Below are 54204 nucleotides of genomic sequence, written 5' to 3' on the forward strand. Positions count from 1 at the left end.
ACTTCTCGTCGGACCTGTTCCGCACTGAAGAAGACTATGCGCGGCTGGCCGATCACTATCTGACCAGCCTCGCCCGCGACGGCGCCATCTATTCCGAGGTTTTCACCTCGCCCGACCATGCAAGCAAGGCCGGGCTGTCGCCGAAGGCCTATACCGACGCGCTCGGCGAAGGCATGGCCCGCGCCAAGGCGAAGACCGGCATCGAAGGCCGCATGATCGTCACCGGCGTGCGCAATTTCGGTGTCGAATCGATCGAACGGGCGGCACGTTTCGCCGCCCGCTGTGGGCATCCGCTGGTCACCGGTTTCGGCGTCGCCGGCGACGAGCGGATAGGTGATCTGGAAGATTATGTCAGGGCCTTCGAGATCGCCCGCGAGGCCGGCCTCGGCATCACCGTGCATGCCGGCGAATTGATGGGCTGGGAGAGCGTCGAGGCGGCACTCGACCACATCCGCCCGTCTCGCATCGGCCATGGCGTGCGCGCCATCGAGAACCCCGATCTTGTGCGGCGCATCGCCGACGAAGGCGTCGTGCTCGAATGCTGCCCCGGCTCCAACATCGCGCTGAAAATCTTTGACAGTTTCGCCGACCATCCCTTTCCCGCCTTGAAGGCGGCGGGCTGCAAGGTGACGCTCAACTCCGATGACCCGCCCTATTTCTGGACCTCGCTGAAACGCGAATACGACATCGCCGCCGAGCATTTTGCGATGGACGACAAGGCGCTCACCGCCGTCACCAGGACGGCTATCGAGGCAGCCTTCGTCGACAGGAAGACCAGGGCGGCGCTGCTCGGCAGGCTCGGCGCCAAGGGCAGGTGAATGGTGAATGGCTCACCCGGCGCTTCGGTCCGTCAACCGCGAGCTTTGCCGCGCAACCAAGGACTCGCAAACCAGTTCACTATTCACTATTCACCATTCACCATTTACTTGCGCAGTTGGAGAACACCATGAAGGGCGTCACCGTCGTCGACCATCCGCTTGTCCAGCACAAGCTGACCATCATGCGCAAGAAAGAGACTTCGACGGCCGGCTTCCGGCGGCTGCTGCGCGAGATCTCGCTGCTGCTCGGCTACGAGGTCACCCGCAACCTGGAATTGACGACGACGACGATCGAGACGCCGATCGAGACGATGGAGGCGCCGACGCTGGAGGGCAAGAAACTGGTCTTCGCCTCGGTGTTGCGCGCCGGCAACGGCTTGCTCGAAGGCCTGCTCGATCTGGTGCCGGCGGCGCGTGTCGCCCATATCGGCCTCTACCGCGACCATGAGACGCTGGAAGCGGTCGAGTATTTCTTCAAGGCGCCGGGCGACCTCGCCGACCGGCTGGTGATCGTCGTCGACCCGATGCTGGCGACCGCCAATTCGGCGATCGCGGCGATCGACAAGCTGAAAGGCCGCGGTGCCACCAACATCCGCTTCCTCTGCCTGTTGGCGGCACCAGAGGGCCTCGAGCGGTTCACCCATGCGCATCCCGATGTTCCCGTCTTCACCGCCTCGATCGACCGCCAGCTCAACGAGAAGGGCTACATCATGCCCGGCCTTGGCGATGCCGGCGACCGCATGTACGGCACCAAATAGATCCGTTTACCGATTGTTTACGCAAACGGCTGGTTTCCGCAGTCGTTAAAGCGGCAAACACCATGTCGGACTAAGGATCGGCAACCACAAAGGCCGGTCCATGCTGCGCAAGCTTCTCATCCTTGGCGTGTTTGCCGGAACGTCGGCATCGCTGCCGATCGTATATCAGTCCAATTCACAGGTTATCGAGCGGCTGTTGAAATCCGCCATCGGAGCTAGGCAGGCCGACACCCAAACCGACCTGAATCTCGCCGCCGTTCGGGACAGGCCGGCGACGCCGCAGCCGCTCGGCCGCAAGGTCGTCGTCACCGCGGACGCGCGCGGGCATTTCATGTCGGTCTTCAAGTTGAACGGCCGACAGATCGACGGCATGATCGATACCGGCGCGACGCTCGTCGCCATCAACAGTTCGACCGCGCGCAGGATCGGCATCTCGCTCAATCCGACGGACTTCAGCCATCAGGTCAACACCGCCAACGGTGCGATCAAGGCCGCCGTGGTGACGATTGATCGCCTGCAGATCGGCAGGATCACCGTCGAGGGCGTCGAGGCCGTCGTGCTCGACGATAGGGCGCTGCACACCAACCTGATCGGCATGAGCTTTCTGCAGCGGCTCGAAAAATACCAGGTCGAAGACGGCACGCTGCTGCTGGTCCAGTAGGCCGTGATCCTGAACCGCAGGTCCACGCCAGCGAAAAGGGCACCGGTCGTCGGACAAGATCATGGTCCAAAGAAAGATAGAGCCGATCCGATACCATCGGAATGGGCTCTATCCGCGCGGCAGGATCCGCCGGATGACGGTTTTCTCCGTGGCCGGTTTGGAAGGGCCGATCATATAGGCCGAAAGCACGACGGCCGCGGCCGCTTCGGCATCCCCGGTATTGCGGGCATGGACTAGCGCCAGCGCTTCGCCGGCCCGCACTTCGGCGCCGATCGGCAACAGTCTGGTGATGCCGACGGCGTGATCGATCCTGTCGTCGGGCCGCGTCCGCCCGCCGCCAAGCCCGACCACGGCAAGCCCGATCTCGCGCGTCGCGATGCCAGAGACAAAGCCGTTCGCGCTCGCCTTGACCGCGAATTCCGTTGCCGCTTTCGGCAGATATTTTTCCGGATTGTCGACAAAATCGGCGGGACCACCCAGTGCCGCCACCATGCGCGCGAAGATGGAAGCGGCGCGGCCGCCGGCCAACGTCTCGGCGACGCGGCGCAGGCCGTCCTGGTTGGACGACACCAAGCCTGCCGATTGCAGCATCTCGGCGGCCAACGCCAGCGTCAAGTCCTCCAGCCGCCGGTCGCGAAAGCGGCCGGTGAGAAAATCGACGGCGTTGCGCACCTCGACCGCATTGCCAGCGGCGGAGGCCAGCGGCTCGTTCATGCCGGTGACCAGCGCCGATGCCTTCAGGCCGGCGCCCTTGGCGACCTCGACCAGGCTGTTGGCCAGCGCGGTTGCGTCGCGCGATTTCTCCATGAAGGCGCCGTTGCCGACCTTGACGTCGAGCACCAGCGAACCAAGGCCGGCCGCCAGCTTCTTCGACAGGATCGAGGCGGTGATCAGCGGCACCGATTCGACCGTTCCCGTCACATCGCGGATCGCGTAGAGCCTGGCGTCGGCGGGTGCAAGGTCTGCGGTCTGGCCGATGATGGCGCAGCCGGTTTCGAGCACAGTCTTGCGGAAGCGCGCAACATCCGGCTGGCTGATATAACCGGGGATCGCATCCATCTTGTCCAGCGTGCCGCCGGTATGGCCAAGGCCCCTGCCGGAAATCATCGGCACATAGGCGCCGCAGGCAGCGACGATCGGTGCCAGCATCAAGGAGACATTGTCGCCGACGCCGCCCGTCGAATGCTTGTCGGTGACCGGGCCGGGCAGATCCGACCAGTCGAGCACATCGCCGGAATCGCGCATCGCCATAGTCAGCGCAACCGCCTCGTCGCGGCTCATGCCGTTGAAGAATACCGCCATGGCGAGGGCGCCGACCTGCGCGTCGGTAACGGTGCCGGCGGTCAGGCCCTCGATGAAGAACGCGATCTCCTTAGCCGACAGCTTCTGCCCGTCGCGCTTGCGGCGGATGATTTCCTGGGGAAGCATCAGGCGTCGACCCTGTGCTCCGGAAGCCCGTCCTGAAAAACACGCTGCAGGATGGTCGCCAGCCGCGCTCCGCCGACCGGCGCCATGTCCTTGGTCTCCTGGTGCGACAGCTCGGCTCCGGTCATGCCGGCGGCAAGGTTGGTCACGACCGAACAGGCGGCGACGCGCAGCCCGAGGAAGCGCGCGAGAATGACCTCCGGCACCGTCGACATGCCGACCGCGTTGGCGCCCATGACGCGCGCCATGCGGATCTCGGCGGGCGTCTCGAAGCATGGGCCGGAGAACCACATATAGACGCCCTTGTGCAGCGTGGTACCGGTGGCCTTCGCCGCCTGCTCTATGGCGGAGCGGAGACCGGCGTCATAGGCTTCGGTCAGACCGACGAAACGGCGGTCGCTCGGTTCGCCGATCAGCGGGTTGGACCCCGAGAAATTGATATGGTCGGTGATCAGCATTACCGAGCCCGGCCCCATCCCGGGATCGACCGAACCGGCGGCGTTGGTGAGGATCAGCCGGAAGATGCCGAGGCCGGCGAGCACTTCCAGCGCCGGCCGCATCGCCGCTGCGTTGCCGTGCTCGTAATAGTGTGCGCGGCCGGACAGCATCAGCACCGGCGTGCCGGCAAAGAGCCCCGCCACCACCTCGCCGGCATGGCCGCTGACACCGCTTCGGGGAAACCCCGGCAAGTCGGCGTAGGAGATGCGCACCGCATCCTCGACCTGGTCGACGAGCCCGCCAAGCCCTGACCCCAGCACCAAGGCGGTGGTCGGCGCCAACCCATCCAGCCTTTCGACGAGGTGATCGAGCGCTTCCTTCATTTCAGCACATCGCCTTCAAACCCGTATGGCAACAACTCGCCCATGGTCACGGTCTCGACCACGCCGCTGTCATCGCAGAGATAGAACTTCGTTTCCGGCCGGCAGAATTCGGCCAGCCGCTGCCGGCAGCCGCCGCAGGGCGAGCATTTTGCCACGCGTTCGGCGATCACGGCGATTTCCGTGATCTTGCCGCCGCCGCCCATGACGTAGTGGCCGAGCGCGGTGGTTTCGGCGCACCAGCCCTCTGGATAGGACGCGATCTCGACATTGGCGCCGGTGAAGACACGGCCGTCTTCGGTGCGCAACGCCGCGCCGACCGGAAATTTCGAATAGGGCGCATAGGCCTTGGCCATGGCGGCTTTCGCCGCTTCGAACAGATCATGAGCCATGATATATTAGCGTTCCTTGACATAAGGCACGCCGCCGGCGCGCGGCGGGATTGCCTTGCCGATGAAGCCGGCAAGCAGGATGACGGTCAGCACATAGGGCAGCGCCTGCATGAATTGCACCGGCACCTTGCCGATCAGCGGCAGCGGCGTGCCTTGCAGGCGGATCGACGCGGCATCGAGGAAGCCGAACAGCAGGCAGGCGAACATGGCGTTGACCGGTTTCCATTTGGCGAAGATCAGCGCGGCCAGCGCGATGTAGCCCTTGCCGGCGGTCATGTCCTTCACGAAGCCGCCATTCTGCACCATCGACAGATAGGCGCCGGCAATGCCGGTGAGCACGCCGGTGCAAATCAGCGCCCGATAGCGCAGCCAGGCGACGGAGATGCCGGCGGTGTCGACCGCGGCCGGGTTCTCGCCGACAGCGCGCAGGCGGAGCCCAAAGCGGGTGCGAAACAGCACCCACCAGGTGAACGGCACGGCCAGGAAGGCGAGATAGACCAGCACGGAGTGGCCGGAGATGAGTTCCGAATAGATCGGCCCGAGAATCGGAACGCCCCTGAGCGCATCCGCGCCCGGCCAGATGATTGCTTCGAAGCGCTCGCCGGCAGCCAGCGCCGGCGTGCGCCCGCCTTGCTGGAACCAGGCCTGGCCGAGCATGATCGTCGATCCGGCGGCAATGAAATTGATCGCGACGCCGGAAACGATCTGATTGCCGCGATGGGTGATCGAGGCAAAGCCGTGGATCAGCGCGAAGGCAACCGAGATGAGGATGGCCATGCCGAGGCCGATATAGGCCGAGTGGAAGACCGAGGCGGCGGCCGCACCGGCGAAGGCGCCGACAAGCATCTTGCCCTCGAGCCCGATGTCGAAGACGCCGGCCCGCTCCGAATAGAGGCCGGCGAGGCAGGCGAGCAGCAAGGGGACCGAAAGGCGGATGGTCGAGTCCAGGACTTGTACGATGGCGTTGAAGAAATCCATCTCAGGCGCCCTTCCCTTTGACCGCTTCCATGCCGACCGATTTCGGGCTGAGCGAGGCGAACAACGCCTGGACATAGGGCCGGAACATATGCTCGAGCGCCCCGGCGAACAGGATGACGAGGCCCTGGATGATGACGATCATGTCGCGGCTGATCGCCGGCATTTCGAAGGCGAGTTCGGCGCCCCCCTGGTAGAGCATACCGAACAGGATCGCCGCCAGCACGATGCCGACCGGGTGCAGGCGACCCATCAGCGCCACCGCGATGCCGACGAAACCGGCGCCCGAAACGAATTCGAGCGCGACATTGTGCTGGTCGCCCATCGTCGGGTTGAGCGCCATCATGCCGGCCAGCGCGCCCGAGATCATCATCGCAATGATGATGATGCGTATTTCCGAAATCCCGGCATAACGCGCCGCTTTCGGGCTGTGGCCATAGGTGCGCATCTCGTAGCCGAGCTTCGTGCGCCAGATCAGCACCCACACCAGAAAGGCCATGGCCAGCGCCAGCAGGGAACTGACGTTGAATGGCGCCGAACGGATTTTGGCGCCGAACAATTCGATGATCCAGTTGAGCTTCGGCAATTGCGCGCCTTCGAGGAAGGTGCGCGTCTGCGGCGCCATCGAGCCGGGCGGCTTCAGCATCCCCACCAGCGCATAGACCATGACGCTGGCCGCGATGAAGTTGAACATGATGGTGGTTATGACGATGTGCGAGCCGCGCTTGGCCTGCAGATAGGCCGGGATCAGCGCCCACAGCGCGCCCATCGCCGCGGCGGCGATAATCGCGATCGGGAAGGTCAGCCACCAGGGCAGCACGCTGTCGAAGGCCAGGCAAACGATGCCGATGCCGAGACCGGCGATATAGCCCTGGCCCTCGCCACCGATGTTGAACAGGCCGCAATGCGCCGCAACCGCCACCGAAAGCCCGCTGAAGATGAAGGTGGTGGCATAGAAAAGTGTAAACGCGATGCCTTGGCCGCGACCGAAGGCACCCTCGACCAGGATGACAGCCGCGCGCAACGGATTCTCACCGACCAATATGACGACGAAGCCGGCAACGACGAAGGCGACGAACAGATTGATCAGCGGGATCAGCACGTAGTCGGCCCAGGCCGGGAGCTTAGCATAGGGAGTGCTCATTCCGCCGCCTCGCGCTGCTCGACGCCGGCCATCAGCAGGCCGAGCTCGCCCTCGGTCGCGTCGGGGCCGCGTTCGCCGACGATGCGGCCGGCAAACATCACCAGGATGCGGTCGGACAGCGAGCGGATCTCGTCGAGTTCGACCGAAACCACCAGCACCGCCTTGCCCTGGTCGCGCATGGCGATGAGGCGCTTGTGGATGAATTCGATGGCGCCGACATCGACGCCGCGCGTCGGCTGGCCGACGATCAACACGCCGGGATCTTGTTCCATTTCCCGCGCCAGCACGATCTTCTGCTGGTTGCCGCCGGAGAAATTGGCGGTCTTGAGGCGGCAGTCCGCCGGGCGGATGTCATATTTGACGATCTTGTCCCGGGCATCGTCACGGATGGCGTCGATGTCGAGAAACGGCCCCTTCAGATAGCGCTCATCGTCCTGGTAGCCGAGGATCGAATTCTCGTTCTCCTCGAAGGCCAGCACCAGCCCGACGTGATGGCGGTCCTCCGGCACATGAGCAAGGCCGCGCTCGCGCAGCTCGCCAGGGTCGGCGGCGCCGGTGAGGTCGATCGGCTTGCCGTCGAGCATGACCGAGCCCGAAACGGCATGCCTGATGCCGGAAATCGCCTCGAGCAATTCGGACTGCCCGTTGCCGGCGACGCCCGCAATGCCGACGATCTCGCCGGCATGGACGTCGAAGGAGACGTCGTCGACCATGGTGACGCCGCGGGAATCCTTGACCGTCAGGTTCTTGACCGCGAGCTTGACGCCGCCGGCCTTCGCCTCGCCCTTCTCGACGCGCAGCAGCACGCGCCGGCCGACCATCAGCTCCGCCAGTTCCTCGACCGTGGTCTTCCTGGTTTCGCGTGTCGCCACCATCGTGCCCTGGCGCATCACCGAGACGGTGTCGGTGATCGCCATGATCTCGCGCAGCTTGTGGGTGATCAGCACGATCGTCTTGCCCTGCTCCTTCAGCTGCCTGAGGATGCGGAACAGATGGTCGGCCTCGGCCGGCGTCAGCACGCCCGTCGGCTCGTCGAGGATCAGGATTTCGGCGCCGCGATAGAGCGCCTTGAGGATTTCGACGCGTTGCTGCAGGCCGACCGGCAACTCCTCGATGACGGCGTCGGGATCGACTTCGAGCCCGTATTCGCGCTCGAGCCGTTCCAGCTCGGAACGCGCCTTGGCGATGCTCTTCTTCAGCAGTGCATCGCTTTCGGCGCCGAGAATGACGTTTTCCAGGACCGAGAAATTGTCGACCAGCATGAAATGCTGATGCACCATGCCGATGCCGAGCGCGATCGCATCATTCGGTGTCTTGATCGATGCCGGCTGGCCGCCGACACGGATTTCGCCGGAATCGGCCTGGTAGAAACCATAGAGGATCGACATCAGCGTCGACTTGCCGGCGCCGTTCTCACCGACGATGCCATGGATGGTGCCGCGCATAATCTCCAGATTGATGTCGCGGTTGGCGCGCACGGCGCCAAAGCTCTTGTCGATGCCGATCAGCTCGATTGCGGCTTGCGCCATGCAGCCTGTTCCCACTGTTATTTTTTTACCGCTTGGTCAAACGCCTAGCATGACGCCCAGTCTGTGCCAATTGGGTCTATGCCAATTGCCCGGAGCAGGGTTCACTCTCGACAAATCCCGCCATGCTTGTCAATTTCCAACGTGGCCGCAGCCTGCACAATCGCCTGATCGAGGATTTGAGATGACCATGCCCGCCGACATGCCCGACCACCGGCTGACGACGCTGGAAATCCGCGCCGCCGAGCAGGAGAAGACCATCGAGGAATTGTCAGGCCAGATCGCCGAGCAGTGGAAGGTGATCGAGCGCATGCAGCGCAAGCTCGATGCGCTGGCCGAGCGCTTCCTGGCGCTGGAGGAACAGGCCGCACCCGACGTGCCGGTGACCAAGCCGCCGCACTGGTGAGCGGCTGACAATGCAAAACCGCCGGGCTTTCACCCGGCGGCTCGTCAGTCTGCAATGTCGATCAATCAATACGGGCAGGCATTGTCCGACATGTAGTCGTGCACCTTGATGGTGCCTGCGATGATGTCGGCCTTGGCCTTTTCGACCGCTGCCTTCATCGCGTCGTCGACAAGCGCCTTGTTGTTGTCGTCCATGGCGTAGTCGACGCCGCCTTCCTTGAGGCCGAGATCGTTGACGCCGGCCGTGAACTTGCCGTTCTTGGCATCCATGAAGGTGTTGTAGACGGCAACGTCGACGCGCTTGACCATGGAGGTCAACACCTTGCCGGGCTGCAGGCCGTTCTGGTTGGAATCGACGCCGATGCCGAGCTTGCCGGCGTCGGCCGCTGCCTGCAGCACGCCGACACCGGTGCCGCCTGCCGCTGCGTAGATTACGTCGGCGCCCTGGTCGATCTGCGTCTTGGCGATCTCGCCGCCCTTGGCCGGATCGTTCCAGGCTGCCGGCGTATCGCCGGTCATGTTCTGGATGACGTCGGTGGCGCCGGCCGCCTTGGCGCCGCCTACATAGCCGCAGCCGAACCTGCGGATCAGCGGAATATCCATGCCGCCGACGAAGCCGACCTTCTTGGTCTTGGAAGCCATCGCCGCCATCACGCCGACGAGGTACGAGCCTTCCTGCTCCTTATAGACCAGGGAGCGGACATTGGGCTTGTCGACGACCATATCGATGATGGCGAATTTGGTGTCGGGGAACTCGGTGGCGATCTTGTCAAGCGCGTCGGCCCAGGAGAAGCCAGCCATGACGATCGGATTGCGGCCGTCCTCGGCGAAGCGGCGCAGCGCCTGCTCGCGCTGGGTGGCGTTGCTGACCTCGAATTCCACATAGGGGATGCCGGTCTCGGTCTTGAACTTTTCAGCGCCGTTGAAGGATGCCTCGTTGAACGACTTGTCGAACTTGCCGCCGAGATCATAGAGGATCGCGGGTTGAATGTCCGCGGCGAAGGCCGGAAGAACCATTGCAGCTGCGGCCATAAGGCCGAGAACGATACGTTTCATGTGATCCACACCCCTGTCGGTTATCTGTCCATTATGCACCGCATGCCGGCCCGGTTCTCCGGCAGGCATGCAGCGTCAGGCAGGAGTGTCTTCCTCCCGCTTCCGGTCAATCTGGCACGGCCCGAAACAAAATTCACGTGGAATTTTGACCCTTTGGAAAAGCATGGCGCCGCATCGCGGCGCCCCAGCATATTCCTTGCGTCAGGGGCATAAATCAGGCGGAGACGGCGGCCGGAATGGCGCAGGAGACGCCGGTTCCCTGCAGGCCGCAATAGCCGTAGGGGTTCTTCGCCAGATATTGCTGGTGGTCTTCCTCGGCGAAGTAGAATTCCGGCGCCGGTGCGATCTCGGTGGTGATCTTGCCGCGTCCGGCACCGCGCAGCGAAGCCTCATAGGCATCGCGCGAGGCGAGCGCCGCCTGGTACTGCGCGTCGTTGAACGTATAGATCGCCGAGCGGTAGGTGGTGCCGACATCATTGCCCTGGCGCATGCCTTGCGTCGGGTCGTGGCTTTCCCAGAACAGCTTCAAAAGCTCGGCATAGGACACGATCTTGGGATCGTAGACGACGAGCACGACTTCGGCATGGCCGGTGAGGCCGGTGCAGGTTTCCTGATAGGTCGGGTTGGGCGTGACGCCGCCGGCATAACCGGCCGCCGTGACCCAAACGCCCTCGACCTGCCAGAACAGGCGCTCGGCGCCCCAGAAGCAACCCAGCCCGAACATCGCCGTTTCCATCCCTTCGGGATAAGGACCCTTGAGCGGCCTGTTCGAGACAAAGTGCTTCGATGCGGTCGGGATCGGCCGGTCGCGGCCGGGCAGCGCCTCGGAGGGCTTCGGCAGGTTGAGCTTCTTGTTCAGCATGTCGCTGAGAAACATAGTGCGGTTTCCTTTTCTTCTTGGTTGAGCCTTCCCCGGCACGGGAACACCGGGTCAGGCTGGAAATGTCAGGTCGCGGCGAACCGCCCGCTGGGGCGCTGCCGCCTGTAGCCGATGGCGTAAAGAATGAACGCCAGCACCGCGAACACGGCGAAGCCGGGCTGGCTGAGCACCCAGGCGATGGCGCCGTCCCACAGCAGCGGATTGACCTTGTCGCGGACGAAGCTTTCGAAGGCGCTGCGCGTATCCGGCGAGACCGCGAGCCAGCTGGAATTAAGCGGTGTCATCACCAGCGCCGAAGCCGCCACCGACCGGGTCGCATCGAGCACGGCCATGATGACCGAAACCGACAGCGCGACCATTGCAGCGAGACGAAAGATGAAGCGGAACATCCGGACCCTTCCTCCCCAGGAGATTATCAGAATGTCGTGTGGACTGTTAAATAGGATCTACTTGCTTCGCCTGCAATCGCGACACGCGAAGTTGAACCCGCGACCGCCGGTTCGCCGGAACCGGCGGCGCGCCGGACGGCGAGCACACCTCGGCCGCCCCTTTCGATAGGCTCCCTACGGGTGCTCCGGTAACATGGGGTGAGCATCCGTATCCGGCAAAGCGAATAGACTATCGTTATGTCTTGGCATTCGGCACCGGATCGACTAGATGAGCCCCGCGCCTGTTGCTTTGACGGCTCAGGTGCGGGGAAAGGGTATCCGCTGGTCGACGGCGCCCACGGCCGGAATTCCGGTCCGGAATCCCAAAGGAGATGCATCTCCCCAACCCGCGCGGCGAAACCGGCCGCGTCGAAAATGCTAAAGACGGAGAGGTGGCCGAGTGGTTGAAGGCGCACGCCTGGAAAGTGTGTTTACGGGAAACCGTAACGCGGGTTCGAATCCCGCTCTCTCCGCCAGATACCCACTTAAGCGTCTGTTATTGTTTCGCTTTGTGAGTTGCGGCCTTTCCGTTCCTAACGTCCGCAAACGATGAAGCTCGGCCACCATGCCGCCGCCCCTTTGTTGACTTTGCTTGGGTATCGGAGTGTCCGGAAAAAACCGCAGGGCAGCCCCCAGGATTCGCGTCTGCGGACCCCAATCCGCCCCGCCGGCGCCTACAGGCAATCTACCCCAACGCCCCCCAAGCGGCGCCGGCCACTTTCAGCCCCTTCGTTCGAAAGTTGGCTTCCAGTTGCGCGCCCGCTGATGGCCTTCGTAAGGAATGCATGCGAAGAAGGTCGGTCACGGCCGGCAGCCTTGCAATTTGAGCAGACAAAGAGCCCGACCAAGTCGTCATGCATCGAGCCGTGGTCATGGCCGAGCCTGTCAATCAGCGCCTGGATGTAAAGTTTCGTCGATTTGCAGCACATCGGGTGCGCACAATTGACATAGATGGTTTCGCGGGCGGACAGAGTGTCGGCGAGGGTCTTTCGAGTCATGGCGATTCTCCGTTGAAGGGGCTCGCCGCAACGGGAGGATTATATGCCTTAATGCTGATCCCCTGCATTGTCTCGTGCGGAATGGGCTCTCCGGCATTAGACAGGGATATCCGGAGTTCGCCGTCTCGGGTGGTGGCTTCGACCTTAATGGGCATGTCCGCGGCACAAAGTTACAGGTTCGAATCCTGTCGGATGCAGCATTGCCGCAGCTCGCTTGCCGACAACTATTCCTGCTGGAATTGACAGGGCCAATCTTCAGGCCTCGTCAAGCCAGAAGGCAACTCGGTCCGGGCGTCTCCGCAAGCCATGTTGAGCTGCCACTGGGACAGACCCACCGAATTGGAAAGGTCGAGGCCCTCGATACGGGTCAGAAAGAAAAAGGCGCGGTCAAAGTCTATCGGCGCGGTGAACGTCGCTCCTCGGAAGTCCGCCCGTGCGAGATTGGCAAACGAGAAGCGGCTGCCGCTGATATCGGCGTCATGGAACTGCGCACGCCCCAATTCTGCCTTTGTGAAATCAACATTGGTCAGATTGGCGTCCTGGAAATTCGAGCGCTGTATTTCCGCGCTCGCAAACACAGCGCCCTGCGCGTCCATACGGCTGAAGTCGGTCCTGTAGGCCTCGATTCTGTCGAACCGGGCGCCTTTGGCGGTCGAGTCGGCCAGTGAAGCACGCACAAGCGTTGCCTTCTCAAGATTTGCGGCAACGAGATTGGTGTTCCTGAGGTCGGTCGAAGTGAAATCAACACCGAACAGGTTCGCCCCGCTCAGGTCCTGTCCATCTAGGATGAGAAGCTTTTTGTCACACTCTTGCCAATTGACGCCAGGCGTCGCGGCTGCGTCGCAATTTTGAGCGGCAGCGGCGTTCTGCCCAGCAAACACAGTGCAAACCGCTAGAACCAAGCCGGATGTGCCGTAAGCTCTGGTTCGCCTCAAAGTCATTGTTGCTGGACCTCTGCTACTCGCCGACACTCACCCTTACCACATCTGCTGACACTCGAGCCACGGTGACCACATGGCTGTGCTCGCGGCGCAGTGGGTCAAGCCTGGTGTGAAGCTCCGCGTCAAACACCTTCGCGGCGAATTCTAGGCGGCCAGCTTACATTAGCCAGAGTGAACAGAACGTGATTACGGGCCAGGCCTTCACACCTTCGCCTTCCACCAGCCCGCCCATCTAGCATGCCCCGCCATCGCGAACGGCCCAGCACGGGCGAAAGACAAGCTCCTTCCTGGCGCTGCGCCGCGTGCAGTCGGAACAAATGGGATCGACGCCGCTTAACAATCGAAGGGACCGCAAACGAAGCGGTATGATGATGATTGATATTTTTAGCTTCGAACTGGCCAATGCCAGGCTGCGCGTTAAACGGGCCGAGCGCTCGCTGAAGCGTGCGAATGAACTGTTGTTGAACGATGGCTGTGTCGCCGTCAATCTCGCGTTGTGCGACCGCATACGGTCTGAGCAAAAACGCGTGATTGAGGCCCGGGAACGCATGACGAAGATCGATCGGAAGAATTGACCCATGATGCTCGCGACCCTCCACCTTGAAACTGCGAGATACGGCGACGAATATCGCGTCGCAAGGCTCGCGCTGCTGAGGCAGCAAATGATACGGCACATCAAGCGCACAGACGCCTCGGCGCAGAAAGTCGAACAATCGCTGGCAAGATTTGCCGAAGCAAACACGCTCGGGGACCGGCTCGCGCAACAGTAGGTCCGCGCGCTCTACCGTCGTTTGACGATGACCTCGTCATGCTGCGTCGCCAACAACAAGGCTGCATCAACATCGCACCTGCGCTCGCTGGGCGTTGCGCCCCAAAAGCACAAGGCAGTCATTTCGGCGAAGATCCAAGAAGTGTCGATATTTTCACCTTCCTAGGGACGCAGGCACAACGCCAAAATGAAGGCCGCGATAAGCAGCATGGCAGGCAGAGGGGCGCGCGAAGGCTACTGAGCGGCTTTCATCTCGCCGCACTCTTGCCTCAGATCAGCCTACAACCAATCGGCCCGCGCTTCACCAGAAGCACGGGCATTGATAGGCTCGGCACTATCGCCGCCCCGTCTACCGCGGGACCGCTGGTATTCCCGAGACTGAGCGCTCTGTTTCGGCGGAGAAAACCACGAAGGCAAAGATCAGCACGGCGACAGCGACAATCATCGAGCCGGTGGCGACGATCGGCTCGAGCGCCGGATTTCCCTGCAGCATCAGGTAAAGCGCCGGCAGCATCACGACCAGGCCGAGATTGTAGACGCCGTAGTGGATCATCGCCGTCCTGCGGGCAGCCTTCGCCGGGTTCAGCGCATAATAGCCGCCGAATATTGCACTGGTGACCCACCCCAGCAGGTTGATGTGCGCGTGAGCCGGAAACGCGCCGTGATCGCCTGAAATTGCCATCTGCAGGCCAGCTGCAATTCCCAGAATAAGAAAGACGATGGCTGTCTTGAAAAAAAGCTCTGAAACCTTAGGCATGTCATTCCCCCAAACCCGTTTTGCCGCCGCATCATGCTCTGGTTCCGGCGATCTTGCCAAGGGGACCGTCGGGCCGGCGGCACCATTTGCCGCCGGCCTGACGGCCCGTCGGCAGCCGGCCGCCGGGCCTGGCCGGTTGCGAGTCCAGCCGGCAAAAAATATGCGCTCACCCTAATTTAATTGCAATATCACCCGCCAGGCATCCATGTCGTTCTCACTAAGGAAGTCCTGCACAATCGTGGTGCCATACGCGCCAAAGGCCTGCCCGTCAGTGTTCCAGCAAGGCCTCGCCGAACTTCTCCCACAGCTGCGCGCAATCTGTAGCTCTGAGGCTGGGGGTTCCGAGTGGGCCATATCTGATGACGGCGGCGTGAACATCATAGCCAACGATAGGTGCATTGGCGACAAAGTGGATAGCCTCGCCCAATCGGCGAGAGCCAATTGGCGCATCGGTTTTGTTGGTGATGTCGAAGACACCACGAATATCCGCTTCCTGGTTCCTGGCTGCCAAAGCAGCCGCCATTTCCCTTTCGTGCATCATCGAAATCTCTCCGATCGGTCTAAGTCTAAGAACCGCGGCTTGTGCCGGTCCGGCAGCTGACAACCGGCAAATCGAAGTGCCTTTTGCAGCATCTCGATTGGCTCTTGCTGCGAGCCACTCCGCCCGCTGCCGCGGCAAGCCGATAAGGCAACTGCCAGCGAAATCCGCAGGCACGTCCACGGTCGCATCAAACACGGCCCACGTGCCAGTCGGTTCCTGAACGGGCAAAAACCTCATAACAGCGCCTGCTAATATACTATGCCGACTGTGAGGACGAGACTTTTTCCTGCATCCACTAAACGAATGAGAGATGGTGTCGAAGTGCCGGGCGACGCTCGTCGAAAACAATCGTCGGCGACATCGCCAGGATCGGAGGCCTGAGCCGGCCGCATTTTGGGAGTCGCCGCAAGGGACAAGCACAAGACGCAGCACACAAACGCGGCCAAATGTTCATCCAGAATCGCGACTTCGTTGCGGATAGATGGTCTCGCCGCGCTTCAGCATCGCCACGAACGCCGCGATCTTCTTCTTGCGCCCGGCTTCGGTCTTCATGTTGTGGATGCGGAAGGCGAGCGCGAAGCGGTTTTGCCCGCTGAGCTTTGCCAGCATCTCCTTTGCCCTGGGCTCGGCGTCTATTGCCGCCTGGAGGTCGTCGGGGATCTTCATCTCCTTGCCGCTCTTGTAGGCGCGCGCCCAGCGGCCGTCGGCCTTGGCCGCATCGACCTGCCTCAGCCCGTGCTCGGTCATCCGGCCCTCCTCGATCAGCCGGGCGACATTGTCGACATTGATCTGGCTCCAGGTGCTCTTCTTGCCGCGCGGGGTGTAGCGCTGCAGATAGCTTTTGCCGTCGAACGCCTTGCGCACCGCGTCGATCCAGCCCCAGCACAACGCCACGTCGATGGCTTGCTTCGGCGTGATCGACGGCAGCCCCGAATCGAGCTTATGGATCTTGATCCAGACTTCGTCCTCGCTGTCGTGATGCTCGCCAAGCCAGGCATGGAAGCTTTCGGCATCCCTGAACTCGCGCACCTTGGCGGGGTCGACCTTCACGGGCGCCATCAGCCGATCCGCCGGTGACCCAGGCGCGTAACGACGCCGAACCGCGCCCTCATATCAGCTCCAAGTCCGATATCCGCAGGCCTGTTGATTCCCGCCGGCACGCATTCAGCCCGCACGATTGGGCGTGCCGAGGACGTGGGATTTGCGGCGGCAGCATGACGCCGTCGAATGTCTGCATGAACATCGCCGCCGCAAAGAACGCGTCTCTTCGGTGGCGTGGGTGTTGCCAGCCGAGCCGCTTGCCGGGCTCGATCTCGTAGACAATGACCGAGGACTGGGTGGTGCCGTGCCCGCCGTAAACCGCGAAAGCGCCGGCCCATTTGACCGACGGATCGTCCACTGCCCAAACCGGCGAACGTTCGAGCCTGTCGGATGCGACGACTGCTGTCATGGCTTCGTTCCTCTCAGCGAATTGCGAACACGAATCTAGATGATTTTTCTAGTCTGCGTCAGCAAAACTGGCTGGCAACCATTCCCTCGTCCATTGCGCGTGACGATTTGTTGGTCCGCGATCCGACCTATTCTACTCTCGGGCCGGATCACTGGGCCGATTCCTCAATGCAACCAAGCCTTTACCCTTTAGCCATTTTTGAGTTGCCCCTGCGTTGCGTTCGTGGTCCGGTACAACCAGGGCGCTCAATGCGGCATTCGGCAACGGTCGCCTCACCGACCGTCAAGGCAACACACCGTCGAGCCAACACAGGAGATAGCAATGGGCATTTTCGACAGTATCAAAGGTGCGATTTTCGGAAACGCGGTTGCGGCCGAAGCGCCGCCGGCGCAACCGTCTCCCGCGCCTGCTTCGAGCACGGCCACCCAGCCGACGGCGCCTACCCGATCCGCCCCGGCTGCAACCCCGGCTCCGGCCGCGCCGGCCGCGCTGTCCTCTGCCCCGGACATCGCTGCCATTCTCGACAAGGCCGTGGCCGCGAAGGGGCAGAAGCTCAACTGGAAGAATTCGATCGTCGACCTGATGAAGGCCCTGAATATCGACAGCAGCCTTGGCGCCCGCAAGGAGCTTGCCCACGAGCTGAACTACACCGGCGATATGAACGACACTGTAACGATGAATCTGTGGCTGCACGACGCACTGATGAAAAAGCTGGCCGAGAATGGCGGCAAGCTTCCGAGCGATCTGGCCGCCTAGAGTCACAAGACAAGCAATTCCAGGAAAACCTGTGAACGTTCCGGCCGGAGTTGCGTCACAAAAAAGACAGACCGGTTCGGCGTTTGCGGGAAACGACGAACCGTTCCAGTCCTGCCCGCACCGTGGTTCTTGCTGCGCTGGCTTTCGGCCGCAACCGAGCAGACCACACGCCAAACATCAGACTGCCAGTAAATAAAATTGAGACCGATCCCGGCCACCGGGATTGGGCCTATGGCGAAGTCGCATGGCACAAAAGCGCTGCCGCCTCCCGCCCGGACTGCCTCCCGCAAAACCGACGATTTCGGTCGCTGCCCACGCGCTGGTAGGACCACCATTTTGCTGGCGAAACGCGACGTTCGGCGTATCATTCTCCCCGGAGAGAGTTCATGGTGGGAGGAAGCCAATGAACGTGGTGCAGAGGGTGACTGTCGCCGACTTGACGGCCCAAGAGCTTGTTTCATCTGCGCTTTCACGGTTCGGTGCCGGCGACACCATATCGACGAGGGCGATGCTGGACATCGTTCGCAGGACGGCCCCGGCCTGCGGCAACAGTGACGACGATCTGGTCGAGCTTATCGTCATGACGGCCGTTGGTAGGACCATGGGCGTCGTGTTCGACCATCGGTCCCAATAAAACAATCTGGAACGAACATCAGGCTGCGCCCAGGAGCAGTGGCGGGCGGTTGGCAGCGCCAAAGAGGCCAGCCTGTTTGTGCATGAAGGCCGACCTGGCACCAAGCCCCTGCTTTGAACAAAACCGCTGCTCATGCCGGGTCATGCCCGAAGACGGTATTGGGCGGCACGCTCGAAGGAACTTGCTGAAATCTTGCCCGTTATGCTCTCGTCGAGATGAGGAGAGCTGCCATGGCCGACGACAAAACCAAGACCGACAGTCGCGACCGCTCACAAGTGGCGGGCGGCGAAGACTACGAGGTACGTCACTTCGCCGAGGAAGCGGGCATTACCCCGGATCAGGCACGCACGCTGATCAAGCGTCACGGCACCGACCGCAAGGTGCTGAACGAAATCGCCGAAAGCATAAGAGCGTCGTAATGGCTGACAAGAAAACCGCAATGGCCGACCGCAAGACGCGCGATCCGGACGAAAAGGAGGCTCTGCGTCTGGCCGAAACCACCGACGTTTCGCCGAAGCAGGCGAAGGATCTGATGCGCAAGCACGGCAAGGACAGCCCGAAGGTCGAGAAGGAAGCCAAGAACTTCAAGGCCGAGGGCTGAGTCGCCGAGCCGGTTGGACGCGGCACAGGGTTGTTGCCGCAATCCTGCAGCTTATCGGTTTTCTAACAAATTCGGCCTATCCCTTCCGCTATCGCGGCTCAGGGATGCCATATGCGCGGGATATCTGGTGAGGCGAAGCGGTCGATAGGCGATGTACGGCATGTGAGGTTGGTATTTTGCCTGCTGGCGGCGGTCGTGATGGCGGCGGCGCTCCTCGCCTTTGCCACCTCCCTCCTGCAGGATCCTGATAGCTGGTGGCACATCAAGGTCGGCATGGATATGCTGGCAAGCCGCACATTCCCCACCGTCGACGTCTATTCCTACACTTTTGCCGGCCAGCCATGGATCGCCAAGGAATGGTTCAGTCAGCTTCTCCTTGCAATTGCCTTTGAAACCGGCGGCTGGAACGGCGTGGTGCTGCTGGCGACTGCAGTAATCGCGCTCACGATCTTCTTGACGTCGTGGTATCTCAGCGCGTGGTTGAAGCCGACGCTGGCGATAGGACTGACGCTGGTTCTCGCGCTCTTGATCGGGCCAATCTATATCGCCCGGCCGCACATCTTTACCTTGCCCATCATCGTCGTCTGGACCGCCGGTCTTTTCCAGGCCGCACGCAACGAGAAAGCGCCGCCTTTGTGGCTGCTGACGCTGCTTTGCCTGTGGGCCAATCTCCATGCCACCTTCACCTTCGGTTTCGTCATCGCCGCCTTCGCCGGCCTCGATCTCGTCATGCGCACGCGCTTGTCGAACCCCCGGCTGCTGGCCAAGTGGACCGCTTTCGGGCTGCTTTGCCCGCTGGTCAGCCTGTTCAATCCCTATGGCGTCAAGGCCATACTCGCCACGTTCACGGTGGCCTATGGCAATGAGGCGGTGCCTTACATTGCGGAGTGGCAACCCTTCGACGCCTCGCGGCACACCCTCCAGGGGGTGGCCCTGCTGGTGGCGTTTTTCGGGCTGCTCGTGTCGAGATTGCGCATTGGCTGGGCCAAGGCGCTGTTCCTTGTCTTCACGCTGCACGCCTATCTCACCCACATACGGTTCATGTACTTGTTCTTTCTTCTTGTCCCGGTGGTCCTTGCCGTTGAGGTCGCGCAACAATATCCAGCGCTTTCAGCCGAGAAATGGGCGGCGGAAAAGCGCGACGGACTTGAACAATTTTTCGCACGGCAATTTTCCAGGATTTGCGCTGGACTTGCCGTTTTGCTGGTTTTGGCGGCTGCCGCCTTCACGACCTATCCGGTCGCGCCGAGCCAGAAGACCTCGGCGAGGGACGCACTGGCCTTCGCCCAAACCCATAATCTGTCGGGCAATCTGTTGAACTCCTACGATTTCGGCGGTACGCTGATCTTCCATGGCATCAGGACGTTTATCGACGGCCGCGCGGATCAGCTCTTCCTGAATGGCTTTACGGAAACGGATGAGCAGACTGGGCACAGCCGGGGCAAGCCGATCCTGAAAGCCCAACTCGAGAAATATACGATAGGCTGGGCATTGTTGACCGCCGACGACCGCCGCATTCCGTTCTTCGACGAACTGGGCTGGAAGCGGGCCTATGCGGACGACTACGCGGTGATCTACACCCGCGCGGACTGAGCCCCGGCAGCTTCGCGCGCCGGTGTGCACATCCCTCCTGAAGCTGTGGCCAGCGCCGAGGCGGCGAAATCCTTATGGGATTTTGATTTCTTTGCTCCGCGTCCCGTCTCGAACCTTTATGGCACTTTGATCCATATTCACCGAAGCGGTGTATCCAGCCGCCGATATGATGCGGCGACCGGTTTTGGTAGTTTGTTAAAGTAAACACACAAATACAACATAGGAAAATGCGCGGTGGACATAATTGTTGTCGCGATTGGAATCGCGTTCTTTGCTCTATGCTTCGGCTACATCAAAGCCTGCGACAAGCTGTAAGGGTAGGGATCGCAACATGCTTTTCGACTATATCCTCGGCGGCGCCGTGACCTTGTTTCTTCTCGCCTACCTGACATACGCCCTCGTTCGCCCGGAACGCTTCTGATCTCCGCTGGCAAGGAGCCAACCCCATGACAATCAACGGATGGCTGCAGATCCTCGTCTATTGCGGGATCGTCGTTCTGCTGGCCAAGCCGCTCGGCGGCTACATGTATCGCGTTTTCAGCGGCGAGCGCACATTCCTGTCGTCAATTCTGGCCCCGCTCGAGCGCGGGCTCTACCGCATATCAGGGACCAGCGAGCGCGAGGAGCAGCACTGGACCTCTTATGCGGCGGCCCTGCTGTTCTTTAACCTGGCCGGCTTCCTGGTGCTCTATTTGCTGCAACGGCTGCAAGGCGGCCTGCCCTACAATCCGGCCGGCATGACCGCCGTCGAACCTGGGCTGGCCTTCAACACCGCCGCCAGCTTCATGACCAACACCAACTGGCAGAACTACGGCGGCGAAAGCACGATGTCCTATCTCGTGCAGATGGCCGGCTTGACCGTGCAGAATTTTCTGTCGGCGGCGACCGGCATCGCCATTGCGGTCGCATTGATCCGCGGCTTTGCCAGGGCCTCAGGCAAATCGATCGGCAATTTCTGGGTCGATATGACCCGCTGCACGCTCTATCTGCTTTTGCCGTTCTGCATCGTCCTGACTCTGGTCTATGTCTATCTCGGCATGCCGCAGACGCTCGCTGCCTACGCCAACGCGACGACGCTCGAAGGCGCGCAACAGACTATAGCGGTCGGGCCGGTCGCTTCCCAGGTTGCCATCAAGATGCTCGGCACCAATGGCGGCGGTTTCTTCAACGCCAATGCAGCGCATCCCTTCGAAAATCCCGACGCAATCTCCAACCTGATCCAGATGGTGACGATCTTCGCCCTCGGCGCGGCGTTGACCAATGTCTTCGGCCGCATGGTAGGCAACCAGCGCCAAGGCTGGGCAATTCTGTCGGCTATGGGCGTGCTGTTCATCGCCGGCGTTGCCGTCTGCTACTGGGCGGAAGCCGCAGGCAATCCGCTGGTCCATGCGCTGGGCGTCGACGGCGGCAACATGGAGGGCAAGGAGAGCCGTTTCGGCATCGCTCTGTCGGCGCTGTTTGCCGTCATCACCACCGCCGCGTCCTGCGGCGCGGTCAATGCCATGCATGACAGCTTCACCGCACTTGGCGGCATGATCCCGATCATCAACATGCAGCTCGGCGAGGTTATTGTCGGCGGCGTCGGCGCCGGCTTCTACGGTATCCTGATGTTCATCGTCATCGCCGTCTTTGTCGCCGGGCTGATGGTCGGACGTACGCCCGAATATCTCGGCAAGAAGATCGAGGCCAAGGAGGTCAAGATGGCGATGCTGGCCGTGCTCTGCCTGCCGCTGGCAATGCTGATCTTCACCGCTATCGCGGTGGTGCTGCCGACGGGCGTTGCTTCCATCGCCAATGCCGGTCCGCACGGCTTCTCCGAAGTTCTCTATGCCTACACCTCGGCCGCGGCGAACAATGGCTCCGCCTTTGGCGGTCTCAGCGGCAACACGCCCTGGTACAACGTAACGCTCGGCATCGGAATGCTGATGGGCCGGTTCCTGGTCATTATTCCGGCGTTGGCGATTGCTGGCTCGCTGGTTGCGAAGAAGACCGTCCCTGCCTCCGCCGGCACCTTCCCGACCGACGGTCCGCTGTTCGTCGGGCTGCTGGCCGGTGTCATCCTGATCGTCGGTGGCCTTACCTTCTTTCCGGCCCTGGCGGTCGGACCGATCGTCGAGCACCTGGCGATGATTCACGGTCAGACATTCTGAAACGGCGATGCCCTGGTTCAAGATCATACCTCGGAAGGTCCGGCATCGCCCCGAGCCGGAGGGGGAGAAAACGCCCCCTCCTTTCCCGACGCTGTCCACATTCCTCGCTATTGCGGCAGCCTTGATCATGATCTGGCTGCTGGCTTACGGGCCGCCGCACCTTCGTTCGGCTCACGATCGACCGGTCAACAAAATCGACACTGGAGCTACCAAATGAGCCCGTCGAAATCCGTGAGCATCATGGATACCCGCATTCTGTGGCCCGCTATCGGCGGTTCCTTCAGAAAACTGAACCCGCGCACCTTGATGCGAAACCCGGTGATGTTTGTCGTCGCCGTCGTCTCGGCGCTCACCACCGTGCTGTTCGTCAAGGATCTCGTTACCAGCGGCGGCGATCTTGGCTTCACGCTGCAGATCATCATTTGGCTGTGGTTCACCGTGCTCTTCGCCAATTTCGCCGAAGCGGTGGCCGAAGGCCGCGGCAAGGCGCAGGCAGACTCGCTGCGCCGGGCGCGAACCGAGACGCAGGCCAAGCTGTTGAACGATGGCGACCGCAGCAAGTTCAAACTGGTGCCCGGCACCAGCCTGAAGGTCGGCGACATCGTGCTTGTTGAAGCCGGCGACATCATCCCCTCGGACGGCGAGGTGGTCGAAGGCGTGGCGTCGGTCAACGAGGCGGCCATCACCGGCGAATCCGCACCGGTCATCCGCGAATCCGGCGGCGACCGTTCGGCGGTGACCGGCGGCACGCAGGTCTTGTCCGACTGGATCCGCGTGCGCATCACCGCGGCTGCCGGCCATACGTTCCTCGACCGCATGATCTCGTTGGTCGAGGGCGCCGAGCGCCAGAAGACACCCAACGAGATCGCGCTCAATATCCTGCTCGTCGGCATGACGCTGATCTTCGTGCTGGCCACGGCGACGATCCCGAGCTTCGCCTCGTATTCGGGCGGTTATATCTCGGTGACGGTGCTGGTCGCCCTGTTCGTTACCCTGATCCCGACCACAATTGGCGCCCTGCTGTCGGCGATCGGCATTGCCGGCATGGACCGCCTGGTGCGCTTCAACGTGCTGGCCATGTCGGGCCGCGCCGTCGAGGCGGCCGGCGATGTCGACACGCTGCTGCTCGACAAGACCGGAACCATCACGCTGGGCAACCGCCAGGCGACGGCATTCCGTCCGGTCAAGGGCATCACCGAACAGGAACTGGCCGACGCGGCCCAGCTTGCCTCGCTTGCCGACGAAACGCCGGAAGGCCGCTCGATCGTCGTCCTGGCGAAGGAAAAATACGCCATCCGCGCCCGCGACATGGCAAGCCTGCACGCGACGTTCGTGCCCTTCACCGCGCAAACCCGCATGAGCGGCGTCGATCTGGAAGGCTCCTCGGTCCGCAAGGGCGCAGTCGATGCGGTACTTGCCCACGTCAACCTCTCGACGGTTGCCACAGGCCGTACGCGCAGCGACACCGTCCGCGACCTTCAGGCGATCGCCGACGAGATCGCCAAATCGGGTGGCACTCCACTCGCGGTCGAGCGCGACGGGCGCCTCCTCGGCGTCGTCCATCTGAAGGACATCGTCAAGGGCGGCATCGCAGAACGCTTTGCCGAATTGCGCCGCATGGGCATCCGCACGGTGATGATCACCGGCGATAATCCGATGACCGCGGCGGCGATCGCGGCGGAAGCCGGCGTCGACGACTTCCTTGCCCAAGCGACGCCCGAGGACAAGTTGAAGCTGATCCGCGACGAGCAGGCCAAAGGCAAACTTGTCGCGATGTGCGGCGATGGCACTAACGATGCGCCGGCCCTCGCGCAGGCCGATGTCGGCGTTGCCATGAACACCGGCACGGTCGCGGCGCGCGAGGCCGGCAACATGGTCGATCTCGACAGCGATCCGACCAAGCTGATCGAGATCGTCGAAATCGGCAAGGCGCTGCTGATGACGCGTGGCTCGCTGACCACCTTCTCCATCGCCAACGACGTAGCCAAGTATTTTGCAATCATCCCAGCAATATTCGCCGTCTTCTACATCGCCCCGGGCCAGACCGCCGGGCCGCTGCAAGCGCTCAATGTCATGCATCTGGCGACGCCGCAGAGCGCTATCCTCTCAGCCATCATCTTCAACGCGCTGATCATCATTGCGCTGATCCCGCTGTCGCTGAGGGGCGTCAAATACCGCGCGGTCGGCGCCGGTGCGCTGCTCAGCCGCAATCTCATTGTCTATGGCCTTGGCGGCGTCGTAGCGCCCTTCGTCGGCATCAAGATGATCGACATGGCCATCACCGCTCTCGGTCTCGCATAAGGAACCATGTCGATGCTCAATCAAATCAGACCCGCGATCGTCATGATCGTCTTCTTCACGATTCTGACGGGTTTGGTCTATCCGATCGGCATGACCGGCATTGCCCAGGCGCTGTTTTCACGCGAGGCCAATGGCAGCCTGATCGAGAAGGACGGCAAGCTCGTCGGTTCCGAGCTGATCGGCCAGGCTTTCACCAGCGACCGCTACTTCCATGGCCGTCTCTCGGCTGCCGGCGACGGCTACAATGCCGCCGCCTCGGGCGGCTCGAATCTAGGCCCGACCAATCCCAAGCTGATCGACCGCATCAAGGTTGACGCCGAAAGGCTGAGGACGGAAAACCCGAACCAGCCGGTACCGATAGATCTGGTCACCACGTCCGGCAGCGGCCTCGATCCGCATATCAGCCCCGACGCGGCCTATTCTCAGGTCGCCAGGGTGGCCAAGGCCAGGGGCGTCGATGAATCCAGGATCAAATCGCTTGTCGACAGCCATGTCGAGGATCGCGAATTGGGATTCATCGGCGAGCCGGTAGTCAATGTGCTGGCCCTCAACCTTGCGCTGGACGATGCGATGAAAAAGTAAAGGACCGGCGCCGGGATCGACACCGAAGCCGGCGCCGTTCATGATTGACGCTTATGCCAGACGACAGCCGCACCGCCGAAACCAGGCCCTCTCCCGACGCGCTGCTCGAGCATGCCGAGCGGGAGGAGCGCGGTCGCCTGCGGATATTTCTCGGCGCCGCCCCCGGTGTCGGCAAGACCTACGAGATGCTGATGTCGGGCCGCGCCAGGCTGGCCGACGGGGTCGACGTGGTAATCGGCATCGTCGAGACGCACGGCCGCAAGGAAACCCAGACGCTGGTCGAAGGCTACGAGGTCATTCCTCGCCTTGAGATCGATTACAAGGGGCGGATCCTTCAGGAGATGGATCTCGACGCCATCCTCGCCCGGCACCCGGCGCTGGTTCTGGTCGACGAACTTGCCCATACCAACGCGCCGTGCAGCCGTCACCCCAAGCGCTACCTCGACGTCCAGGAAATCCTGACGCACGGCATCGATGTCTACACGACGCTGAATATCCAGCACGTCGAGAGCCTGAACGATGTCGTGACGCAGATCACCCGCGTCAGGGTGCGGGAAACTGTCCCCGACTCCATAATCGACCAGGCCGACGATATCGAGATCATCGACCTGACCCCCGACGATCTGATCAAGCGGCTTGAGGAAGGCAAGGTCTACATCCCCAGCACCGCCCAGCGCGCCATCGAGAACTATTTCTCGCCGGGCAATCTGACGGCGCTCCGCGAATTGGCGCTCCGCCGCACTGCCCAGCGGGTCGACGAGCAGTTGCTGACCCATATGCAGGCCCACGCGATACCCGGGCCGTGGGCGGCGGGGGAAAGGGTTCTCGTCTGCGTCGATGCGCGTCCGGGCGGGGCGGCCCGTGTACGTTATGCGCGAAGGTTGGCCGATCGGCTCCGCGCCCCTTGGACGGCGCTTCATGTCGATACCCCTCGTTCAGCTGCCATGCCTGAGGAGGACAAGGATCGGCTGGCGACGCAGCTGCGCCTTGCCGAGCAGCTCGGTGCCGAGGTGACGACCATTCCGGGTCAGAACGTCGCGCAAGACATCGTTCGGCATGCGACGGCGAACAACTTCACCCATATCGTGATCGGCAGGCCGACCCGATCGCGCTGGCGGGAATTGATCGAAGGCTCGCTCACTTACGATCTCATCCGCAATGCCGGCGACATCAGCGTCCATGTCATTTCGGGAAACGAACGCAACGCCGAGGCGATGTCGAGGACCGTCAAGGCGGCGGACGAGCAGTGGCAGTTCGAGATCTGGCCCTATCTCAGGGCCACGGCCTATGTTGTTGGCTCGCTCGCCTTCGCCGTCCTTCTCGACCAGTTTCTCGACGTCCGCAACCTGGCGGTCATCTTTCTCATTGGGGTCCTGACGTCGGCTGTGACCGGCGGTCTCTGGCCGGCTTTGTATGCCTGCCTCATCAGCGCCATTGCCTTCAACTATTTCTTCCTGGAACCACGCTACACGCTGACGATCGAGGATCCGGAGAGCATCGTTGCGCTGGCTGTCTTCCTGGTTGTTGCGGTCATTGCCAGCAATCTAACAGCGCGCGTGCAGCGTCAGGCGGTCGCTGCGCGCTCGCGGGCACGCGCCACGGAAGATATTTATCTCTTCTCAAAGAAGCTCGCCGGCGCTGGCACGCTCGACGACGTTCTCTGGGCGACTGCCTTCCAGATCGCCTCGATGCTGAAGCTGCGCGTGGTGCTGCTTCTGCCGGAGGACGGCACAATTGCGGTCAAAGCCGGCTACCCACCCGACGATACGCTGGCCGAGGCCGACATTGCAGCAGCCCGCTGGGCCTGGGAGCATAATCGCGCCGCCGGGCGCGGCGCCGACACGCTGCCCGGAGCAAAACGCCTCTATCTGCCCTTGCGGACCGGACGCACGGCGGTGGGCGTTGTCGGCCTCGACAACGATAAGCAAGGTCCGCTGCTGACGCCCGAGCAGCAGCGTCTGCTCGATGCGCTCGCCGACCAGGCGGCGGTCGCCATCGAGCGCATCCAGCTCGTCGCCGATGTTGACCGGGCCAAGCTTGCGGCCGAGGCAGACCGTCTGCGCTCGGCCTTGCTCACCTCCATTTCCCACGATTTGAAAACGCCGCTTGCCGCCATCATGGGCGCGGCCGGAACACTCAGGGACTTCGAGGCCGCGCTTCCCGAGCAGGACCGGACGGAACTGCTGTCGACCGTGCTCGATGAGGCGGAGAGGCTTAACCGCTTTATTGCCAATCTGCTCGATATGACCAAGATCGAATCCGGCACGATGGAGCCGAACTACGCCTTTCACTATCTCGGCGACATTGTCGGCTCAGCTCTGCATCGGGCCCGCAAAATCGTCCGCGAGCATAAGACCGAGATCGACATTCCATCGGATCTGCCGATGTTGCGGGTCGACCCCGTTCTGTTCGAACAGGTGCTGTTCAACCTCCTCGACAATGCTGCAAAATACGCGCCACCAGGTTCGACGATCCGCCTGCAGGCCTGGGCCGATAACGGCTTCATCATCCTGCAGATCATGGACGAGGGACCAGGCATTCCGCCAGCGGACCTGGAGCGCGTTTTCGACACTTTCTACCGTGTGCGCAAGGGTGACCAGGTGCGTGCCGGCACCGGGCTCGGCCTGTCGATTTGCCGCGGCTTCATCGAAGCGATGGGCGGGACGCTCTCGGCGGCAAACAGGTCCGACCGCTCGGGGGCGGTTTTCACGATCAAGATGCAGCTGGTGCCGGCGGAACTGCCCAATCTCGGCGAACCCGAGGCGGGCCATCAAAATATGGACGATCTGCCATGACGAGCCTGGACGTCAGGATATTGGTGGTCGACGACGAACCGCCGATCCGGAAACTGCTTCGCGTCGGGCTTGGCAGCCAAGGCTATGCGATCAGCGAAGCGCCGAGCGCCAGGGCGGCGATTGAACTCATCGAGACGGAAAAGCCAGACCTTGTGCTGCTCGATCTCGGCCTGCCCGGCATGAGCGGGCATGAGCTGCTCCGCAAATGGCGGGATGATGGCCTGGACATTCCCGTGGTTATTCTTTCCAGCCGCACTGATGAGGCCGGCATCGTCTCGGCCCTCGAACTCGGCGCCGACGATTATGTAACCAAGCCATTCGGTATGAACGAGCTTGTCGCACGCATCCGCGTCGCGCTTCGCCACAAGTTCCAGCAGCAGGGTGAGAGACCGGTCTTCCAGACCGGCGACCTCTCCGTCGATCTGGTGAAGCGCATCGTCAAGGTCGAGGACAAGGAGATAAAGCTCTCGCCGAAGGAATACGACATCCTCCGCATCCTCGTACAGCATGCCGGCAAGGTTCTCACCCACCAATTCCTGCTGAAGCAGGTCTGGGGCGATTCCACCGACGTTCAATATCTCAGAGTCTACGTCCGGCAGATCAGGCAAAAGATCGAAAAAACGCCCGACCAGCCCCGCTATATCACCACCGAGACCGGCGTTGGATACCGGCTGCGCGAAGTCGATTGACGCGACGAGCATCCGAAGCCGAAATGCCTCTTCCAATCTGCTTCAAATCAGCGGCGGCCATGGTGTCGCCGGACAAAAGCCCTATATTAAGGAAAGATCGGTTTTGTGCGGGAATGAATGGATGTCACGGCTTCGTCTATTGACGGTTTTAGGGTCGGCAATGCTGACTGCGGCGATGCTGTCGGGCGTAAATCCTGCTGCGTCGGCACAGGTCGTCAGTCCCGCCGACCGCAACGTGTTGATCCAGCAGAACCAGTTGCAGATGTTGGAGAACAGGCTGCGGCGGCAGCAATACCAGCAGCAGCAACAGCAGTACCGTGCCCAGGATCGCCAAATCCCAACACCGGAACGGCAGGAGGTGCCGCAGATGAGGCCAACTTGCCAGTTGCTGCCGTCGGGGAGCGGCTTCGTCAGCACCTGCCGCTGACGACCGGCCCTTTCATTTATTTAGCCGACTTATATATTGTGGAAACCGCTCCGCTTGCGCCCCATTGAAAGCGGCCGACTTTGCAACGCTGCCCTTGCCGTTTGGGCACCGCCTCGACTGGATTATCGAATGGCAGCCAGCAAGAAGAAGGTCGTACGCAAGGCAAGGAAGGGCGACCGGATTCGCCAGGTCGCGGCGATTCCGTTTCGGCTGAACGAGCATGGCGACGTCGAGGTGATGCTGGTTACATCGCGAACGACAAGGCGCTTTATTGTGCCGAAGGGCTGGCCGATGAAGGGCAAGAGCGGCCGCAAGGCGGCCACCATCGAAGCACAGGAAGAAGCCGGCGTTCTGGGCAAGACACTGAAACAGCCGGCCGGCACCTATTGCTACTGGAAGCGGCTGGCGAACCGCTTCGTCCGTGTCGACGTCGTCGTCTATTTGCTGGAGGTAACCGAGGAACTTGCCGACTGGGAAGAATCCAAGAGGCGTCAGCGTGCGTGGCTGGCGCCGGCCGACGCGGCGGTGCTCATCGACGAGCCGGATCTCTCGACGCTGGTGAGGAACGTCAGGATTCCCGAGCTGGAGTATAATTCCAAAAAAAAGAATCCGGCTTTCGGAAAAGATCACGCTCAATAAAAGACCGAGGCTGTCCCGACTGGATCGGGATGGAATTGGCCCCGGCGCCTGCCGCCGTCACACTTCAACCGAAATCTCACTTGCCGCCGTCGCCCTCGGGCAAAGACCGTACCGGCGTGCCGGTATAGGCCCACAGCCATTCGCGCGGCAGCGGCCCCTTGTTGCGGTCGCTTTCCTGCGACTGTTCCCATGCATGTGCGAGGATGCCGACCGAGCGCGACAGCACGAAAAGACCGCGCGTCAGCGGCGGCGGAAAGCCGAGCTCGCCGTAGATGACGGCCGTGGCGCCGTCGATATTGAGCGGGATTTTTTTGCCCTTGCGCCGCGCAACCTCGGCCTCGATCGCCTCGGCAATGTCGGCGAAGCGCCCGCTGACGATGCCGCGCGCGGCAAAGTCGCGGGTTAGCTCGATGAGGCGGGGCGCCCGCGGGTCGACCGGATGGAAACGATGGCCGAGCCCGGGCACATAGCCGTTTTCCCCGGCAAGGAAACGATCGAGCCGCGCCGACACGGCGTCCGCAAGCGGCATGCCGGCGTCCAGTTCGGCAGCGATGTCTCCGTAGAAGGAAAGCGCCTGTTCGCCGGCGCCGCCATGCACATCGCCAAGCACGTTGACGGCTGATGCCATGGCGCTGTTGATGCCGACGCCGCAGGTGATCGCCATACGGGCGATGGCGATCGACGGCGCCTGCGGCCCATGGTCGACGGCAGCACCCAGCGCGATGCCAAGCAGCGCCGCCTGCTCCTCGCTTGGCAGTTCGCCACGCAGCATCAGCCAGATCATTGCCGGAAAGCTGACGCGGCCGATCAGATCCTGGATTTCATAGCCGCGCAGCCGGATGACGCCGGGGCGCATCTCAATGATGCCGGTCTGCCACCATTCCTCGCCGCGTGCGCGACCAGTCTTGTTTTGCGTTCCGCTCATGCCTTCGCTCTTTTCCTGGCACGCGGCGGCAGGCCGGCAAAAACCTCGCCCATATGCTCGCCGAGCGCCGGCGGCGGCCTGCTCGGCAAAGGTGCCTCGCCATCGACCATGAAGCCGCCGCGCACCACGGTCAGCGGCTGGTCCATCCCGGACACAGCCGGGAAGCGGGCCGTCATGCCGCGCTCGATCACCTGTCGCTCCTGCAGTATCTGCGGGATTGTCAGCACCCGGCCTGCCGGCACGCCGGCGCGATTGAACGTCTCCTCCCAGGCGGCGGCCGAGCCGCTCGCCAAGGCATCCTCGATCAGCGCTTTCAATGCAATGCGGTTCTGCTTGCGCGTTTCTCGCTCGGCAAAGCGGACGTCCGACGCCAGCTCCGGCCGACCGATCAACTGGCACAGTGTGACGAACTGCTCCTGCTTGTTGGCTGCGATGTTGAGCAAGCCGTCGCCGGTGCGAAACGCGCCAGACGGTGCGGCCGTCATGTTTTCATTGCCCATCGGCTGCGGCTCGACGTCCGCCGTCAGATAGTTCGACACCGGCCAGCCGAGCGCAGAAAGCGTGCATTCGAGCATCGAGACGTCGAGGAACGCGCCCTCGCCTGTCGTCTTCTGCTTGACCAATGCGGCGGTAATGGCGAACGCCCCGACCAGCCCGCCAAGCGTATCGGCGACCGGATAGCCAACACGCAGCGGCGCCGTTTCCGGTGTACCGGTGATGCTCATAATCCCGGAAAGACCCTGGATGATCTGGTCGTAGGCTGGATTGTCGCGCATCGGCCCGGTCTGGCCGAAGCCCGATATCGCACAATAGACAAGGCTTGGCCGGACTTCTTTCAGCCTGGCATGGCCAAGCCCCAGCCGGTCCATGACGCCGGGGCGGAAATTCTCGACCAGCGCGTCGGCCGAAGCGACCAGATCGAGGAAGCGTTCGCGGTCGGCCTCCTGCTTGAGATCGAGCGCCACCGAGCGTTTGCCGGCATTCTGCGCCAGGAACGAAGCGCCCATGCCCGCCCGGTTGAGCTCCGGAGAGGCGCCGAGCTGGCGCGCCAGATCGCCGCCTTGCGGCGTCTCAACCTTGATGACGTCGGCCCCGAGCAATGCCAGCTGGTAGGCGCAATAGGGGCCGGCCAACACATTGGTCAGGTCAAGGATGCGGATGCCGGAAAGCAGGTCTGTCATGACGTCACGAACAGCTCAGGCATCGCCCGGCACGTGCTCCGGTCCCCGCATGCGTCTGTGCTCGATGTAGGCCCAGATATGCGGTCCAACCAGCCCGATGAAGGCCAGCGTCAGCAACGTCAGCGACAGCGGATGCTTGTAGAACACCGTCCAATCGCCGTTCGAGATGGTCATCGCGCGGCGGAACTGCGTTTCGGCAAGGGGCCCGAGAATCATGCCGATGATAACCGGCGCGGTCGGAAAATCGAAACGCCGCATCAGGAAACCGGCGGCACCGAGCAGATAGAGGATGACGAGGTCGATCGGCGATTGCGAGATGCCGTAGGTGCCGACTGTGGCGAACACCAGGATGCCGGCATAGAGCTGCGGCGCCGGGATCTTCAGCAATCGCACCCAAAGCCCGATCAGCGGCAGGTTAAGGACGACGAGGATGACGTTGGCGATGAACAGGCTGGCGATCAGCCCCCACACCAGGTCGGCCTGCGTCGTCAGCAGCAGCGGCCCCGGATTGATACCGTAGCTCTGGAATGCCGACAGCATGATTGCGGCCGTCGCCGATGTCGGCAGGCCGAGCGTCAGCATCGGCACCAGCACGCCGGCCGCGGATGCATTGTTGGCCGCTTCCGGTCCGGCAACGCCCTCGATGGCACCGACGGTGCCGAACTCGTCCTTGTGTCTGGAGAGTTTCTTCTCGATGGCATAGGAGAGGAAGGTCGGGATTTCGGCACCGCCGGCCGGCATGGCGCCGATCGGGAAGCCGATCAGGGAGCCGCGCAGCCATGGCCTCCACGAGCGCGACCATTCAGCCGCGGTCATGTAAAGCGACCCTTTCAACGGCACGATCTCGTCCTTGCCGGCATAGCGGCGCGAGGCCATGTAAAGCGTCTCGCCAACGGCGAACAGGCCAACGGCGACGACGATGACGTCGACGCCGTCGAGCAATTCGCTCATGCCGAAGGTGAAGCGCGGCTGCCCCGTCTGCAGGTCGACGCCTATCATGCCGACGACGAAGCCGGCGAACAGGCTGGTCAGGCCGCGTACCGACGACGAGCCGAGCACCGCCGAAACCGTGATGAAGGCCAGCACCATCAGCGAGAAATATTCGGCCGGGCCGAAGGCCAGCGCAAATTTGACGACGATCGGCGCCAGAAAGGCAACGCCGATCGTGCCCAGCGTGCCGGCGACGAAGGAACCAATCGCCGAGGTCGCCAGGGCCGCACCGCCACGGCCGGAGCGGGCCATCCGGTTGCCTTCCAGCGCGGTGACGATGGTGGCGCTTTCGCCAGGCGTGTTGAGCAGGATCGATGTCGTCGAGCCGCCATACATCGCGCCGTAGTAGATGCCGGCAAACAGGATGAAGGACGCCTCCGGCGCCACTTGATAGGTGATCGGCAACAGCAGCGCGATGGTCAGTGCCGGCCCGAGGCCGGGTAGCACGCCGATCGCAGTCCCCAGCGTGGTGCCGACCAGACACCATATGAGATTGATCGGCGAGAAGGCGACCGAAAATCCGTGCGCGAGATGGCCGAGCGTTTCCATGGCGTCAGCCCCTCAGCATGGCGACGACCGAATCGACGATCGCGTTCAGCTGGTTTTCGATGAAGCCGGCGCCGATATTGACGCCGAGCGCCCTGGCAAAGCCGAAATAGGCGGCCAGCGCCAGGATCAGCCCGAGCAGCACGTCACGCAGCGGACGCCGGCTGCCGAAACCGTGGCAGATGAGAACGAACATGATGACAGATGCCGCGGTAAAGCCGAGCGGCTGGATCAGCACGAGGTTGGCGATCAGTCCGAGGGCGACGATGCCCATCGCCTTCCAGTCGGTCGGCGTCGCCTTTTCGTCCTCCGGCTGCCAGCCGCCCCGCAAGGCGGCAATGATGAGCAGCAGCGACAGGATCACCATGCCGGTCATGGTGATGTAGGGAAAGACGGTCGGACCGACCTTGGAATAGAGCGGCGACACCGGGATTGCCAGCGTCTGCCAGGCAACCGCACCCGCACAGGCGAGGAGCCCGACGCCGATCAGCAGTTCGGGCACTGCAAGGCGCGGCGGCGCCGGCTGGTCGCTGGTGCTCATCATCGTCCTCCCAATGTCGGTCCCTTGGGGCCGGTTCTCCTTGGACCGGTCTCACCCGGCCGATCTCGGCGTAGTTTCACCTCCGGCGCCGCGTATGTCCATGCGGCTGGCGAAAGTCGGCGAGGGTTGGCGCAGGCTGCCACCCCTTGCCGAGAGCATCACGCTAGACCGAGGTCCTTGAGGATCGTCCCGATACGGGCCGTGTCTTCTGCGACGAATTTCGCATAGTCGTCACCGGTGAGCAGGATCTGCGTCCAGTTGCGGTTCTTGCATTCGGTGGCCCAGGCGTCGCTCTTGGCCATGGTCTCGATCAGCTTGATCATTGCTGCCTTGTCGGCGTCCGAGACGCCGGGCGGTGCGAAGACGCCACGCCAGTTGAACAGCTCGACATCGATGCCTGCTTCCTTCATCGTCGGCGCATCGATCCCCTCCTGGCGTTTGTCCGCGGAGATGGCCAGCAGCCGCAGCGCACCCGCCTTGACCTGTTCGGCGAACTCGCCATAGCCGGAGATGCCGGCCGCGACCTGGTTGCCGAGCAGCGCCGAAAGCGCCTCGCCGCCGCCGGCGAACGGCACATAGGAAAGATTGGTGGCCGGAACACCAACGGTCTTGGCGATGAGGCCGAACAATATATGGTCCGAGCCGCCGGCCGAACCGCCAGCAACCGGAACCTGCGTCGGGTCAGCCTTGAGAGCAGCGACAAAGTCCGCGGCCGTCTTGAACGGGGAGGCGGCCGGCACCACAAGCGCCTCGAACTCGCCGGTGAGGCGGGCGATCGGCGTGACCTCGGTAAGGTTGTTGGCCGCCTTGTTGGCGATGATGGCGCCTACCATGACCATGCCGGCCACCATCAGCGCATTGCCCTTGCCCTTCCATTGGTTGACGAATTGCGGCAGGCCGACAGTACCGCCGGCGCCGCCGACATTGGTGATCTGCGAGCCGGAAATCAGTTTTTCGCTGCGCAGCACCTGGTCCATGGCGCGCGCCGTCTGGTCCCAGCCGCCGCCCGGCGCCGCCGGCACGAAAATCTGCAGCTGCGGCGCGTCCTGCGCGAAGGCGGGGACAAAATGCGATGCCGCGAGTCCGGCAGCACCTGCTGCCGCGGTGCTCATCAAGAATCGGCGTCTGTTCAGCATGGGATTCCTCCAAATCGCGACACCTCCTCCGGTGCCTGCCAGAAACGTGGCCTGACTTCAGACCCGCTCGATAAAATTCATGCAGAGTTTGCGTCCTCCTGTCAAAGACAGAACACGCCGCATGCGGCACAATCGGACTGTGCGATCTTCAGGCAGGCGAACTCGACGCCGGACGACGTGGCAGGCAGAGGCCAGACGGCGCCCGTCAGGGCTGCCGCTCCAGCAGGATGGTCGCCCTGCCTTGGTAGACGGTTCGCAGCACTTCGCCATAACCACATTTTTGCCGCGACGTTCAGCGATCCGGTGTTTTCCGGATCGATGATGCAGACGGTCTTCGCGGCGCCGAACGTCTCGTCGCCCCAGGCAAGCACCCGTGCGACGACTTCGCTGGCCAGCCCGTGGCCATGCGCGCCCGAAACCAGAGCCCAGCCGGTCTCCGGAATGCCCTCGATCGACGGCGTCATGTCGCGTTTCAGATCGTGAAAGCCGGCCTCGCCGATGAAGCGGCCGGTCTCCTTTTCCTCGATCGCCCAAAAACCGTAGCCCAGAAGCGACCACAGGCCGGCGTGTCGTAGGAAGCGCATCCAGCTTTCCTCCCGCGTGCGCGGCTTCCCGCCGATAAAGCGGGTGACGACGGGATCGGCCCACATAGCGACATAGGCGTCGAAATCGTCAAGCCGGTGCGGCCGCAGGACCGTGCGCGAGGTCTCAAGCACTGGGGCGACAATTGTATGCGGACTGGCCATGGTCATGTCTCGTTTGTGTTGCCGGTGCCTAATGCAGGTCTTCCAAAAGGGGGACAGCGACACGCACGAGACGGGAAATCCAAATCCGTTGTGAAAAACAAGAGCCAAGGCTGTGTAGATCATCTTCCAGGCTGATGTGAATCCTGCCAGGCGGTGTTAGTTTTTCTCCGGTATTGGTTCAGGCGCGTTGGGTTTCGGCGCTGCCGTCCGACAGAGGGAATCCAGCATGGACACCACCGACCTTGTGCTTGCCATCTTCCATCATCTGCTGGTGTTTTCGTTGGCAGGCATCATCGGCGCCGAATTCGTCCTGATCCGCAGCGACTTGTCCGCCGCGACGCTGAAGCGGCTCGTCGGGATCGACCGCCACTACGGCATTATTGCCATGCTGATCATCGTCGTTGGCATCGGCCGCGTCGTCTATGGTCTGAAAGGCTGGGAATTCTACGTCTACAATTGGGTGTTCTGGGCAAAGATGGCCGCCTTCGCCATTGTCGGCCTGTTGTCGATTATCCCGACCATCCGTTTCCTGTCCTGGAACAGGCAGGCGAGCGTCAGTCCCGGCTTCCAGGTTCCTGCGGTGGAGCTAGCGTCCGTTCGCACCTATGTCCGCACCGAAGCATCGATCTTCCTATTGATCCCGGTGTTCGCGGCGGCGATGGCGCGCGGCTACGGCTACTAGAATAGGTTGGAGGAAGGGCATTGCACGGCCCAACCTTCCCACTCATTTGCGCAGAGAAACGTGCAGTTTGCCGTTTGAGCGCGATTGTCATTTGTCGGGTTGCGCTAGTTATTGCTCCATCTACAGTCGTTTTTAGAGGAACCCGCGCAGCGGTTGGCAATCATATCCTGGGAGGAAACACGATGCGAAAACTCATCGCCGCGCTGGCTGTCGCTGCGGCCGCCATGCTTTATCCGTCGGCGGCTGGCGCGCAGACCTACCCCGAACGCACCATCACCATTGTCGTGCCGTTTTCGGCCGGTGGCCCGACCGACACCGTCGCGCGTCTTGTCGCGGAAGCTATGTCGAAAGACCTCGGCCAGCAGGTCATCGTCGAGAATGTCGGCGGCGCCGGCGGCACGCTCGGCGCCGGCCGCGTCGCAAATGCCGAGCCTGACGGCTACACGCTGCTCCTCCATCACATCGGCATGGCTACAAGTGCTACGCTCTATAGAAAGCTCGCCTACGACACGCTGAACGGCTTCGAATATGTCGGCCTCGTCACCGAGGTGCCGATGACCATCGTCGGCCGCAAGGATCTCGAGCCGACCGATCTGAAGGGGCTGGTCGACTATGCCAAGGCCAACAAGGACAGCATCACCGTTGCCAATGCCGGGATCGGTGCCGCCTCGCATCTGTGCGGCATGCTGTTCATGAGCGCCATCGGCACGCCGCTGGTCACCGTACCCTACAAGGGCACCGGCCCGGCCATGACCGATCTTCTCGGCGGCCAGGTCGATATCATGTGCGACCAGACGACCAATACCACCAAGCAGATTCAGGGCGGCACTATCAAGGCCTATGCCGTAACCTCGCCACAACGCCTCGATGTGCTGCCGGACGTGCCGACGACGATAGAAGCCGGCCTTCCCCAGGTGCAGGTCGGCATCTGGCACGGAATCTATGCCCCCAAGGGCACACCGGCCGAGATCACCGAACGCCTTTCGAAATCGCTGCAGGTGGCGCTGAAGGACCAGAATGTCGTCGCCCGATTTGCCGAACTCGGCACCAAGCCGTCGCCGGAGGCCGATGCCACGCCGGCCGCGCTCAAAGCTAAGCTGGAAAGTGAGATCGCGCGCTGGAAGCCGATCATCGAAGCGGCCGGCCAGTACGCCGACTAAAGGTTCTGACGGGGCGCCATCAGCGCCCCGTTTTTTTACACCGGCATCGGCACGCCCATGAGGCGAGCCGGGAGGACGCAATGAAACCTTTCGCAATCGACAGGACCAACGGCATATGCGCCGCGCTGTTGGTCTTTATTGGCGCCTTTTTCGCGCTGCAGTCGCTGGGCCTCGAAATCGGCACCGCCTTTCGCATGGGGCCCGGCTATTTCCCGCTCGTGCTGGCGATCGTGCTGATCCTGCTTGGCGCCGCCATCCTTGTCCAAGCGGTGCGTTTCGAGAGCGAGCCGATCGGTTACATTGCGTGGCGCGGCATGCTGTTTATCCTGCCTGCTCCGATCTTCTTCGGCCTGACGGTGCGCGGCCTCGGCTTCATCCCGTCGATCTTCCTGACGGCGCTGATCGCATCGTTCGGTAGCGGCCGCATGAGGCCGCTGACCGCACTCGTGCTGTCAGCTGGCCTGACGCTGTTCGCATTCGTCGTCTTCAGCTACGCACTCGGCCTGCCGTTCCGGCGTTTCGGCCCGTGGTTGCCACTGTCGTTGTGAGGAGATGAAATGGAACTCCTCAGCAACCTCGCACTCGGCTTTTCGACAGCCACATCTTTGGCAAACCTCGGCTTCTGCCTGATCGGCGTCCTTCTCGGCACGCTGATTGGCGTCCTGCCCGGCATCGGTGCCACCGCAACCATCGCCATGCTGTTGCCAATCACCTTCCAGATCGGCGACCCGGTTTCCTCTCTCATCATGCTCGCCGGTATCTATTACGGCGCGCAGTATGGCGGCTCGACCACCGCCATTCTCATCAACATGCCCGGCGAATCCTCGTCGGCCGTCACCGCAATCGACGGCTATCAGATGGCCAGGAACGGCCGCGCCGGAGCAGCCCTGGCGACCGCGGCGATAGGCTCGTTCTTTGCCGGCACGGTGTCGACCTTCCTCCTCGCCATCTTTGCCCCACCGCTGACGGCGATAGCGCTGAGATTCGGCGCGGCCGAGTATTTTTCGCTGATGATCGTCGGCCTGGTCTCGTCCGTCGCGCTCGCCCACGGCTCGGTCGTCAAGGCGCTGGCTATGGTCGTGCTCGGCCTGCTGCTGGGACTTGTCGGCACCGATATCTACACGGGTACGCCCCGCTTCACACTCGGTATCCGCGAATATGCCGACGGGCTGAATTTCGTCGCGGTGGCGGTCGGCGTCTTCGGCGTCGCCGAGATATTGCGCAATCTCGAAAACGAGCATGAGCGTTCCGTGCTGATCCGAAGGATCTCCGGCCTTATGCCGAGTAAAGAAGATTTTCGGCGCATGGCGGCTCCCATCGTGCGCGGAACGATCATCGGTTCGGCGCTCGGCATCCTGCCCGGAGGCGGCGCGATCCTTGCCGCCTTTGCGTCCTACACCGTCGAAAAGCGCGTCTCGAAAAACCCGGGGGAATTCGGCAAGGGCGCCATCGAAGGCGTCGCCGGACCGGAATCGGCCAACAATGCCGGCGCCCAAACCTCCTTCATCCCAATGCTGACGCTCGGTATTCCGGCCAACCCGGTAATGGCGCTGATGATCGGCGCGATGATCATCCAGGGCATCGTGCCCGGCCCCAATGTCGCCATCGAACAGCCCGCGCTGTTTTGGGGGATCATCACCTCGATGTGGATCGGCAATCTGATGTTGATTGTCTTGAACCTGCCGCTGATCGGGCTCTGGGTGAAACTCCTTACCATCCCCTACTACGTGCTCTTCCCGATCATCATGGCGTTCTGCTCGATCGGCGTTTACAGCGTCAACACCAATGTCTACGACCTCTATGCCGTCGCCTTCTTCGGCTTGCTTGGCTACCTCCTGACCAAGCTGCGCTGCGAACCTGCGCCGCTGCTGCTCGGCTTCGTGCTCGGCCCGCTGCTTGAGGAAAACCTGCGCCGCGCCATGATCCTCTCGCGCGGCGACCCAAGCACCTTCGTGACGCGGCCGATCAGCGCCAGCCTGCTCCTCATCGCGCTCGCCGTGCTCGTCATCGTCTTTCTCCCCGCGGTCAAGAAGAAGCGCGAAGAGGTGTTCGTCGAGGAGAGTTCCTGAACATGGATGTCGCCGCATAACAGGAACTTTAGATTCAGCTAGCGGGCAGTGGTTGCCGCTGCTCGGTCCTGAGTTGCTTCCACTGGCCCGAGCGGCCCGATCTCGACCAGTGGTGCAGGCACGCTGGTCGTCTTTTCCTTGGCCTTGCAGATATCGGCGATGACGCAGGCCGGGCAATCCGGCTTGCGTGCCTTGCAGACATAGCGGCCGTGCAGGATCAGCCAATGATGCGCATGCCGGATATATTCATCCGGAATGATCTTCAGGAAACCTTGCTCTACCTGTTCCGGCGTCTTGCCCGGCGCCAGGCCGAGCCTGTTACCGATGCGGAAGATGTGCGTGTCGACTGCCATCGTGTGCTGGCCGAAGGCGACGTTGAGCACGACATTGGCGGTCTTGCGGCCGACACCCGGCAGCTCGACCAGTTGATCGCGATCCTCAGGCACTTCGCCGCCATGGTCACGGATCAGCGCCTCGGACAGCGCGATGACGTTCTTGGCCTTATTGCGCCATAGCCCGATGGTGCGGATATGGTCGCCGAGCTTGGCCTCGCCCAGCGCCAGCATCTTTTGCGGCGTGTCGGCAATTTTGAACAGCGCCCGCGTCGCCTTGTTGACGCCGGCGTCCGTCGCCTGAGCCGAAAGCACCACCGCCACCAGCAGCGTGAAGGGGTTGATATGTTCGAGTTCGCCTCTCGGCTCCGGCCGCTGAACGGAAAAACGGCGAAAAATCTCATGCACCTCGGCCGGGCTGTAAAGCACCCGCGATCTCGCCGGCCGCGGACGCGGCTTGGCGTTCGAGCCATCGCGGCGGCCGGGCAGCAGGTCTTTTTTGAGCGCGGAAGAGTTTTTGTGCTTGGGGCTTGTCATTGCCTTCCTATAATATTCCCCAATGAGCGACACAAACGCCTCATTTCAGGCCGACGAGCCATTCTTCCAGGCGCTGCTGACACCGCACCGGTCGCTGGGCAAGACCGGCTTTGCCATCCTGATGGGCGCACTGCTGTTCGGGTGGCTGGTGACCGGAGCGTTCTTTCTGTCGCGCGGCGCCTGGCCGGTGTTCGGCTTCTTCGGCCTCGACGTGATCGCCGTCTATATCGCCTTCCGTGCCAATTATCGCGCCGCCCGGGCTCGCGAGGAGGTGTCGGTGTCGCGCACCAGCCTCGATATCCGCAAGACTGCCCCGTCGGGCAAATCGGAATCACACCGCTTCAATCCGTTCTGGGCACGCTTTTCGATCGCCCGCCACGCCGAGATCGGCATCACCAGAATGGCGGTCGAGGCGCAAGGAAAAACCGTCTCGATCGGCGCCTTTCTCAACCCCGACGACCGCGAGAGTTTTGCCACCGCATTTTCGCGCGCTCTGGCGACCGCCAAGGCGCGCTGAGCCAGCGTTTCAGAACCGATAGCGCAACAGCCTGCCGATCTTGCGCAATGCTGGAATGTATTTCCAAAGGCGAACAAACAGTTTCGCGAGCCAGCGCATGCGAGCGGCATGTTCCGGCTTATAGGCAGGGATGTCCTCGATGAACCGCAGCTTCGGAACGGCTCGCTCCAATTCATGCGGGTTCTCAATGCTCCAATGGACCTCGGCGCCGGTGGCGCGGAAGGAGGAATTGAGGCGAATGATCTTCAGGCCCAGGCGACTATAGGCATCGAAAACCAGTTCGCCGCTCGAAAGATGTCCCACCAAACGAGAAAACAGTTGCTGCCCGTCCTCGGCGGCCAGGTAGGGAGTCAGGCCTTCCGCCACGACTATGGCCGGGCGATCCCGAGGTACTTCATTCAGCCATCCAGGTTCGGTGAGCGACGAAGCGATCAGGTGGTAGCGATCCCGCACGGGATAGAGCCTGCGCCTGAGGTCGATGACTTCGGGATAGTCGACGTCGAACCAGTCCACGCCGGCTGGCGGGTCGATACGGAATATGCGCGTGTCGAGCCCACACCCCAGATGCAGCACGATGGCGTCAGGATTTCGGGCGAGAAAGTCCTGAACGCAGACGTCCAGCGTCTTTGCCCTGATTGCCAGACCGATGCCGAGATTGTTGTCGACCTTGAGCCGTGAGAAATCATAGTCGATGTTGCGCACCGCCTCATCGGCAAAGTAGTCCCTGAGCAGCGAATTGGGCAGCCGGCTCTCCAGCGCCTTGCCGTAAAGTGTCAAAAGCAAAGTCTCCTTTGCCCCGGTCAGGTTTACTTTTTCACCAGCCACGACCGTCCTCCCCATTCAAAGCCAGCTCTATCTGGGTACATGCTGCGGGAAAGCAAGTTTCGGGTGGTGATCGCCGCCGCGAAGGACGATATTCGCACGCAAGGAGATACTGCCATGAACGCCCAAATGCCTCTCAAAACGACAGCAATCCTTCAGAAAGACATCACCCCTGAAGGCGGTGACTACGAAATCGTCCGTCGTGCCATCGAAAAGATCAGCCTCGACTATCGCGACCAGCCTTCGCTGGAAGTGCTGGCCGAGGAGGTCGGCGAGACGCCGACCGGGCTGCAGAAGCTGTTCACCCGCTGGGCCGGCTTGTCGCCCAAGGCTTTTCTGCAGGCCGTTACCCTCGATCATGCGCGCAAGCTGCTCGATGCCGGCATGCCGCTGCTTGAAACCTCGTTCGAGCTCGGCATGTCCGGTCCAGGCCGGCTGCACGATCTGTTCGTCACCCACGAAGCGATGTCGCCGGGCGATTACAAGACGCGCGGCGCCGGGCTCACCATCCGCTACGGCTACCATATCTCGCCTTTCGGCATCGCCCTGATCATGGTGACCGACCGCGGCCTCGCCGGCCTCGCCTTCAACGACCCGGGCGGCGAGCGTGCGGCCTTTGCCGACATGTCCAGCCGCTGGCCGAACGCTAGCTATGTCGAGGACATGGCTGCAACGGCGCCCTATGCCGCGCGCATTTTCGATCCGACGCTGTGGCGCGCCGACCAGCCGCTCCGCGTCGTCATGATCGGCACCGACTTCCAGGTCCGCGTCTGGGAAGCCTTGCTGCGTATTCCGATGGGCCAGGCCTGCACCTATTCCTCGATCGCCGCGCGCATCGGCGCACCGAGCGCCAGCCGGGCTGTCGGTGCCGCGGTCGGCGCCAATCCGATGTCCTTCGTCGTCCCGTGCCACCGGGCTCTCGGCAAGTCCGGTGCGCTCACCGGCTACCATTGGGGCCTGACCCGCAAACGCGCCATCCTCGGCTGGGAGGCGGGACAGGTCTCTTCGTGAATAGCCAAAGAATGGAACGATAGGAGCGATGTAAGGACCGCTGGGGTGACAAGCAGCGATCTTACGGAGTAGCTTCCCGCATGCGTTAGCGGGAGGCACTTCTTGATCGTCGTCATCGGCTCCATCAATCTCGACCTCATCGCCAGTGTCGACCGCTTGCCCGGTCCCGGCGAGACGGTGCGCGGCTCCGGTTTCGCTACTGCCCCCGGCGGCAAGGGCGCCAACCAGGCGCTGGCCGCCGCCCGCGCCGGGGCCAAGGTGCGCATGGTCGGCGCAGTCGGCAAGGACAGCTTCGCCGGCGAGGCTCTGGCGCTGCTGCGCGACAGCAAGATCGACCTGTCCGGCGTCGGCGAGACCTTTGCCTCTACCGGTACTGCGCTGATCATGGTCGGCGCCGACGGCGAGAACGTGATCGCTGTCGTGCCGGGCGCCAATGATTCGGTCGTGCCGGGTGACCTTTCCAAGGCCTTCCTGAAAAACGGCGACGTCGTGCTGCTGCAGCTGGAGATCCCGCTGCAGACCGTCGAGGCAGCACTCGACGCGGCAAGGACGGCCGGCGCGATCACAGTGCTCAACACCGCACCTTTCCACAGCGACGCTGCCGGCTTCCTCGGCAAGGCCGACTATCTCGTCGCCAACGAAACCGAGTTCGACCTCTATGGCGAGGCGCTGTCGTTGAGTGGCCGCGACCGCCCGGCGCGGATGCGCGACTATGCCTCGAGAACCGGCCGCACCATCGTCGTCACGCTTGGCCCGGACGGCGTTCTGGCGGCAACGCCGGACGATCTTCTGATGGTTCCGGCGCTGAAGATCACCCCGCTCGACACGGTCGGCGCCGGCGACACGTTCTGCGGCTATTTTGCAGCCGGGCTGGCAGCCGGCCTGCCGCTCGACCAGGCGCTTGCCCGCGCTGCCGCAGCCGGTTCTCTGGCCTGCCTTAAAGCCGGCGCACAGCCGGCCATCCCGCTGGCCAGGGACGTCGATGCCGCCCTGCAGAAATCCGCAGGCTAAAGCGGGATGACAGCCGTGCGCCCGACCACGAAGCATGCGGTGCCGCCCGCCGGCGACATCTGCCGCCTGTCTGCCGTGGAGCTTGCCGAGAAGATCAGACGCCGGCAACTTTCGGTACGCGAAGTGATCGCGGCATTCCTCGACAGGATCGAGGCGGTGAACCCGCTGGTCAACGCTATCGTTTCATTGCGCGAACATGCCGACATCCTGCGCGAGGCCGACAGCGCTGACGCCCATCTGGCGCGAGGAGGAGATACCGGATCGCTGTTCGGCCTGCCGATCGCGATTAAGGATCTTGCGCTGACAAAAGGCCTGAGAACCACCTTCGGCTCGCCGATCTTCGCCGATTTCGTGCCTGAGGAAGACGATTTCTTCGTCGAGCGCGTCCGCAAGGCCGGCGCGATCATCATCGGCAAGACCAACGTTCCCGAATTCGGGCTCGGCTCCAACACCTACAACACCGTGTTCGGACAGACGCTCAACGCATTCGACCCGGCGCTGACCGCCGGCGGCTCGAGCGGCGGTGCGGCGGTCGCGCTGGCGCTCGACATGGTTCCCGTTGCCGATGGCAGCGATTTTGGCGGCTCGCTTCGCAATCCCGCTGCCTACAACAATGTCTATGGGTTCCGCCCGTCGCAGGGATTGGTGCCGGCTGGCCCTGACCTTGATGTGTTTCATGCGCAAATGGGCGTCGAAGGGCCGATGGGGCGTAACGTGCGCGACATGGCGCTGCTGCTCGACGTGCAGGCCGGCTATCATCCTCGCGCGCCGCTGTCGCATGATAAGCCAGGCTCGTTTCTCCAAGGGGTGGAAACGCCGGCGGCCGGAGGGCGTATCGCCTGGCTCGGCGATCTCGACGGTCATCTGCCGGTCGAAGCAGGCATTCTACAGCTTTGCGAGGCAGCACTCGGCCGGTTCGCGGATGTGTCCTTCGAGGCCGAGCCGCTGATGCCGGAATTCGACTTCGAAGCGCTGTGGCAGGCCTTTGTAACGCTTCGGCAGGCGAGCAGCGGTTGTGCGCTCAAGGTGCACTACGATGATCCCTTGAAACGCAGTCTGCTGAAGCCGGAGGCCGTGTGGGAGGTGGAACATGCGCTTCGCCTCACCGCGCCGCAAATCCATGCGGCAACTGTGAGGCGCTCGTCCTGGCATCGAATGCTGCTGTCGCTCTTCGAGCGTTTCGACCTGATTGCGCTGCCAGCCGCACAGGTCTTTCCCTTCGACGTCGCCACCCTCTGGCCAAGGGAAGTGGCCGGGCGTGCCATGGACAGCTATCACCGCTGGATGCAGGTCTCAGCGCTCGCCACGCTGGGCGGCTGCCCGGCGATCAATGTGCCGGCGGGCTTCGACTCCAGGGGCAGGCCAATGGGCATGCAATTGATCGGGCGGCCGCGCGGTGACCCCTCCGTGCTGAGGGCGGCTGCCGCCTATGAGGCAACGCTGCCATGGCAGGCCGGCGCCTGCTGAAATCAGCTCCGCATTGTCGGCGCTTCGCCGACTTGCACGCAACTCATCGCCATGCATTGATCGCGACAGCACGCCGCACGAGCGGCATTCTGCGGAGGGAAAAATGTCGCTGGAACTCTACGCCACCTATGTCGTCGCCTGCATCGTCATCGTCCTGGTGCCGGGCCCGACGGTGACGCTGATCATTGCCAACAGCATACGCCACGGCTCGCGCGCCGGGCTCGCCAATGTCGCCGGCACCCAGGCCGGGCTGGCCATCATGATTGCCATTGTCGGCATCGGATTGACTTCGCTGATCGCCGGCATGGGACATTGGTTCGAGTGGGTCAGGCTGATTGGCGCTGCCTACCTGATCTGGATGGGCGTGCAGATGTTCCGCTCGAAAGGCAAGCTGAACGCCGATGGATCGGCAAAAAAACCGCGCGGTGGCTTTTTCCTGCAAGGCCTGCTGGTAGCAATCAGCAATCCAAAGACGCTGGTGTTCTTCGGCGCCTTCTTTCCGCAGTTCATCGCGCCTGAAGGCAATTACGCGTTACAGATCGGCGTCATGGGTCTCACCGCCATGATCTTCGCCGCAGTGTCGGATTCGACCTACGCGCTGGCCGCCGGCCGCGCCGGGCGCCTGCTGTCGGCCGGCCGCGTCAAGCTGCTGTCGCGGATCAGCGGCAGCTTCCTGGTCGGCGGCGGCCTGTGGCTGGCATTTTCCAAGGCGAAGTAACGGCACCTTTCCCTTCTCCCCTTGTGGAGAAGGTGGCCGAGCGAAGCTCGGTTGGATGAGGGGTGTTCCAGCTTGGCAATGACGGCACTCCGCCCAACCCATCAAGGGGGGATGAAAGACGGCCCTTAAAGCCGCCCCAGCCTTTCCAGCAACAGCTCGAAAAACGCATCGTGGTCGATGTCACGCATCACCATGGCGTTCTTCGGCCGCTTGGTCACGCCCCACCAGTCGATCACGGTCATGCCCATGGTAAGTTCTGATGCGGTTTCCACAGTGACATTGCAGTTGCGGCCCTTGAACAACTTCGGCTTCAACAGGTAGGCGATGACGCAAGGATCGTGTAGCGGGCCGCCGTCGGTGCCGTATTTTTCCTCGTCGAAACGTTCGAAGAATTCCAGCATGTCCGCGGTGGCCGTGCCGACCCGGGTGCCGAGCTTGCGGAAGGCCTTCGTGCGCTTGGCGGTGGTCAGCGCCTTGTGGGTGACGTCCAGCGGCATCATGACGATCGGAATGCCGGATTTGAACACGACATCGGCGGCGTGCGGGTCGACATAGATGTTGAATTCGGCGGTCGGCGTGACATTGCCGCCCTCGAAGAAGCCGCCACCCATCAGCACGATCTCCTTGATGCGCGGTGCGATCTTGGGCTCGCGGATCAGCGCCAGCGCAACATTGGTGAGCGGCCCGAGCGCGCACAGCGTGATCGTGCCGCTCTCCTCCCTCATCAGCGTCTCGACGATGAAATCGACCGCATACTCGTCCTGCAGCTTCATCTTTGGTTCGGGCAGTTGCGGTCCGTTGAGGCCGGTCTTGCCATGCACTTCCTCGGCGGTGACGAGTTCGCGCGCCAGTGGCCGGATGGCGCCTGCATAGACCTTGACGTCCGTCCGGCCGGCCAGTTCGCAGATCTTGCGGGCGTTTTTTTCGGTAAGTTTCAGCGGCACGTTGCCGGCCACCGCGGTGATGCCGACGATCTCCAGCTCGGTGCTGCCGAGCGCCAGCAATATGGCGACGGCATCGTCCTGGCCGGGGTCAGTGTCGATGATGATCCTGCGGGATTGGGGCATTTCAATTCCTTGTTTTGGCAAGTCTTTTTGGGCGGGACGTGTGACGGCTTGAAGTCTGCCGGGCGGCGGACCATATCAAGACCATCGGGAAAAATGCCATCCGGGTTTTTCCACTTTATGTCGCTCTTGAGAGGACACTGTAACATGAGCCGAATGACGCCTTTTTCCAGCCCGCTTCTCCTCGGTTTCGATTCCATGGAAAAGACGCTGGAGCGCTTGGCAAAGTCCGGTGACAGCTATCCTCCCTACAACATCGAGCGCCTCAGCGGTGCCGACGGCAAAACCGAAAGGCTGCGTATCACGCTCGCCGTCGCCGGTTTCGCGGAAAGCGATCTCGATGTCACAACGGAGGAGAACCAGTTGGTCGTGCGCGGCCGTCAGAACGACGACACCGAGCGCGAATTTCTCCACCGCGGCATCGCCGCGCGCCAGTTCCAGCGCTGTTTCGTGCTGGCCGACGGCATGCGGGTGATTGCGGCGGAATTGAAGAACGGCCTTCTGTCGATCGATCTCGATCGGCCGGAGTCCGAACGGCTGGTACGAAAAATAAACATATCGGTGAAAGACTGATTTTTGCCGATAGCTCTCATGCGGGATGGCCTTGAGCGGCGTCTCGCGGCAAGGAGGCTTGAAATGACCAGAACTAACGAAAATATCATCATGACCAGCGGCGAGTTCGCCCATCTCGGCGAAGGTTCGGTAGCCTATCTCAGGAAAGTGTCGAGCGACGATCTGCGCGGCCGTTTCCCGGGCCTCGGCGAAATCGCGCCGGGTCTGGAACTGTGGGCCCTGTTTGCCGCCAATGGCCAGCCGATCCTGCTTTCGGACGCTCGCGACCGGGCACTGGCTGGCGCGCTGGAAAACGATCTGACCCCGGTCGCTATCCACTAACGTCGTTATCCACTGACAACGGCGTCATCAACTGACACATATGGCGCAGCGATCTGGTTGGAAACGGACAGGGCCGCACACGGCGGCCCTTCAAGGGATTTAATCAAAACCTCAGGCGGCGTGCGAGGCCTGCGTGTCCGACAGCAGCGCGTGGATGGCCACGGCGTCGCGCGTGCCTCTGATCTTGGCAACCGTGTCGGCATCGCGCAGCACCCGCGCGATGCGCGACAGCGCCTTGAGGTGGTCGGCGCCGGCACCTTCGGGAGCCAAAAGCAGAAACACCAGGTCGACCGGCTGATCATCGAGGGCCTCGAAGTCCACCGGTGTCTCCAGCCGGGCAAAGACGCCGGCGATCCGCTTCACCCCGGCCAGCTTGCCGTGCGGAATGGCGATGCCGTTGCCGACGCCGGTCGAGCCGAGCCGCTCGCGTTGCAGGATGGTGTCGAACACCTCTCGCTCCGGAATGCCGGAAATCGCCGCCGCCCGTTCGGACAGCAATTGCAGCAGCTGCTTTTTGGAGTTCGCCTTCAACGCCGGCATGATTGCCGGAACGCTGACGAGATCGCTCAGATCCATGCTTGAAATCCCTTGTTCGCCTGCCGTCGCCAGTCCCACGCTCGCGTGCGGCTGGTTTTTACCCCTGCGCGACCTTGGCCGTGGACGGGTCGATCCAGCCGATATTCCCGTCCGGCCGGCGATAGACGATATTGAGATGGTCGTTTCCGGCATTGCGGAAGACCAGGACCGGGCTGTCCTTGGTGTCGAGTTCGATCACCGCCGACGCCACCGACATGGTCCGCAGCGTCATGGTCGATTCGGCGACGATGGCCGGCGCGAAATTCTCCGGTATGTCCTCCTCGTCATCGGCTAGCGGCGCCATCACCGTATAGGCGACGTCGGTGAGCTCGCCGTTGCTATTGCCTGAATTGTGCGACTTCAGCCGGCGCTTGTAGCGCCTGAGGCGCGTTTCCAGACGATCTGCCGCGGTATCGAAGGCAAGCGTTGGATCCTGGGCATCGCCGGTCGCCTGCAGCGAAGCACCGGAGTCCAGCCGGATCATGCAATCGGCCGTGTAGCGCGACCCCGATTTGACGACTACGATTTGCCCTGAAAAGCCCCGATCGAAATATTTCCCGATCACTTCCCCGACACGGTCGTTGATGCGCGTACGGAACGCATCGCCGATATCCATGTGTTTTCCCGATATGCGCAGTGTCATCTGAAAACTGACCTTCCTTGCTCAGGCTTCAAACTGTCCCGAGTTTATACTCGTGGTCCGCGCGCACAAGCTTTTGCGGCGTCACTTGCGCCGATTTTAGATCCGAACTTTCCGGTTGATCACAAGCCGCCTTCTTGGCCGTCCCGTGGCCTACGTCGTGACGGACCATCTCTCGTGCGGGCATCGGCGAACTCAAATCCACTCGCTAGCCCGTCTCATGCGGGCGGGCTTCTAGCCACTTCGTTGCCGCTTGTCAATGAACTGCGAAAGCTGTGGAAATTCCGTCGGAGCTCAACGACCGGCGCTGGCCAAAGCGCGTTTTTCGCGCCGTCGCTGCACCGAAGAGGGTATGTTCATGCCTTCCCGGTATTTGGCCACCGTGCGTCTGGCAATGTCGACCCCGCTTTCCCGCAGCATGTCGACGATGGCATCGTCGGAAAGCACATCGACGGCTTTCTCCTCGTCGATCAGCTGCTTTATGCGGTCGCGCACCGCTTCCGACGAATGCGCATCGCCGCCACCTGACGAAGCGATCGAGGCGGTGAAGAAATAGCGCAGTTCGAACACACCGCGCGGCGTCAGCATGTATTTGTTTGCCGTGACCCGGCTGACCGTTGATTCGTGCATGCCGATGGCGTCCGCCACCGTGCGCAGGTTGAGCGGCTTCAGGTGCCGCACGCCGTGGACGAGAAAAGCGTCCTGCTGGCGCACGATCTCAGAGGCCACCTTGAGAATGGTCTTCGCCCGCTGGTCGAGGCTGCGCGTGAGCCAGTTGGCGTTCTGCAGGCATTCGGCGAGGAAATCCTTTTCCGCCTGGTTTTTCGCATGTGGCGTGACCTGGGCGAAATAGATGTGATCGACCAGCACGCGCGGCAGTGTCTCGGCATTGAGCTCGACCGTCCAGCTGCCGTCATTGGCTGCGCGCACCTCGACGTCGGCCACGATTGCGTCGCTGGCACCGCGCGAAAACGCCATTCCTGGCCGCGGGTCGAGAGCCCGGATCTCGGCCAGCATGTCGAGCAGATCCTCCTCGTCGACACCGCAAATCCGCTTCAGAGTCTGGAAATCGCGCCGTGCCAGGAGTTCGAGATTGGCGATCAGCGCCTTCATCGCCGGATCGAGCCGGTCGCGCACGGCAAGCTGCAGCAACAGGCATTCGGCGAGGTCGCGGGCGAAGATGCCGGCGGGCTCGAATGTCTGGCAGACCGCCAGGACCCTTGCCACCGCCGTAGCGTTCGTGCCGAGGCGGGCCGCGATCTCGGCCATGTCGGCACGCATGTAGCCGGCCTCGTCGAGACCGTCGGCAAGCTCGCTGGCGATCATGCGCGCCGCCGGATCGGCAAAGGCGAGCGCTACCTGCTCGCCGACATGGTCGCGCAGCGTGATGGCAGCCGCCGCCATGTCCGCGACGTCGAAGCCGTCGGAGGAAGAGGTGGAACCGTTGCCGGACGCCGATTTCCATTGCGCCGTCAGGTCGGGCCCGAGCCGCTCGCTCGTACCAGGATCATCGGGAAACAGGTTTTCCAGCGATGTATCGAGCTTTTCCGAGATCGCCTCGGCGCTCCACGCCGTCTCCGCTTCGAACCAGTCGCCGTCGGCAGCCGGTTCCGGTGCAGCGTCGCCCTTCTGCGCCTGGTCGCTGGCGGCGTCCTCCTGCGGTTCGGCACGTTCCAGCAGTGGATTGCGTTCGATCTCGTCGTCGATGAAGCGTTCCAGCTCTAGGTGGGTGAACTGCAGCAGGCGGATCGACTGCATCAGCTGCGGCGTCATCACCAGCGACTGCGACTGTCGTAGCTGTAGTTTTGCCGCCAACGCCATGGTTTGGTTTCAAACGCCCCGTCTACGCACCCGCACTGCTGGAAGGAATTTTCCAGGCCAGCATAGAAACTGGCCCGGCTTTTGCTTGTCAAGGCGAGGAGCGATAAAACTCGCCTGCCAGCGCGTTTTCAGGCAGAAAATTGAAGAAAAAGCTGCTGGACTACGCCGGAAATCCCGTTCGAACCGGAATTTTGCATTTAGAGCGTAAATCCCTCGCCGAGATAAAGCCGCCGCACATCGGCATTTGCGACTATCTCGTCGGCCCGGCCATGGGTCAGCACCTGACCGGCATGGATGATGTAGGCGCGGTCGATCAGGCCAAGTGTCTCGCGGACATTGTGGTCGGTGATCAGCACGCCGATGCCACGTGCCGTCAAGTGGCGCACGAGCTGCTGGATGTCGGCGACGGCGATCGGATCGATGCCGGCGAACGGTTCGTCGAGCAGCATGTAGGCAGGGCGGGTTGCCAACGCACGGGCAATTTCGAGGCGTCGCCGCTCACCACCGGAGAGCGACAGCGACGGAGCCTTGCGCAGATGGCTGATGTGGAATTCCTCGAGCAATTCGTCGAGCAGCCGCTCACGCTCCTTGCGGCTCTTTTCGACCACTTCGAGCACGGCCCGGATGTTTTGCTCGACATTCAGGCCGCGAAAAATCGACGCTTCCTGCGGCAGGTAGCCGATGCCGAGACGGGCGCGGCGATACATCGGCATCGACGTGACGTCGAAACCGTCGATTTCGATGGTGCCTTCATCGACCGGCACTAGGCCGGTCACCATGTAGAAACAGGTCGTCTTGCCGGCGCCGTTGGGGCCGAGCAGCCCAACCGCCTCGCCCGCGCGCACGCCCAGCGTCACGCCGCTGACGACTTTGCGGCCCTTGTAGCTTTTGGTCAGCCCTTTGGCGATCAAGGTTCCCTTGAACTTTGCCGCTTCGACGGTGACCCTGGCCGGTGCCGCAAGTTTGCTGGCGGCGCGCCCTGGAAGACGCGCCAGCAGCGACGATATGCCGGTCATCAGGGTTTCGCTGCTCCAGACTTCGCCGGCGGCGTGATCGACATCATGACGCGGCCGCCGCAAGCGTCGACCTGGGCAAGGCCGCTCTTCATCTGCACGGTAAGCTTGCAGCCGACAAGCACGTTGTCGCCTTGCGAGAGCACGACCTTGCTGCCCGAAAGCACCAGCACTTCGGTCTTCATATCGAAGGTGCCGCGGTCGCCGGTGGCAACCTGATCGTCCGATTTGATGTAGACCTTATCGTCGACCTCGAGATGGTCGATGTTGGCGGATCCGGTCATTGCCGCGGCACCCGCGGGCTGGGCGCCTTTGGCGGCGCCTGCATCCCTGACGTAATAGACCGTCATTTTGCCGGCCTTGAGCACGGTTGGACCCTGGACGACGTTGACGTTGCCGGTGAAGACGGCGACGCTTTCCGCCTGGCGCACCTCGAGCTTGTCGCTTTCGATCTGGATAGGCTTGTCGCCCGACAGCCTGAGGCCGGACATTTGGCTGGTGGCACTGGATTGCGCCAGCGACGGCGCCGTCCCGAAGGTCAGCCCCAAGGGCAACCCAAGCGTTAACGCCGAGATCGCGGCGAGGCGCCGTGCCGAACTACTGAACCGCATTGGTCTCTCCGCTCTTTGCCTCTGCCGCCTTCAAACTGGCGGGATCGATGTCGACGCGCACCTTGTTCTCGAAAATCAGGACCTTGCCATTGTCCTGGACCGACATCGAATCCGCCCTGATCCGCGACCCGCCGCGGCTGACATCGACGGGTTCGCTTGTCTTCATAGTGCCTTCGGCCATGTCGAGATAGACTGATTTGAATTTTGCCACCACGCCATCCGTGGTCGACACGGTCACGTCGCTGGTCAGGCTGAACGTGTTGCCGTCGCGATCGTAGGTGCCGTGCGCAGCACCGATGGCGGCGGTGTTGTCGGCCGCAATCGGCAGCTTGGCCTTGATACCTTCCAGATCGATGATGCCCTGTTTGCTGACATCCTGTATGGCGCGCAGGGCTGTCATCGAATAGGGCAGGTTCTGCTTGGTGAAGCCGTTGAGCTTGGGATTGGCCATCACCAGCTTACCATCGGCAAAGGCGCCGCCGTCGGCCTGCACCTCGATTGCAGCGGGTGCCATGAGATAGGAATAGACCGGAAACGCGACCGCGATCACGGCAGCGACCAGCGGTACGGCCAGCTTCAAGATCCGGACCCGGCGCGAATGACGCTGCGCAATGTCAAACGCGTCGACCCGCGCCCGGCCTGCGGCCTTGGGAGCCAACTCCGTCTCGGTGTTGGTCGGTTCGATTGGTCCCGCTAACATGACTGCTTCTTCTAAACCCCTGCCCGCCAGGCCGCCCTATAGGTGGGATGCCGGCGCCCTCAAGCAAGCACAAGCCGAGGAAAACCGCAAAAATGTGACAGCCGCCCCTGTACAACGAAAATGGCCCCAGCGCAGCCTGTACCTCATACCAGATATAGGCGCACAGTGTTAGAGCCTGTGGAACGCGACAGGTTGAGGCTTGCCGCGAATGCCTAAGGCCTTTGTCGCAAGGCCGTCAGGAAACGGTAGCCGGGCGCGAATGGTTGCTTTAAAAGCATCTGCTCCCACCGACTACGAGGCTGACCATGGCATTGAGAGCCGACGACCTGATCGACCGCCGCCGCTTGCGCCGCAAGCTGACATTCTGGCGTATCGCGGCGATTGTCGTCGCCGCAGCCGGGCTGATCGCCTTTTCGGCGTGGATTTATGGTGATGACTTCACCAGCGCGGCTGTCGACCACATCGCCAAGGTCAAGATCGAAGGTACCATCACCGAAGACGAAGAACTGATCAAGCGGCTGGAGGCCATCCGTCAGTCGCCGCGCGTCAAGGCTGTGATCCTGTCGATCGATTCACCCGGCGGCA

General features: G+C 62.4%; 59 protein-coding genes, 1 tRNA gene and 1 pseudogene (2 of these 61 running past the window's edge). 32 read left to right on the top strand and 29 right to left on the bottom strand.

What is annotated here, in order from left to right; translation table 11 throughout:
* From NKH83_RS03655 to NKH83_RS03665, 3 genes are all read left to right on the top strand, one after another.
* Positions 1-818: the 3' portion of an adenosine deaminase gene (locus NKH83_RS03655; protein ID WP_254816868.1), read on the top strand. Its footprint begins 157 nt before the window's first position; the window shows 818 of its 975 coding nt (coding positions 158-975); the start codon falls outside the window, past its left edge; it ends in the stop codon at positions 816-818.
* A gap of 128 nt (positions 819-946) precedes the next feature.
* Positions 947-1576, top strand: coding sequence for a uracil phosphoribosyltransferase (upp, locus tag NKH83_RS03660; protein ID WP_254816867.1), 630 nt, complete (start codon positions 947-949; stop codon positions 1574-1576).
* 100 nt (positions 1577-1676) lie between these two features.
* Positions 1677-2237, top strand: a complete 561-nt coding sequence (locus tag NKH83_RS03665) for a TIGR02281 family clan AA aspartic protease (RefSeq protein ID WP_352802158.1) — start codon at positions 1677-1679, stop codon at positions 2235-2237.
* Positions 2238-2345: 108 nt separating this feature from the next.
* Here NKH83_RS03665 and deoA read toward each other — a convergent pair whose 3' ends face one another.
* The 6 genes from deoA to NKH83_RS03695 are packed head-to-tail and all read right to left on the bottom strand — an operon-like array spanning position 2346 to position 8520.
* Entirely contained in the window at positions 2346-3665 is a 1320-nt protein-coding gene (gene deoA, locus NKH83_RS03670; protein ID WP_352802160.1) for a thymidine phosphorylase, read from the bottom strand.
* Positions 3665-4483, bottom strand: a complete 819-nt coding sequence (locus NKH83_RS03675; protein WP_352802162.1) for a purine-nucleoside phosphorylase — start codon at positions 4481-4483, stop codon at positions 3665-3667. The genes deoA and NKH83_RS03675 overlap by 1 nt, the downstream gene beginning before the upstream one ends.
* Entirely contained in the window at positions 4480-4872 is a 393-nt protein-coding gene (cdd, locus tag NKH83_RS03680; protein WP_023675315.1) for a cytidine deaminase, read from the bottom strand. Before cdd ends, NKH83_RS03675 begins: the two co-directional genes overlap by 4 nt.
* 6 nt (positions 4873-4878) lie before the next feature.
* Complete coding sequence (locus NKH83_RS03685; protein WP_254816863.1) at positions 4879-5850, bottom strand: ABC transporter permease; 972 nt, start codon at positions 5848-5850, stop codon at positions 4879-4881.
* 1 nt (position 5851) lies between these two features.
* The gene (locus NKH83_RS03690) at positions 5852-6991 is read right to left on the bottom strand and encodes an ABC transporter permease (protein ID WP_352802164.1); all 1140 of its coding nucleotides are present in this window, start codon (positions 6989-6991) and stop codon (positions 5852-5854) included.
* Positions 6988-8520 carry an ABC transporter ATP-binding protein gene (locus NKH83_RS03695; RefSeq protein WP_254816860.1) on the bottom strand — a complete coding sequence of 511 codons (1533 nt, stop codon included), beginning with the start codon at positions 8518-8520 and terminating at the stop codon, positions 6988-6990. The genes NKH83_RS03690 and NKH83_RS03695 overlap by 4 nt, the downstream gene beginning before the upstream one ends.
* Before the next feature lie 181 nt (positions 8521-8701).
* Between NKH83_RS03695 and NKH83_RS03700 the strand changes: the two genes are divergently transcribed.
* A complete protein-coding gene (locus tag NKH83_RS03700) occupies positions 8702-8923 on the top strand; it encodes a SlyX family protein (RefSeq protein ID WP_254817071.1) in 222 nt (73 codons plus the stop codon).
* A gap of 65 nt (positions 8924-8988) precedes the next feature.
* Here the strand turns inward: NKH83_RS03700 and NKH83_RS03705 are convergent, their stop codons facing one another.
* The 3 genes from NKH83_RS03705 to NKH83_RS03715 form a co-directional block, all read right to left on the bottom strand.
* On the bottom strand, positions 8989-9978 hold the full coding sequence (locus NKH83_RS03705) for a BMP family lipoprotein (protein WP_254816859.1): 990 nt from the start codon (positions 9976-9978) through the stop codon (positions 8989-8991).
* 214 nt (positions 9979-10192) lie between these two features.
* Entirely contained in the window at positions 10193-10855 is a 663-nt protein-coding gene (msrA, locus tag NKH83_RS03710) for a peptide-methionine (S)-S-oxide reductase MsrA (protein ID WP_352478110.1), read from the bottom strand.
* Between the two features lie 68 nt (positions 10856-10923).
* Positions 10924-11247 carry a hypothetical protein gene (locus NKH83_RS03715; RefSeq protein ID WP_352802167.1) on the bottom strand — a complete coding sequence of 108 codons (324 nt, stop codon included), beginning with the start codon at positions 11245-11247 and terminating at the stop codon, positions 10924-10926.
* Positions 11248-11672: 425 nt separating this feature from the next.
* Here NKH83_RS03715 and NKH83_RS03720 point away from each other — a divergent pair.
* Positions 11673-11762, top strand: a tRNA-Ser gene (locus NKH83_RS03720).
* A gap of 746 nt (positions 11763-12508) precedes the next feature.
* Here the strand turns inward: NKH83_RS03720 and NKH83_RS03725 are convergent.
* Complete coding sequence (locus NKH83_RS03725) at positions 12509-13225, bottom strand: pentapeptide repeat-containing protein (protein WP_352802169.1); 717 nt, start codon at positions 13223-13225, stop codon at positions 12509-12511.
* Between the two features lie 365 nt (positions 13226-13590).
* On the opposite strand from NKH83_RS03725, the gene NKH83_RS03730 reads away from it, so the two are divergent.
* Both NKH83_RS03730 and NKH83_RS03735 read left to right on the top strand, forming a co-directional pair.
* Positions 13591-13800, top strand: coding sequence for a hypothetical protein (locus NKH83_RS03730; protein ID WP_254816855.1), 210 nt, complete (start codon positions 13591-13593; stop codon positions 13798-13800).
* 3 nt (positions 13801-13803) lie between these two features.
* Positions 13804-13995 (top strand): hypothetical protein, encoded by a 192-nt coding sequence (locus NKH83_RS03735; RefSeq protein WP_352799853.1) that lies wholly within the window; start codon positions 13804-13806, stop codon positions 13993-13995.
* Between the two features lie 348 nt (positions 13996-14343).
* On the opposite strand, the gene NKH83_RS03740 is transcribed toward NKH83_RS03735, so the two are convergent.
* The 4 genes from NKH83_RS03740 to NKH83_RS03755 form a co-directional block, all read right to left on the bottom strand.
* Entirely contained in the window at positions 14344-14751 is a 408-nt protein-coding gene (locus NKH83_RS03740; protein ID WP_254816852.1) for a heme-copper oxidase family protein, read from the bottom strand.
* A 268-nt stretch (positions 14752-15019) separates the two neighbouring features.
* Positions 15020-15292: a hypothetical protein gene (locus tag NKH83_RS03745; protein WP_254816851.1), complete on the bottom strand. Its 273-nt coding sequence runs from the start codon at positions 15290-15292 to the stop codon at positions 15020-15022.
* A 450-nt stretch (positions 15293-15742) separates the two neighbouring features.
* Complete coding sequence (locus NKH83_RS03750) at positions 15743-16351, bottom strand: YdeI/OmpD-associated family protein (RefSeq protein WP_352476432.1); 609 nt, start codon at positions 16349-16351, stop codon at positions 15743-15745.
* Between the two features lie 49 nt (positions 16352-16400).
* Positions 16401-16742: a cupin domain-containing protein gene (locus NKH83_RS03755; RefSeq protein WP_352476431.1), complete on the bottom strand. Its 342-nt coding sequence runs from the start codon at positions 16740-16742 to the stop codon at positions 16401-16403.
* Positions 16743-17063: 321 nt separating this feature from the next.
* On the opposite strand from NKH83_RS03755, the gene NKH83_RS03760 reads away from it, so the two are divergent.
* The 13 genes from NKH83_RS03760 (at position 17064) to NKH83_RS03820 (ending at position 29909) form a co-directional block, all read left to right on the top strand.
* Complete coding sequence (locus NKH83_RS03760; RefSeq protein ID WP_254816848.1) at positions 17064-17498, top strand: DUF3597 domain-containing protein; 435 nt, start codon at positions 17064-17066, stop codon at positions 17496-17498.
* A gap of 403 nt (positions 17499-17901) precedes the next feature.
* Positions 17902-18132: a hypothetical protein gene (locus tag NKH83_RS03765; protein WP_254816847.1), complete on the top strand. Its 231-nt coding sequence runs from the start codon at positions 17902-17904 to the stop codon at positions 18130-18132.
* Between the two features lie 230 nt (positions 18133-18362).
* Positions 18363-18551, top strand: coding sequence for a DUF3606 domain-containing protein (locus NKH83_RS03770; RefSeq protein ID WP_352802172.1), 189 nt, complete (start codon positions 18363-18365; stop codon positions 18549-18551).
* Entirely contained in the window at positions 18551-18733 is a 183-nt protein-coding gene (locus NKH83_RS03775; RefSeq protein WP_254816845.1) for a hypothetical protein, read from the top strand. Before NKH83_RS03770 ends, NKH83_RS03775 begins: the two co-directional genes overlap by 1 nt.
* 111 nt (positions 18734-18844) lie before the next feature.
* Positions 18845-20326, top strand: a complete 1482-nt coding sequence (locus tag NKH83_RS03780) for a hypothetical protein (protein ID WP_352476430.1) — start codon at positions 18845-18847, stop codon at positions 20324-20326.
* A gap of 331 nt (positions 20327-20657) precedes the next feature.
* Positions 20658-20747, top strand: a complete 90-nt coding sequence (locus NKH83_RS03785; RefSeq protein ID WP_023675300.1) for a K(+)-transporting ATPase subunit F — start codon at positions 20658-20660, stop codon at positions 20745-20747.
* A 25-nt stretch (positions 20748-20772) separates the two neighbouring features.
* Complete coding sequence (gene kdpA / locus NKH83_RS03790) at positions 20773-22476, top strand: potassium-transporting ATPase subunit KdpA (RefSeq protein ID WP_352476429.1); 1704 nt, start codon at positions 20773-20775, stop codon at positions 22474-22476.
* A gap of 213 nt (positions 22477-22689) precedes the next feature.
* A complete protein-coding gene (gene kdpB, locus NKH83_RS03795) occupies positions 22690-24777 on the top strand; it encodes a potassium-transporting ATPase subunit KdpB (protein WP_352476428.1) in 2088 nt (695 codons plus the stop codon).
* A 12-nt stretch (positions 24778-24789) separates the two neighbouring features.
* Positions 24790-25359, top strand: coding sequence for a potassium-transporting ATPase subunit KdpC (kdpC, locus tag NKH83_RS03800; protein WP_352476427.1), 570 nt, complete (start codon positions 24790-24792; stop codon positions 25357-25359).
* Positions 25360-25412: 53 nt separating this feature from the next.
* Positions 25413-28154 (top strand): DUF4118 domain-containing protein, encoded by a 2742-nt coding sequence (locus NKH83_RS03805; protein WP_352802175.1) that lies wholly within the window; start codon positions 25413-25415, stop codon positions 28152-28154.
* A complete protein-coding gene (locus tag NKH83_RS03810) occupies positions 28151-28843 on the top strand; it encodes a response regulator transcription factor (protein ID WP_352476425.1) in 693 nt (230 codons plus the stop codon). The genes NKH83_RS03805 and NKH83_RS03810 overlap by 4 nt, the downstream gene beginning before the upstream one ends.
* Entirely contained in the window at positions 28815-29270 is a 456-nt protein-coding gene (locus NKH83_RS03815; protein WP_352476424.1) for a hypothetical protein, read from the top strand. The genes NKH83_RS03810 and NKH83_RS03815 overlap by 29 nt, the downstream gene beginning before the upstream one ends.
* Positions 29271-29399: 129 nt before the next feature.
* Entirely contained in the window at positions 29400-29909 is a 510-nt protein-coding gene (locus NKH83_RS03820; protein WP_352476423.1) for an NUDIX hydrolase, read from the top strand.
* A 76-nt stretch (positions 29910-29985) separates the two neighbouring features.
* On the opposite strand, the gene NKH83_RS03825 is transcribed toward NKH83_RS03820, so the two are convergent.
* The 6 genes and pseudogenes from NKH83_RS03825 to NKH83_RS03850 form a co-directional block, all read right to left on the bottom strand.
* Positions 29986-30834, bottom strand: a complete 849-nt coding sequence (locus NKH83_RS03825; RefSeq protein ID WP_352476422.1) for a citryl-CoA lyase — start codon at positions 30832-30834, stop codon at positions 29986-29988.
* Entirely contained in the window at positions 30831-32015 is a 1185-nt protein-coding gene (locus NKH83_RS03830) for a CaiB/BaiF CoA transferase family protein (RefSeq protein ID WP_352476421.1), read from the bottom strand. The genes NKH83_RS03825 and NKH83_RS03830 overlap by 4 nt, the downstream gene beginning before the upstream one ends.
* 15 nt (positions 32016-32030) lie before the next feature.
* Positions 32031-33554, bottom strand: coding sequence for a tripartite tricarboxylate transporter permease (locus NKH83_RS03835; protein ID WP_352476420.1), 1524 nt, complete (start codon positions 33552-33554; stop codon positions 32031-32033).
* Positions 33555-33558: 4 nt separating this feature from the next.
* The gene (locus NKH83_RS03840) at positions 33559-34092 is read right to left on the bottom strand and encodes a tripartite tricarboxylate transporter TctB family protein (RefSeq protein ID WP_352476419.1); all 534 of its coding nucleotides are present in this window, start codon (positions 34090-34092) and stop codon (positions 33559-33561) included.
* A gap of 158 nt (positions 34093-34250) precedes the next feature.
* Entirely contained in the window at positions 34251-35228 is a 978-nt protein-coding gene (locus NKH83_RS03845; RefSeq protein ID WP_352476418.1) for a Bug family tripartite tricarboxylate transporter substrate binding protein, read from the bottom strand.
* A gap of 205 nt (positions 35229-35433) precedes the next feature.
* Positions 35434-35974, bottom strand: a pseudogene (locus NKH83_RS03850) (GNAT family N-acetyltransferase).
* 226 nt (positions 35975-36200) lie between these two features.
* Here NKH83_RS03850 and NKH83_RS03855 point away from each other — a divergent pair.
* The 4 genes from NKH83_RS03855 (at position 36201) to NKH83_RS03870 (ending at position 39885) form a co-directional block, all read left to right on the top strand.
* A complete protein-coding gene (locus tag NKH83_RS03855; protein WP_352476417.1) occupies positions 36201-36656 on the top strand; it encodes a DUF2214 family protein in 456 nt (151 codons plus the stop codon).
* 182 nt (positions 36657-36838) lie between these two features.
* The gene (locus tag NKH83_RS03860; RefSeq protein ID WP_254816829.1) at positions 36839-37816 is read left to right on the top strand and encodes a tripartite tricarboxylate transporter substrate-binding protein; all 978 of its coding nucleotides are present in this window, start codon (positions 36839-36841) and stop codon (positions 37814-37816) included.
* An 80-nt stretch (positions 37817-37896) separates the two neighbouring features.
* The gene (locus tag NKH83_RS03865) at positions 37897-38364 is read left to right on the top strand and encodes a tripartite tricarboxylate transporter TctB family protein (protein ID WP_352476416.1); all 468 of its coding nucleotides are present in this window, start codon (positions 37897-37899) and stop codon (positions 38362-38364) included.
* A 9-nt stretch (positions 38365-38373) separates the two neighbouring features.
* Positions 38374-39885: a tripartite tricarboxylate transporter permease gene (locus NKH83_RS03870; RefSeq protein WP_352802179.1), complete on the top strand. Its 1512-nt coding sequence runs from the start codon at positions 38374-38376 to the stop codon at positions 39883-39885.
* A gap of 38 nt (positions 39886-39923) precedes the next feature.
* On the opposite strand, the gene nth is transcribed toward NKH83_RS03870, so the two are convergent.
* Positions 39924-40754 (bottom strand): endonuclease III, encoded by an 831-nt coding sequence (nth, locus tag NKH83_RS03875; protein WP_352476414.1) that lies wholly within the window; start codon positions 40752-40754, stop codon positions 39924-39926.
* Between the two features lie 22 nt (positions 40755-40776).
* Here nth and NKH83_RS03880 point away from each other — a divergent pair, with 22 nt between their 5' ends.
* A complete protein-coding gene (locus NKH83_RS03880) occupies positions 40777-41271 on the top strand; it encodes a DUF2244 domain-containing protein (RefSeq protein ID WP_254816825.1) in 495 nt (164 codons plus the stop codon).
* 9 nt (positions 41272-41280) lie between these two features.
* Here the strand turns inward: NKH83_RS03880 and NKH83_RS03885 are convergent, their stop codons facing one another.
* Complete coding sequence (locus NKH83_RS03885) at positions 41281-42096, bottom strand: class I SAM-dependent methyltransferase (protein ID WP_352476413.1); 816 nt, start codon at positions 42094-42096, stop codon at positions 41281-41283.
* Positions 42097-42210: 114 nt separating this feature from the next.
* Here NKH83_RS03885 and NKH83_RS03890 point away from each other — a divergent pair, with 114 nt between their 5' ends.
* The 4 genes from NKH83_RS03890 (at position 42211) to NKH83_RS03905 (ending at position 46300) form a co-directional block, all read left to right on the top strand.
* Positions 42211-43104: a methylated-DNA--[protein]-cysteine S-methyltransferase gene (locus NKH83_RS03890; protein WP_254816823.1), complete on the top strand. Its 894-nt coding sequence runs from the start codon at positions 42211-42213 to the stop codon at positions 43102-43104.
* 102 nt (positions 43105-43206) lie between these two features.
* Complete coding sequence (locus NKH83_RS03895; RefSeq protein ID WP_352476412.1) at positions 43207-44115, top strand: ribokinase; 909 nt, start codon at positions 43207-43209, stop codon at positions 44113-44115.
* A gap of 6 nt (positions 44116-44121) precedes the next feature.
* Positions 44122-45582, top strand: coding sequence for an amidase (locus tag NKH83_RS03900; RefSeq protein WP_352802183.1), 1461 nt, complete (start codon positions 44122-44124; stop codon positions 45580-45582).
* 103 nt (positions 45583-45685) lie between these two features.
* Positions 45686-46300 carry a LysE family translocator gene (locus NKH83_RS03905; protein ID WP_352476410.1) on the top strand — a complete coding sequence of 205 codons (615 nt, stop codon included), beginning with the start codon at positions 45686-45688 and terminating at the stop codon, positions 46298-46300.
* A 125-nt stretch (positions 46301-46425) separates the two neighbouring features.
* Here NKH83_RS03905 and NKH83_RS03910 read toward each other — a convergent pair whose 3' ends face one another.
* A complete protein-coding gene (locus NKH83_RS03910) occupies positions 46426-47367 on the bottom strand; it encodes a nucleoside hydrolase (protein WP_352476409.1) in 942 nt (313 codons plus the stop codon).
* 144 nt (positions 47368-47511) lie between these two features.
* Here NKH83_RS03910 and NKH83_RS03915 point away from each other — a divergent pair, with 144 nt between their 5' ends.
* Positions 47512-47937, top strand: coding sequence for an Hsp20 family protein (locus tag NKH83_RS03915; protein ID WP_023675270.1), 426 nt, complete (start codon positions 47512-47514; stop codon positions 47935-47937).
* A 63-nt stretch (positions 47938-48000) separates the two neighbouring features.
* On the top strand, positions 48001-48258 hold the full coding sequence (locus tag NKH83_RS03920; protein ID WP_023675269.1) for a BQ00720 family protein: 258 nt from the start codon (positions 48001-48003) through the stop codon (positions 48256-48258).
* 111 nt (positions 48259-48369) lie between these two features.
* On the opposite strand, the gene ptsN is transcribed toward NKH83_RS03920, so the two are convergent.
* The 6 genes from ptsN to lptC all read right to left on the bottom strand — a co-directional run bounded on the left by ptsN (position 48370) and on the right by lptC (position 53619).
* Positions 48370-48834 (bottom strand): PTS IIA-like nitrogen regulatory protein PtsN, encoded by a 465-nt coding sequence (gene ptsN / locus NKH83_RS03925; protein WP_023675268.1) that lies wholly within the window; start codon positions 48832-48834, stop codon positions 48370-48372.
* Between the two features lie 58 nt (positions 48835-48892).
* Complete coding sequence (hpf, locus tag NKH83_RS03930; RefSeq protein ID WP_023675267.1) at positions 48893-49477, bottom strand: ribosome hibernation-promoting factor, HPF/YfiA family; 585 nt, start codon at positions 49475-49477, stop codon at positions 48893-48895.
* Positions 49478-49768: 291 nt separating this feature from the next.
* The gene (rpoN, locus tag NKH83_RS03935; protein ID WP_352476408.1) at positions 49769-51295 is read right to left on the bottom strand and encodes an RNA polymerase factor sigma-54; all 1527 of its coding nucleotides are present in this window, start codon (positions 51293-51295) and stop codon (positions 49769-49771) included.
* A gap of 197 nt (positions 51296-51492) precedes the next feature.
* Entirely contained in the window at positions 51493-52311 is an 819-nt protein-coding gene (gene lptB, locus NKH83_RS03940; RefSeq protein ID WP_023718959.1) for an LPS export ABC transporter ATP-binding protein, read from the bottom strand.
* Positions 52311-52919 (bottom strand): LptA/OstA family protein, encoded by a 609-nt coding sequence (locus tag NKH83_RS03945; RefSeq protein WP_254816816.1) that lies wholly within the window; start codon positions 52917-52919, stop codon positions 52311-52313. The genes lptB and NKH83_RS03945 overlap by 1 nt, the downstream gene beginning before the upstream one ends.
* Positions 52906-53619 carry an LPS export ABC transporter periplasmic protein LptC gene (gene lptC, locus NKH83_RS03950; protein WP_352476407.1) on the bottom strand — a complete coding sequence of 238 codons (714 nt, stop codon included), beginning with the start codon at positions 53617-53619 and terminating at the stop codon, positions 52906-52908. The genes NKH83_RS03945 and lptC overlap by 14 nt, the downstream gene beginning before the upstream one ends.
* A 305-nt stretch (positions 53620-53924) precedes the next feature.
* Here lptC and sppA point away from each other — a divergent pair, with 305 nt between their 5' ends.
* Positions 53925-54204 carry the start of a signal peptide peptidase SppA gene (gene sppA, locus NKH83_RS03955; protein WP_352802186.1) on the top strand. Its footprint extends 677 nt past the window's final position, so the window shows 280 of its 957 coding nt (coding positions 1-280); its start codon is at positions 53925-53927; its stop codon lies beyond the right edge, outside the window.

The organism is Mesorhizobium sp. M0909, from assembly GCF_040319515.1.
In the GTDB taxonomy this organism is placed as follows: domain Bacteria; phylum Pseudomonadota; class Alphaproteobacteria; order Rhizobiales; family Rhizobiaceae; genus Mesorhizobium.

What these genes read in the sequence shown, in the direction of transcription:
- NKH83_RS03870 (WP_352802179.1), top strand. Translation starts at nt 38,374, where the DNA reads ATGGAACTCCTCAGCAACCTCGCACTCGGCTTTTCGACAGCCACATCT.
- NKH83_RS03820 (WP_352476423.1), top strand. Translation starts at nt 29,400, where the DNA reads ATGGCAGCCAGCAAGAAGAAGGTCGTACGCAAGGCAAGGAAGGGCGAC.
- NKH83_RS03880 (WP_254816825.1), top strand. Translation starts at nt 40,777, where the DNA reads ATGAGCGACACAAACGCCTCATTTCAGGCCGACGAGCCATTCTTCCAG.
- NKH83_RS03945 (WP_254816816.1), bottom strand. Translation starts at nt 52,919, where the DNA reads ATGCGGTTCAGTAGTTCGGCACGGCGCCTCGCCGCGATCTCGGCGTTA.
- NKH83_RS03865 (WP_352476416.1), top strand. Translation starts at nt 37,897, where the DNA reads ATGAAACCTTTCGCAATCGACAGGACCAACGGCATATGCGCCGCGCTG.
- NKH83_RS03735 (WP_352799853.1), top strand. Translation starts at nt 13,804, where the DNA reads ATGATGCTCGCGACCCTCCACCTTGAAACTGCGAGATACGGCGACGAA.
- lptC (WP_352476407.1), bottom strand. Translation starts at nt 53,619, where the DNA reads ATGTTAGCGGGACCAATCGAACCGACCAACACCGAGACGGAGTTGGCT.
- NKH83_RS03760 (WP_254816848.1), top strand. Translation starts at nt 17,064, where the DNA reads ATGGGCATTTTCGACAGTATCAAAGGTGCGATTTTCGGAAACGCGGTT.
- NKH83_RS03860 (WP_254816829.1), top strand. Translation starts at nt 36,839, where the DNA reads ATGCGAAAACTCATCGCCGCGCTGGCTGTCGCTGCGGCCGCCATGCTT.
- lptB (WP_023718959.1), bottom strand. Translation starts at nt 52,311, where the DNA reads ATGACCGGCATATCGTCGCTGCTGGCGCGTCTTCCAGGGCGCGCCGCC.
- kdpB (WP_352476428.1), top strand. Translation starts at nt 22,690, where the DNA reads ATGAGCCCGTCGAAATCCGTGAGCATCATGGATACCCGCATTCTGTGG.
- NKH83_RS03665 (WP_352802158.1), top strand. Translation starts at nt 1,677, where the DNA reads ATGCTGCGCAAGCTTCTCATCCTTGGCGTGTTTGCCGGAACGTCGGCA.
- NKH83_RS03765 (WP_254816847.1), top strand. Translation starts at nt 17,902, where the DNA reads ATGAACGTGGTGCAGAGGGTGACTGTCGCCGACTTGACGGCCCAAGAG.
- NKH83_RS03855 (WP_352476417.1), top strand. Translation starts at nt 36,201, where the DNA reads ATGGACACCACCGACCTTGTGCTTGCCATCTTCCATCATCTGCTGGTG.
- NKH83_RS03805 (WP_352802175.1), top strand. Translation starts at nt 25,413, where the DNA reads ATGCCAGACGACAGCCGCACCGCCGAAACCAGGCCCTCTCCCGACGCG.
- deoA (WP_352802160.1), bottom strand. Translation starts at nt 3,665, where the DNA reads ATGCTTCCCCAGGAAATCATCCGCCGCAAGCGCGACGGGCAGAAGCTG.
- NKH83_RS03900 (WP_352802183.1), top strand. Translation starts at nt 44,122, where the DNA reads ATGACAGCCGTGCGCCCGACCACGAAGCATGCGGTGCCGCCCGCCGGC.
- NKH83_RS03730 (WP_254816855.1), top strand. Translation starts at nt 13,591, where the DNA reads ATGATGATGATTGATATTTTTAGCTTCGAACTGGCCAATGCCAGGCTG.
- NKH83_RS03700 (WP_254817071.1), top strand. Translation starts at nt 8,702, where the DNA reads ATGACCATGCCCGCCGACATGCCCGACCACCGGCTGACGACGCTGGAA.
- nth (WP_352476414.1), bottom strand. Translation starts at nt 40,754, where the DNA reads ATGACAAGCCCCAAGCACAAAAACTCTTCCGCGCTCAAAAAAGACCTG.
- NKH83_RS03890 (WP_254816823.1), top strand. Translation starts at nt 42,211, where the DNA reads ATGAACGCCCAAATGCCTCTCAAAACGACAGCAATCCTTCAGAAAGAC.
- NKH83_RS03715 (WP_352802167.1), bottom strand. Translation starts at nt 11,247, where the DNA reads ATGTTCCGCTTCATCTTTCGTCTCGCTGCAATGGTCGCGCTGTCGGTT.
- NKH83_RS03740 (WP_254816852.1), bottom strand. Translation starts at nt 14,751, where the DNA reads ATGCCTAAGGTTTCAGAGCTTTTTTTCAAGACAGCCATCGTCTTTCTT.
- NKH83_RS03705 (WP_254816859.1), bottom strand. Translation starts at nt 9,978, where the DNA reads ATGAAACGTATCGTTCTCGGCCTTATGGCCGCAGCTGCAATGGTTCTT.
- NKH83_RS03835 (WP_352476420.1), bottom strand. Translation starts at nt 33,554, where the DNA reads ATGGAAACGCTCGGCCATCTCGCGCACGGATTTTCGGTCGCCTTCTCG.
- NKH83_RS03845 (WP_352476418.1), bottom strand. Translation starts at nt 35,228, where the DNA reads ATGCTGAACAGACGCCGATTCTTGATGAGCACCGCGGCAGCAGGTGCT.
- NKH83_RS03745 (WP_254816851.1), bottom strand. Translation starts at nt 15,292, where the DNA reads ATGATGCACGAAAGGGAAATGGCGGCTGCTTTGGCAGCCAGGAACCAG.
- rpoN (WP_352476408.1), bottom strand. Translation starts at nt 51,295, where the DNA reads ATGGCGTTGGCGGCAAAACTACAGCTACGACAGTCGCAGTCGCTGGTG.
- msrA (WP_352478110.1), bottom strand. Translation starts at nt 10,855, where the DNA reads ATGTTTCTCAGCGACATGCTGAACAAGAAGCTCAACCTGCCGAAGCCC.
- NKH83_RS03755 (WP_352476431.1), bottom strand. Translation starts at nt 16,742, where the DNA reads ATGACAGCAGTCGTCGCATCCGACAGGCTCGAACGTTCGCCGGTTTGG.
- NKH83_RS03780 (WP_352476430.1), top strand. Translation starts at nt 18,845, where the DNA reads ATGCGCGGGATATCTGGTGAGGCGAAGCGGTCGATAGGCGATGTACGG.
- NKH83_RS03675 (WP_352802162.1), bottom strand. Translation starts at nt 4,483, where the DNA reads ATGAAGGAAGCGCTCGATCACCTCGTCGAAAGGCTGGATGGGTTGGCG.
- NKH83_RS03920 (WP_023675269.1), top strand. Translation starts at nt 48,001, where the DNA reads ATGACCAGAACTAACGAAAATATCATCATGACCAGCGGCGAGTTCGCC.
- ptsN (WP_023675268.1), bottom strand. Translation starts at nt 48,834, where the DNA reads ATGGATCTGAGCGATCTCGTCAGCGTTCCGGCAATCATGCCGGCGTTG.
- upp (WP_254816867.1), top strand. Translation starts at nt 947, where the DNA reads ATGAAGGGCGTCACCGTCGTCGACCATCCGCTTGTCCAGCACAAGCTG.
- NKH83_RS03775 (WP_254816845.1), top strand. Translation starts at nt 18,551, where the DNA reads ATGGCTGACAAGAAAACCGCAATGGCCGACCGCAAGACGCGCGATCCG.
- cdd (WP_023675315.1), bottom strand. Translation starts at nt 4,872, where the DNA reads ATGGCTCATGATCTGTTCGAAGCGGCGAAAGCCGCCATGGCCAAGGCC.
- NKH83_RS03695 (WP_254816860.1), bottom strand. Translation starts at nt 8,520, where the DNA reads ATGGCGCAAGCCGCAATCGAGCTGATCGGCATCGACAAGAGCTTTGGC.
- kdpA (WP_352476429.1), top strand. Translation starts at nt 20,773, where the DNA reads ATGACAATCAACGGATGGCTGCAGATCCTCGTCTATTGCGGGATCGTC.
- hpf (WP_023675267.1), bottom strand. Translation starts at nt 49,477, where the DNA reads ATGACACTGCGCATATCGGGAAAACACATGGATATCGGCGATGCGTTC.
- NKH83_RS03750 (WP_352476432.1), bottom strand. Translation starts at nt 16,351, where the DNA reads ATGGCGCCCGTGAAGGTCGACCCCGCCAAGGTGCGCGAGTTCAGGGAT.
- NKH83_RS03810 (WP_352476425.1), top strand. Translation starts at nt 28,151, where the DNA reads ATGACGAGCCTGGACGTCAGGATATTGGTGGTCGACGACGAACCGCCG.
- NKH83_RS03690 (WP_352802164.1), bottom strand. Translation starts at nt 6,991, where the DNA reads ATGAGCACTCCCTATGCTAAGCTCCCGGCCTGGGCCGACTACGTGCTG.
- kdpC (WP_352476427.1), top strand. Translation starts at nt 24,790, where the DNA reads ATGCTCAATCAAATCAGACCCGCGATCGTCATGATCGTCTTCTTCACG.
- NKH83_RS03685 (WP_254816863.1), bottom strand. Translation starts at nt 5,850, where the DNA reads ATGGATTTCTTCAACGCCATCGTACAAGTCCTGGACTCGACCATCCGC.
- NKH83_RS03825 (WP_352476422.1), bottom strand. Translation starts at nt 30,834, where the DNA reads ATGAGCGGAACGCAAAACAAGACTGGTCGCGCACGCGGCGAGGAATGG.
- NKH83_RS03725 (WP_352802169.1), bottom strand. Translation starts at nt 13,225, where the DNA reads ATGACTTTGAGGCGAACCAGAGCTTACGGCACATCCGGCTTGGTTCTA.
- NKH83_RS03905 (WP_352476410.1), top strand. Translation starts at nt 45,686, where the DNA reads ATGTCGCTGGAACTCTACGCCACCTATGTCGTCGCCTGCATCGTCATC.
- NKH83_RS03785 (WP_023675300.1), top strand. Translation starts at nt 20,658, where the DNA reads ATGCTTTTCGACTATATCCTCGGCGGCGCCGTGACCTTGTTTCTTCTC.
- NKH83_RS03915 (WP_023675270.1), top strand. Translation starts at nt 47,512, where the DNA reads ATGAGCCGAATGACGCCTTTTTCCAGCCCGCTTCTCCTCGGTTTCGAT.
- NKH83_RS03840 (WP_352476419.1), bottom strand. Translation starts at nt 34,092, where the DNA reads ATGAGCACCAGCGACCAGCCGGCGCCGCCGCGCCTTGCAGTGCCCGAA.
- NKH83_RS03910 (WP_352476409.1), bottom strand. Translation starts at nt 47,367, where the DNA reads ATGCCCCAATCCCGCAGGATCATCATCGACACTGACCCCGGCCAGGAC.
- NKH83_RS03830 (WP_352476421.1), bottom strand. Translation starts at nt 32,015, where the DNA reads ATGACAGACCTGCTTTCCGGCATCCGCATCCTTGACCTGACCAATGTG.
- NKH83_RS03770 (WP_352802172.1), top strand. Translation starts at nt 18,363, where the DNA reads ATGGCCGACGACAAAACCAAGACCGACAGTCGCGACCGCTCACAAGTG.